This is a genomic window from Nocardia sp. NPDC056541 (assembly GCF_042794235.1).
Taxonomy (GTDB): Bacteria; Actinomycetota; Actinomycetes; order Mycobacteriales; family Mycobacteriaceae; genus Nocardia.
This window is the reverse complement of the sequence record NZ_JBHTUD010000009.1, coordinates 284,084-340,469: the sequence shown is the minus strand read 5'-3', so window position 1 is coordinate 340,469 and position 56,386 is coordinate 284,084. Positions and strand designations below refer to the sequence as shown.

General features: G+C 68.4%; 53 protein-coding genes (2 of these 53 cut by a window edge). 35 read left to right on the top strand and 18 right to left on the bottom strand.

Annotated elements, in window-relative coordinates:
* The 6 genes from ACFQ9R_RS18530 to ACFQ9R_RS18505 form a co-directional block, all read left to right on the top strand.
* Nucleotides 1–985, top strand: partial view of a cryptochrome/photolyase family protein gene (locus tag ACFQ9R_RS18530; RefSeq protein WP_378991995.1) — the 3' portion only. Its footprint begins 326 nt before the window's first position; only the last 985 of its 1,311 coding nucleotides appear in the window; its start codon lies beyond the left edge, outside the window; the stop codon is at nt 983–985.
* Between the two features lie 61 nt (nt 986–1,046).
* Nucleotides 1,047–1,964: an alpha/beta fold hydrolase gene (locus tag ACFQ9R_RS18525; RefSeq protein WP_378991993.1), complete on the top strand. Its 918-nt coding sequence runs from the start codon at nt 1,047–1,049 to the stop codon at nt 1,962–1,964.
* Nucleotides 1,965–2,084: 120 nt separating this feature from the next.
* On the top strand, nt 2,085–2,732 hold the full coding sequence (locus tag ACFQ9R_RS18520) for a fasciclin domain-containing protein (RefSeq protein WP_378991992.1): 648 nt from the start codon (nt 2,085–2,087) through the stop codon (nt 2,730–2,732).
* 113 nt (nt 2,733–2,845) lie between these two features.
* Nucleotides 2,846–3,493, top strand: coding sequence for an ECF RNA polymerase sigma factor SigK (gene sigK / locus ACFQ9R_RS18515; RefSeq protein WP_378991991.1), 648 nt, complete (start codon nt 2,846–2,848; stop codon nt 3,491–3,493).
* Nucleotides 3,490–4,221, top strand: coding sequence for an anti-sigma factor domain-containing protein (locus tag ACFQ9R_RS18510; RefSeq protein ID WP_378991990.1), 732 nt, complete (start codon nt 3,490–3,492; stop codon nt 4,219–4,221). The genes sigK and ACFQ9R_RS18510 overlap by 4 nt, the downstream gene beginning before the upstream one ends.
* A 48-nt stretch (nt 4,222–4,269) precedes the next feature.
* Nucleotides 4,270–5,811, top strand: coding sequence for a molybdopterin-dependent oxidoreductase (locus tag ACFQ9R_RS18505; RefSeq protein ID WP_378991989.1), 1,542 nt, complete (start codon nt 4,270–4,272; stop codon nt 5,809–5,811).
* A 9-nt stretch (nt 5,812–5,820) separates the two neighbouring features.
* Here ACFQ9R_RS18505 and ACFQ9R_RS18500 read toward each other — a convergent pair whose 3' ends face one another.
* Both ACFQ9R_RS18500 and ACFQ9R_RS18495 read right to left on the bottom strand, forming a co-directional pair.
* Complete coding sequence (locus ACFQ9R_RS18500) at nt 5,821–6,294, bottom strand: SRPBCC domain-containing protein (RefSeq protein WP_378991987.1); 474 nt, start codon at nt 6,292–6,294, stop codon at nt 5,821–5,823.
* Nucleotides 6,291–6,656: an ArsR/SmtB family transcription factor gene (locus ACFQ9R_RS18495; RefSeq protein ID WP_378991986.1), complete on the bottom strand. Its 366-nt coding sequence runs from the start codon at nt 6,654–6,656 to the stop codon at nt 6,291–6,293. The genes ACFQ9R_RS18500 and ACFQ9R_RS18495 overlap by 4 nt, the downstream gene beginning before the upstream one ends.
* Before the next feature lie 109 nt (nt 6,657–6,765).
* On the opposite strand from ACFQ9R_RS18495, the gene ACFQ9R_RS18490 reads away from it, so the two are divergent.
* Complete coding sequence (locus ACFQ9R_RS18490; RefSeq protein ID WP_378991984.1) at nt 6,766–7,893, top strand: magnesium and cobalt transport protein CorA; 1,128 nt, start codon at nt 6,766–6,768, stop codon at nt 7,891–7,893.
* A gap of 13 nt (nt 7,894–7,906) precedes the next feature.
* Here ACFQ9R_RS18490 and ACFQ9R_RS18485 read toward each other — a convergent pair whose 3' ends face one another.
* The 4 genes from ACFQ9R_RS18485 to ACFQ9R_RS18470 form a co-directional block, all read right to left on the bottom strand.
* Complete coding sequence (locus tag ACFQ9R_RS18485) at nt 7,907–8,230, bottom strand: hypothetical protein (protein WP_378991983.1); 324 nt, start codon at nt 8,228–8,230, stop codon at nt 7,907–7,909.
* A gap of 199 nt (nt 8,231–8,429) precedes the next feature.
* A complete protein-coding gene (meaB, locus tag ACFQ9R_RS18480; RefSeq protein WP_378991982.1) occupies nt 8,430–9,527 on the bottom strand; it encodes a methylmalonyl Co-A mutase-associated GTPase MeaB in 1,098 nt (365 codons plus the stop codon).
* Nucleotides 9,524–11,788, bottom strand: a complete 2,265-nt coding sequence (gene scpA, locus ACFQ9R_RS18475; RefSeq protein WP_378991981.1) for a methylmalonyl-CoA mutase — start codon at nt 11,786–11,788, stop codon at nt 9,524–9,526. The genes meaB and scpA overlap by 4 nt, the downstream gene beginning before the upstream one ends.
* Nucleotides 11,788–13,659 carry a methylmalonyl-CoA mutase family protein gene (locus ACFQ9R_RS18470; RefSeq protein ID WP_378991980.1) on the bottom strand — a complete coding sequence of 624 codons (1,872 nt, stop codon included), beginning with the start codon at nt 13,657–13,659 and terminating at the stop codon, nt 11,788–11,790. The genes scpA and ACFQ9R_RS18470 overlap by 1 nt, the downstream gene beginning before the upstream one ends.
* 173 nt (nt 13,660–13,832) lie before the next feature.
* On the opposite strand from ACFQ9R_RS18470, the gene ACFQ9R_RS18465 reads away from it, so the two are divergent.
* From ACFQ9R_RS18465 to ACFQ9R_RS18435, 7 genes are all read left to right on the top strand, one after another.
* Nucleotides 13,833–14,507, top strand: coding sequence for a TVP38/TMEM64 family protein (locus ACFQ9R_RS18465; RefSeq protein ID WP_378991979.1), 675 nt, complete (start codon nt 13,833–13,835; stop codon nt 14,505–14,507).
* 53 nt (nt 14,508–14,560) lie between these two features.
* Nucleotides 14,561–15,499, top strand: a complete 939-nt coding sequence (locus ACFQ9R_RS18460; RefSeq protein ID WP_378991978.1) for a hypothetical protein — start codon at nt 14,561–14,563, stop codon at nt 15,497–15,499.
* A gap of 255 nt (nt 15,500–15,754) precedes the next feature.
* Nucleotides 15,755–17,173 carry a condensation domain-containing protein gene (locus tag ACFQ9R_RS18455; protein WP_378991977.1) on the top strand — a complete coding sequence of 473 codons (1,419 nt, stop codon included), beginning with the start codon at nt 15,755–15,757 and terminating at the stop codon, nt 17,171–17,173.
* 2 nt (nt 17,174–17,175) lie between these two features.
* The gene (locus ACFQ9R_RS18450; protein ID WP_378991976.1) at nt 17,176–18,432 is read left to right on the top strand and encodes a glycosyltransferase; all 1,257 of its coding nucleotides are present in this window, start codon (nt 17,176–17,178) and stop codon (nt 18,430–18,432) included.
* Nucleotides 18,429–19,382, top strand: a complete 954-nt coding sequence (locus ACFQ9R_RS18445) for an ATP-binding cassette domain-containing protein (RefSeq protein WP_378991975.1) — start codon at nt 18,429–18,431, stop codon at nt 19,380–19,382. The genes ACFQ9R_RS18450 and ACFQ9R_RS18445 overlap by 4 nt, the downstream gene beginning before the upstream one ends.
* Before the next feature lie 29 nt (nt 19,383–19,411).
* Complete coding sequence (locus ACFQ9R_RS18440) at nt 19,412–20,227, top strand: ABC transporter permease (RefSeq protein WP_378991974.1); 816 nt, start codon at nt 19,412–19,414, stop codon at nt 20,225–20,227.
* A gap of 11 nt (nt 20,228–20,238) precedes the next feature.
* Nucleotides 20,239–21,615, top strand: coding sequence for a hypothetical protein (locus ACFQ9R_RS18435; RefSeq protein ID WP_378991973.1), 1,377 nt, complete (start codon nt 20,239–20,241; stop codon nt 21,613–21,615).
* Between the two features lie 4 nt (nt 21,616–21,619).
* Here the strand turns inward: ACFQ9R_RS18435 and ACFQ9R_RS18430 are convergent, their stop codons facing one another.
* Nucleotides 21,620–22,018 (bottom strand): DUF779 domain-containing protein, encoded by a 399-nt coding sequence (locus ACFQ9R_RS18430; protein WP_378991972.1) that lies wholly within the window; start codon nt 22,016–22,018, stop codon nt 21,620–21,622.
* Nucleotides 22,019–22,176: 158 nt separating this feature from the next.
* Between ACFQ9R_RS18430 and ACFQ9R_RS18425 the strand changes: the two genes are divergently transcribed.
* The 7 genes from ACFQ9R_RS18425 (at nt 22,177) to ACFQ9R_RS18395 (ending at nt 29,701) form a co-directional block, all read left to right on the top strand.
* On the top strand, nt 22,177–23,172 hold the full coding sequence (locus ACFQ9R_RS18425; RefSeq protein ID WP_378991970.1) for an MsnO8 family LLM class oxidoreductase: 996 nt from the start codon (nt 22,177–22,179) through the stop codon (nt 23,170–23,172).
* A 382-nt stretch (nt 23,173–23,554) separates the two neighbouring features.
* Nucleotides 23,555–24,604: a 3-oxoacyl-ACP synthase III family protein gene (locus tag ACFQ9R_RS18420; protein WP_378631287.1), complete on the top strand. Its 1,050-nt coding sequence runs from the start codon at nt 23,555–23,557 to the stop codon at nt 24,602–24,604.
* An 8-nt stretch (nt 24,605–24,612) separates the two neighbouring features.
* Nucleotides 24,613–25,512, top strand: a complete 900-nt coding sequence (locus ACFQ9R_RS18415) for a hypothetical protein (RefSeq protein ID WP_378991969.1) — start codon at nt 24,613–24,615, stop codon at nt 25,510–25,512.
* Nucleotides 25,509–27,167, top strand: a complete 1,659-nt coding sequence (locus tag ACFQ9R_RS18410; RefSeq protein ID WP_378991968.1) for a fatty acid CoA ligase family protein — start codon at nt 25,509–25,511, stop codon at nt 27,165–27,167. The genes ACFQ9R_RS18415 and ACFQ9R_RS18410 overlap by 4 nt, the downstream gene beginning before the upstream one ends.
* Nucleotides 27,164–28,207, top strand: a complete 1,044-nt coding sequence (locus ACFQ9R_RS18405; RefSeq protein ID WP_378991967.1) for an NAD-dependent epimerase/dehydratase family protein — start codon at nt 27,164–27,166, stop codon at nt 28,205–28,207. Before ACFQ9R_RS18410 ends, ACFQ9R_RS18405 begins: the two co-directional genes overlap by 4 nt.
* Before the next feature lie 77 nt (nt 28,208–28,284).
* A complete protein-coding gene (locus ACFQ9R_RS18400; RefSeq protein ID WP_378991966.1) occupies nt 28,285–29,487 on the top strand; it encodes a peptide synthetase in 1,203 nt (400 codons plus the stop codon).
* Nucleotides 29,488–29,539: 52 nt separating this feature from the next.
* Complete coding sequence (locus ACFQ9R_RS18395; protein WP_378631280.1) at nt 29,540–29,701, top strand: hypothetical protein; 162 nt, start codon at nt 29,540–29,542, stop codon at nt 29,699–29,701.
* Nucleotides 29,702–30,138: 437 nt separating this feature from the next.
* Here the strand turns inward: ACFQ9R_RS18395 and ACFQ9R_RS18390 are convergent, their stop codons facing one another.
* A complete protein-coding gene (locus tag ACFQ9R_RS18390) occupies nt 30,139–31,593 on the bottom strand; it encodes a PLP-dependent cysteine synthase family protein (RefSeq protein WP_378991965.1) in 1,455 nt (484 codons plus the stop codon).
* A 277-nt stretch (nt 31,594–31,870) separates the two neighbouring features.
* Here ACFQ9R_RS18390 and ACFQ9R_RS18385 point away from each other — a divergent pair, with 277 nt between their 5' ends.
* The 8 genes from ACFQ9R_RS18385 to ACFQ9R_RS18350 all read left to right on the top strand — a co-directional run bounded on the left by ACFQ9R_RS18385 (nt 31,871) and on the right by ACFQ9R_RS18350 (nt 40,184).
* Nucleotides 31,871–32,611, top strand: a complete 741-nt coding sequence (locus tag ACFQ9R_RS18385; protein WP_378991964.1) for an IclR family transcriptional regulator — start codon at nt 31,871–31,873, stop codon at nt 32,609–32,611.
* Nucleotides 32,612–32,934: 323 nt separating this feature from the next.
* Complete coding sequence (locus tag ACFQ9R_RS18380; RefSeq protein ID WP_378991962.1) at nt 32,935–34,017, top strand: ABC transporter substrate-binding protein; 1,083 nt, start codon at nt 32,935–32,937, stop codon at nt 34,015–34,017.
* Nucleotides 34,014–34,877, top strand: a complete 864-nt coding sequence (locus tag ACFQ9R_RS18375) for an ABC transporter ATP-binding protein (RefSeq protein ID WP_378991960.1) — start codon at nt 34,014–34,016, stop codon at nt 34,875–34,877. The genes ACFQ9R_RS18380 and ACFQ9R_RS18375 overlap by 4 nt, the downstream gene beginning before the upstream one ends.
* Entirely contained in the window at nt 34,870–35,766 is an 897-nt protein-coding gene (locus tag ACFQ9R_RS18370) for an ABC transporter permease (RefSeq protein ID WP_378991959.1), read from the top strand. The genes ACFQ9R_RS18375 and ACFQ9R_RS18370 overlap by 8 nt, the downstream gene beginning before the upstream one ends.
* Before the next feature lie 13 nt (nt 35,767–35,779).
* Entirely contained in the window at nt 35,780–37,120 is a 1,341-nt protein-coding gene (locus ACFQ9R_RS18365; protein ID WP_378991958.1) for an LLM class flavin-dependent oxidoreductase, read from the top strand.
* Between the two features lie 108 nt (nt 37,121–37,228).
* Nucleotides 37,229–38,164, top strand: coding sequence for a TauD/TfdA dioxygenase family protein (locus ACFQ9R_RS18360; RefSeq protein WP_378991957.1), 936 nt, complete (start codon nt 37,229–37,231; stop codon nt 38,162–38,164).
* A 92-nt stretch (nt 38,165–38,256) separates the two neighbouring features.
* Complete coding sequence (locus ACFQ9R_RS18355; RefSeq protein ID WP_378991956.1) at nt 38,257–39,849, top strand: FAD-binding protein; 1,593 nt, start codon at nt 38,257–38,259, stop codon at nt 39,847–39,849.
* Nucleotides 39,846–40,184 carry a 4Fe-4S dicluster domain-containing protein gene (locus ACFQ9R_RS18350; protein WP_378991955.1) on the top strand — a complete coding sequence of 113 codons (339 nt, stop codon included), beginning with the start codon at nt 39,846–39,848 and terminating at the stop codon, nt 40,182–40,184. The genes ACFQ9R_RS18355 and ACFQ9R_RS18350 overlap by 4 nt, the downstream gene beginning before the upstream one ends.
* Here the strand turns inward: ACFQ9R_RS18350 and ACFQ9R_RS18345 are convergent.
* Nucleotides 40,174–40,893 carry a 2'-5' RNA ligase family protein gene (locus ACFQ9R_RS18345; protein ID WP_378991953.1) on the bottom strand — a complete coding sequence of 240 codons (720 nt, stop codon included), beginning with the start codon at nt 40,891–40,893 and terminating at the stop codon, nt 40,174–40,176. The genes ACFQ9R_RS18350 and ACFQ9R_RS18345 overlap by 11 nt on opposite strands.
* Nucleotides 40,894–41,077: 184 nt before the next feature.
* Between ACFQ9R_RS18345 and ACFQ9R_RS18340 the strand changes: the two genes are divergently transcribed.
* The gene (locus tag ACFQ9R_RS18340) at nt 41,078–41,419 is read left to right on the top strand and encodes a hypothetical protein (protein ID WP_378991952.1); all 342 of its coding nucleotides are present in this window, start codon (nt 41,078–41,080) and stop codon (nt 41,417–41,419) included.
* Here ACFQ9R_RS18340 and ACFQ9R_RS18335 read toward each other — a convergent pair whose 3' ends face one another.
* Together ACFQ9R_RS18335 and ACFQ9R_RS18330 are read right to left on the bottom strand one after the other, a co-directional pair.
* Complete coding sequence (locus ACFQ9R_RS18335; protein ID WP_378991950.1) at nt 41,420–41,821, bottom strand: YybH family protein; 402 nt, start codon at nt 41,819–41,821, stop codon at nt 41,420–41,422. It abuts the gene before it with no gap.
* Between the two features lie 78 nt (nt 41,822–41,899).
* Complete coding sequence (locus ACFQ9R_RS18330; protein WP_378991949.1) at nt 41,900–42,466, bottom strand: hypothetical protein; 567 nt, start codon at nt 42,464–42,466, stop codon at nt 41,900–41,902.
* A gap of 784 nt (nt 42,467–43,250) precedes the next feature.
* Between ACFQ9R_RS18330 and ACFQ9R_RS18325 the strand changes: the two genes are divergently transcribed.
* From ACFQ9R_RS18325 to ACFQ9R_RS18305, 5 genes are read left to right on the top strand one after another with little or no spacing between them, the layout of a single operon-like run.
* The gene (locus ACFQ9R_RS18325; RefSeq protein ID WP_378991947.1) at nt 43,251–44,783 is read left to right on the top strand and encodes a condensation domain-containing protein; all 1,533 of its coding nucleotides are present in this window, start codon (nt 43,251–43,253) and stop codon (nt 44,781–44,783) included.
* Between the two features lie 4 nt (nt 44,784–44,787).
* Nucleotides 44,788–46,101: a glycosyltransferase gene (locus ACFQ9R_RS18320; RefSeq protein WP_378991945.1), complete on the top strand. Its 1,314-nt coding sequence runs from the start codon at nt 44,788–44,790 to the stop codon at nt 46,099–46,101.
* Nucleotides 46,098–47,045, top strand: coding sequence for an ATP-binding cassette domain-containing protein (locus ACFQ9R_RS18315; RefSeq protein WP_378991943.1), 948 nt, complete (start codon nt 46,098–46,100; stop codon nt 47,043–47,045). The genes ACFQ9R_RS18320 and ACFQ9R_RS18315 overlap by 4 nt, the downstream gene beginning before the upstream one ends.
* Nucleotides 47,046–47,065: 20 nt before the next feature.
* Nucleotides 47,066–47,902: an ABC transporter permease gene (locus ACFQ9R_RS18310; RefSeq protein WP_378991941.1), complete on the top strand. Its 837-nt coding sequence runs from the start codon at nt 47,066–47,068 to the stop codon at nt 47,900–47,902.
* Between the two features lie 9 nt (nt 47,903–47,911).
* Nucleotides 47,912–49,285: a hypothetical protein gene (locus ACFQ9R_RS18305; RefSeq protein ID WP_378991939.1), complete on the top strand. Its 1,374-nt coding sequence runs from the start codon at nt 47,912–47,914 to the stop codon at nt 49,283–49,285.
* Between the two features lie 10 nt (nt 49,286–49,295).
* On the opposite strand, the gene ACFQ9R_RS18300 is transcribed toward ACFQ9R_RS18305, so the two are convergent.
* The 7 genes from ACFQ9R_RS18300 to ACFQ9R_RS18270 all read right to left on the bottom strand — a co-directional run.
* Nucleotides 49,296–50,669, bottom strand: a complete 1,374-nt coding sequence (locus ACFQ9R_RS18300) for an FAD-dependent oxidoreductase (RefSeq protein WP_378991938.1) — start codon at nt 50,667–50,669, stop codon at nt 49,296–49,298.
* Nucleotides 50,670–50,781: 112 nt separating this feature from the next.
* Nucleotides 50,782–51,141 (bottom strand): hypothetical protein, encoded by a 360-nt coding sequence (locus ACFQ9R_RS18295; protein WP_378991937.1) that lies wholly within the window; start codon nt 51,139–51,141, stop codon nt 50,782–50,784.
* A complete protein-coding gene (locus ACFQ9R_RS18290) occupies nt 51,131–51,433 on the bottom strand; it encodes a hypothetical protein (protein ID WP_378991936.1) in 303 nt (100 codons plus the stop codon). The genes ACFQ9R_RS18295 and ACFQ9R_RS18290 overlap by 11 nt, the downstream gene beginning before the upstream one ends.
* A gap of 48 nt (nt 51,434–51,481) precedes the next feature.
* Nucleotides 51,482–52,285 carry a HEAT repeat domain-containing protein gene (locus ACFQ9R_RS18285; protein ID WP_378991935.1) on the bottom strand — a complete coding sequence of 268 codons (804 nt, stop codon included), beginning with the start codon at nt 52,283–52,285 and terminating at the stop codon, nt 51,482–51,484.
* Nucleotides 52,286–52,625: 340 nt separating this feature from the next.
* Nucleotides 52,626–54,419: a multicopper oxidase family protein gene (locus tag ACFQ9R_RS18280; RefSeq protein ID WP_378991934.1), complete on the bottom strand. Its 1,794-nt coding sequence runs from the start codon at nt 54,417–54,419 to the stop codon at nt 52,626–52,628.
* Nucleotides 54,420–54,636: 217 nt separating this feature from the next.
* Entirely contained in the window at nt 54,637–55,899 is a 1,263-nt protein-coding gene (locus ACFQ9R_RS18275; protein ID WP_378991933.1) for an acyl-CoA dehydrogenase family protein, read from the bottom strand.
* Between the two features lie 8 nt (nt 55,900–55,907).
* Nucleotides 55,908–56,386: the 3' portion of a phosphotransferase family protein gene (locus tag ACFQ9R_RS18270; protein WP_378991932.1), read on the bottom strand. Its footprint extends 526 nt past the window's final position; the window shows 479 of its 1,005 coding nt (coding positions 527–1,005); its start codon lies beyond the right edge, outside the window; it ends in the stop codon at nt 55,908–55,910.

The following is a 56,386-nucleotide window of genomic DNA, read 5'->3' as shown; positions in this document are numbered from 1 at the left end:
GGCGCTGCGCCGCAACCCCGACATCGTCGTGCACTGCCATTCCGGTTCCGTCACAGCCACCTCCGCCGAACTCGTCCCGTCGACCGGACGCGATCACTTCGCCGTCTTCACCCCCTATTTCCGGCGCTGGAGCGCGGCCCACCGCCGCACCCCGCTGCCCGCGCCCCGCTCGCTGTCGGTGCCGCCGATCCACAGCGAGCCGCTGCCGGAGCCGACGGATCTCGGTTCCGGGCAACCGTCGCCGCAATTGCGGGTCGGCGGGGAATCCACCGGACGTGCGCTGCTGCACGACTGGCTCGACGGCCCGATCACCGGCTATGCCCGCGACAACGACGATCTCGCCGCCGACGCCACCTCCCGGCTCTCGCCGTACCTCCACTTCGGGTGCGTGTCCCCCACCGAGGTGGTGCGCCGGGTCGATACGGCGGCCGACGGCGGACTCGCCTTCGTCCGGCAGCTGGCCTGGCGCGATTTCCACCATCAGGTGCTCGCCGCCCGTCCCGATGCCGCCTGGTCGGACTACCGCACGCGGGTGGCCGCGGGCCCCGACGACGAACAGGCCGTCGCGGCCTGGCGAGACGGGCGCACCGGCTACCCGATCGTCGACGCGGGTATGCGGCAGCTCCGTGCCGAAGGCTGGATGCCGGGGCGAGCACGGCTGATCGCGGCGAGCTTTCTCGCCAAATCACTGCGCCAGGACTGGCGGGTCGGCGCGGCCCACTTCCTGCGCTGGCTCGTCGACGCCGACCTCGCCAACAATCAGCTCAACTGGCAGTGGGTCGCGGGCACGGGCACCGACACCCGGCCCAACCGGGTCCTCAATCCGCTGCGCCAGGCCGAGCGCTACGACCCCGACGGCGTCTATGTGCGGCGGTGGCTGCCCGAGTTGGCGCACCTGCCCGGTGCGAGCATTCACCGACCGTGGCGCGCGGCCATCGACCCGGCGGACTATCCCGCGCCGATCATCGACTGCGTGGGCAGCTAGACCGATGAATTCCGGCTGCGGAGATCGTCTTTTCCACAGACGCAACCGCAGAGGAGTCGCCATGCCGCTTCATGGTCAGGGATCGCCCGAGCACAGGGTCACCGTCGGTGACGTCGACCTGTGTGTGAGCACCTTCGGGGACCGGCGCCATCCCCCGGTGCTGCTGCCGAACACGTCGAGACTGTTCTGGGAGGACCGGTTCTGCGACCGGCTCGCCGACGCGGGCCGGTTCGTGCTGCGCTACGACATTCGCGATACCGGCCGGTCGACCGCCTCCGCGCCGGGCGCTCCCGGCTACAGCCTCCGGGATCTGGTGGCGGATCTCGTCGGGCTGATGGATGTCTTCGAACTTCCGCGAGCCCACCTGGTGGGTTTCTCGGTGGCCGGATGGATCTGTCAGCTCGCTGCCCTCGACCACCCCGATCGGGTATCCGCCCTGACGCTGATCAACACCCGTCCGACCGCCCCCGGCCCGGCGGACCCGGATCTGCCCGAGCACTCGGACCGGATCATGGCGTTCTTCACCGAGAGACCCCACCCGGACTGGTCCGACCGGGCGGCGGTGATCGATTACGGCGTGGAACAGGCCCGGGTACGCGCGGGCACACACGGATTCGACGAACTGCGGGCCCGCCGGCACGCGACCCACATGGTCGACCGCACCACCGACATGGCCTCCAGTGTGCTCAACCTGGCATATGTCGAGGCCGGCGACCGGTGGCGGGAACGTCTGGGCGAGATCGCCGTGCCGACCCTGGTCGCGCACGGCACCGATGACCCGTTCTTTCCGTACGGCAACGGAGAGGCCATGGCTCGCGAGATCCCCGGCGCCGATCTGCTCCCGCTGACCGGCATCGGCCACGAACTTCCCGACGTCACGTGGGATCGACTGCTCGCCGCCATACTGGTGCTCCACCCGGAATCGGTGGCCGAGGACGCCGTCGGACGAGGGTCGTCCGGTTCGACGCCCGGGCGCTAGCACCGTGTCGGGAATATCGACGGCCAAGGTCGGCAATCCGAACCGCCGAGCCAGCCGAACTCCGTTGCATCCAACATCTACGCGGCACCTCGCCGCCTCGACGGAAGTGACGGAACCACCATGCGATCCTTGCCAAAAGCCCTCGTTGCGGCGATGCTCCTCGGCTCGGCACTCGGCCTCTCTGCCTGTTCCGACGACGACTCGAGCACCACGTCCGCGAGCTCCTCCGCGCCGATGACGTCGGCACCGATGACCACCGGCGCGTCCGCGGCCGCCGACCTCGTCGGGCCCGGTTGCGCGGCATATGCCGCCCAGGTTCCCAGTGGTCCCGGCTCGGTCAGCGGGATGGCCCAAGAGCCGGTCGCCGTCGCCGCGTCCAACAACCCGATGCTCACCACGTTGACCTCGGCGGTCTCGGGCAAACTCAATCCCGACGTCAATCTCGTCGACACCCTCAACGGTGGCCAGTTCACCGTCTTCGCGCCCGTCGACTCGGCGTTCGCGAAGATCGATCCGGCTACGATCGACTCGTTGAAGACCGACTCGGCTACGCTCACCTCGATCCTCACCTATCACGTGGTGCCGGGCCAGATCGCGCCGCAGAGCATCGCGGGCACGCACAAAACTGTCCAGGGCGCCGACGTGACGGTCAGCGGCTCGGGTGACACATTGAAGGTCGGCGACGCGAATGTGATCTGCGGTGGCGTGCGCACCGCGAACGCCACCGTGTACATGATCGACAGCGTGCTCATGCCGCCCGCGGCGTGATGACGGCGACGGCGCTTTTCCCGGCGTCGCCGCGGAAATTTCCCGGCGGCGCCCATCCGAACCCGAAGGCAGGCCGAAATCCCTCTCATGCTGATGCAAGCAGGGACCCTCCGATGACGGCCCGGCGCGGCTCCGCACCGATCAACCTGCGATCGGTCACCGAGCCCGCTCCGGCCTGCCCGACGGGCGACCGCCGCGACCATGCCGTCCAAGAGCAACTGGTCGACCTGCTCGACGACGTCGCGGCAGGCGATCGGGCGGCGTTCGCCGAGTTCTACCGCGCCACGAGCCCGCGGGTGTTCGGGCTCGCGCTCCGCGTGGTGCGCAACCACGGCGCCGCCGAGGACATCGCTCAGGAGGTGTTCCTCCAGGTCTGGTCGCTGGCCGGACAGTACGACGCGACCAAGGCCAGCCCGATCGGCTGGCTGATGATGCTGACCCACCGGCGCGCGGTCGACCGGGTACGGGCCGAGCAGTCGGCCACCCGCCGCGACATCGTGTTCGGCCACGCCCACCTCGGCCGCGACCACGACGTCGTGGCCGAGGAGGTCACCCAGCGTCTCGACGAGCAGTCGGTGCTGGACTGTCTGCAGACCATGACCGAACTCCAACGCCAAGCGGTGGCGCTGGCGTACTACGGCGGGCGCACCTACCTCGAGGTTTCCGAGACCTTGGCGGTGCCGTTGCCGACGGTGAAGAGCCGCATCAAAGACGGCCTGAAAAGGCTGGAGAACTGTTTGACCGGAGGGAATACCCGATGAGCGAGACCGATCGGCGGACCCCTTGGTCGTGGCTGGACGAGGCTTACCCCTATGCCATCGACGCGCTGGATCCACCACAGCGACAGGCGCTCGAGGAGTGGCTCGACGCCGCAGGCCCCGACCGGGTGGCCGAGTTCCAGGCCGCCGTTCGCCGCATCCAGGAGACGATGGCGGACCTGACCGTGTTCGACTCGGTCCCGCCACCGGCACGCCTCGAAACCGCGCTGATGCGAGCACTGGACCGGTACGACACACAGCCGTCTCCGCTCGCGCGGCGCGGCGCGACCGGCAGACGCTGGCACCTTCGATGGTTGACCGTCGCCGCGGCGGCGATCGTGGCGGTCGGTGCCGGTGCCGGTATCGGGGTGGTGATCGAACGCGCGAACGACGGGACGGGTGCGGTCACCGCGCAGCAGGTGCTCGACCAGCCCGACAGCCGGGAGTCCTCGGTGGCGGTCACCGGTGGCGGCGCGATGACGGTGTACGAGTCGAAGTCGCTGGGCGCGGCCGCGGTGTCGTTCCAGGACATGCCCGCGCTGCCTGCCGACCGCGCGTATCAGCTGTGGCTGATCCGCGCGGGGACACCGACATCGGTGGCGGTGATGGACGGTCCGGCCTCGGTCGTGACCACGGTCGACGTCGCCGACACGCTCGCGGTGACGGTCGAACCCGCCGGTGGTTCACCCGGGCCGACCACCTCCCCGATCGTCAGCATGACAGTCGGCTGACCCGCTGCGGCGGGCCGTGCCGACACTCGAAACCCCAGGAGTGACAGCATGGTCCGCCGTTTTAGCTTCACCCGTCGCCATCCGGGCCGGTTCGCGGCGGCAGTCGCGGCCGCGGCCGCCGCCGCGCTGGTCCTCGGCGTCGGACACCTCGTCGCCGTGTTCATCGACCCGGTGTCCTCCCCCTTCTTCGTCCTCGGTGCCACCGTGGTCGATCACACGCCGAAGTGGTTGAAGGACAGCGCGATCCGCTGGTTCGGCACCAACGACAAACTGGCACTCGCCGTCACTATGGCCGCGGTCATGGCCGTGGCGGCCGCGATGATCGGCTTGGTGGCCCGCCGCAGCCCGGCGTGGGCGGCCGGTCTGCTCGGCGCTCTCGGTATCGTCGTGAGCGGCTTGGCGCTGCTCCGCCCCACCGCCACACCGCTGTTCGCCGTTCCGGCGGTGGTCGGTGCACTGACGGGGATGGCGGCGCTGTGCGCGCTGTTCCTCGTGCCCGCCGAGGCCGGCCGGGGGGCCGGGCCGACGCGGCGCGGGTTCCTGCTCGCTCTGACGGCAGTGACGGCCGGCGCAGTGGCGGCCGGGGCGGCGGGCCGAGTCATCGGTAGCCGTCTGCGCGATATCGCCGCCGACCGGGCGGCTTTCGTACTCCCCCGGGTCGCGGCGCCGGTGCCACCGGTCACCCCCGAGATGGACCGAGTCGTGCCCGGGCTCACCCGATTCATCACTCCCGCACCGGATTTCTATCGCGTCGACACCGCGCTGCAGCTTCCGTCGCTGACTCGCGCGCAGTGGCGATTGCGCATCCACGGGATGGTGGAGCGCGAGATCCGGCTCGACTTCGACGAATTGAGCGCCCGGCGCGCGGTCGAGTCACTCATCACGCTCACCTGTGTCTCGAACGAAGTCGGCGGAGACCTCGCCGGAACCGCGCTGTGGACCGGTTACCGACTGGCCGATCTCCTGGCCGAGGCGGGACCCTCCCCCGATGCCGACATGATCCTGTCGCGCAGCGTCGACGGATTCACCGCGAGCACGCCATCGGCCGCTGTGCTGGGCAACCCCGACGCCCTGCTCGCCGTCGCGATGAACGGCGAGCCACTGCCTGTCGCTCACGGCTACCCGGCCCGGATGATCGTGCCCGGTCTCTACGGCTACGTTTCGGCCACCAAGTGGGTTGTCGATCTGGAACTCACGAGATTCGACCGCGCACAGGCGTACTGGACGCAACGCGGCTGGGCGACTCGGGCACCGATCAAAACCGCATCCCGGATCGACGTCCCGGCGGCATTCGCGCACCTGGACGCCGGACCGGTGATCGTGGCAGGCGTGGCGTGGGCCCAGGGGCGTGGAATCGACGCCGTGGAAGTCCAGGTCGACGACGGACCGTGGCAACCGACCACACTCGCCGCCGCCTACTCCCTCGATACCTGGCGCCAGTGGACCTGGACGTGGGATGCCTCGCCCGGCACCCATTCGCTTCGGGTGCGCGCGGTCGACGCCACCGGATCGGTGCAGACCGACGCCAGGGCGACCCCGTTCCCCGACGGCGCGACGGGCAGGCACTCGCGCGTGGTCATGGTGCGGTGAGCGATTCGCTCAGGCTTGGCCGGCCAGATAGGTCACCAGGGCGTCGACGAGGCCGAGGGTGCCTTCCTCGCGTTGGTCACCGGTGTCGAAACCGTCCAGGTGGGCGCCGAATTCGACGAGAGTGAGCTTGGTGCCGGTGGTGGTGGGTTCGAATTCCCAGGTGGCCACCGAGGTGGAGATGTGGGAGCCGTTGAGCCACATGTCGTAGGTGTAGACGAGGCGTTCGTTGGCGATGATGTCGGTGTAGGTGGCAACGAAGCGGGAGGTCATCTTCTGCTGGAAAGTGCCTTCGTTGATCTCGCGGCCGCCGACCTGGAAGTCGATCGAGGACTCGCCCTGCTCCCAGCCTTCCTCGCCGCCGAACCACTTCGCCTTGATGGCGGGGTCGGCGAAGGCCTGGAAGACGACGGCGGGCGCGACGGGCACCTCGCGTTCGATGGTGAACTGGGCGTGGTTGATGGAGCGGGTCGCCGTGTCGGTCATTGTTGTTCTCCCTCTGAGTTTCTGGTTGATTCCACGAGTAGTGCCGTGAGCCGGTCCACCTGCCGTTGCGCCGGTGGACGTTGGCCGTGCAGCCAGTCGATCGCGGTTGCGAAGGCGTCCGGCACCAGTTGGTAGGTGCGCACACGGCCGATCTTCGCCGAGCTGACGAGCCGACCGGCTTCGAGCGCTTTCAAGTGCTGCACGATCGTCGGGAGCGCGACCTCGAACGGTGCGGCGAGATCCGATACCGATGCGGGCCCGCGCGCCAGCCGTTCGACGATCGCGCGACGAGTCGGATCGGCCAACGCCCGAAAGACACTGTCGAGTCCTCCGTCCGGATCGCCGCTCGAATACTTAGGCACATACCTAAGTATTCACAATTGGATCGATCTGCGCAACCCCCCGCTTCGGTTGCGTCCGCGTCGGCCGCCGTGGGATGCTGCGGCACGATCGAAGAGAGCGAGGTGAACGATGGTCGACGGCCCTCGCATCACACCCGCTCCCACCGCGACCCGGCGCGGTATCGGAGCCCGGGTGGCGGATTCCCCGTTCCTGTCGCGCAGCCGACGGCGAGTGGAAGTCGTCCACAAACCCTCGGTACCGACCGCGCGCGCCATCATCGACTGCGCCGCCTATGTCGACGGCAAACGTCTGCCCGGCCGCTTCACCCCCGAGACCGCGCTGACCGAAATCCGCAGGCGTGGCACAGGTTTCGTGTGGATCGGCCTGTTCGAACCGGACCTGCACCAGATGGGCGAGATCGCTACGACGTTCGGGCTGCACGAACTCGCCGTCGAGGACGCCGTCACCGGCAGACAGCGCCCGAAGTTCGAACGCTACGACGACACCATGGTCACCGTGATGCGGACCGTCGCCTACGTCGAGCACGATATGCACACCGTCAGCGAGATCGTGCAGACCGGCGAGATCATGGTCTTCCTCGGCGCCGATTTCGTGGTCGCGGTCCGCCACGGCGAACACAACGAACTCACCGCCGTGCGGCACCGGCTCGAAGACGAACCCGATCGCCTCGCGCTCGGCCCCGGCGTCGTGCTGCACGCGATCGCCGACCACGTCGTCGACACCTACATCGACGTCACCCAGGCGACGGAGTTCGACGTCGAGTCGATGGAGGAAGAGCTCTTCAGCCCGCGGAGCAAGATCCCGATCGAGGCCATCTACCAGCTCAAACGCGAGATCGTCGAGCTACGCCGCGCCGTTCGCCCGCTCGCGGGCCCGCTGCAAACCCTCACCGCGCCGCGTACTCCCCTGCCCAAGGAGGTGCGCCGCTACCTGCGCGACGTCGCCGACCATCACAGCGGCGTCGCCGAACGCATCAACGACCTGGACGAAACCCTCACCACTCTCGTGGGCGCCGCGGTGGCCAAGATCGCCGTCCAGCAGAACACGGACATGCGTAAGATCTCCGCCTACATCGCGATCCTGGCGGTTCCCACCATGATCGCCGGCATCTACGGCATGAACTTCGATCACATGCCCGAACTCCGGCAGACCTGGGGTTACCCCGCCACTCTGATCGTCATGGCCACCATCTGCGCCACCCTGATCGTCGCCTTCCGACGTATCCGCTGGTTGTGATAATCCGGCCCGGTCAGACAAGTCGACCCCATCGGGTCGCCACGAACCCGCAGAGCGCGATGGCGGTGCTCATCCGCTTCCAGAGTCGCACCATCGCGAGCTCGAGAATGATGCCGATGCGGTCGGCACAGGTGGTGGCCTCCGCCAGCGCCATCCGGTCATAGACCAGGGCCGGATCACTGAGGATCTCGTCCAGCCTCAGTCCTGATATCGCCTGATCGGACGTCAGGCCGAGTTCTGGCAGCCAGGTGAGCCGCCAGCGACCGTCGCCCCCGAGAATCGCCCGCTCGGGCGTCCTGTCGCTGCTCATGGTCCGATTCGTGCGGAAGATCGTCATCACTACCTCCTCGGCCGTCAGCTCTCGACGTCCACTTCCGAGGATCCTCGGAAATCGGCACAGGCAACAGCTGGCAAAGGAGACGGAATCGGAATATCATCCACAAACCCCGACGTGAAAGCCGAAAATCCCCGGCGATCACCCTGGATACGACTCGCTGACGATGCCATCAGCTACCGACGGGCACCGTGCAGGTGTCTCAACTCCGGTCGAAGGCCGTGAGGATCTGTTCGGCGGCGAGGGCGGGAGTGAGCGTTCCGGCGCGGACAGCCGATTCCACCTGCGCGCGAACATCTTTCACGTTCGGATTGTCGGCCAGGCGGCGCAGGATCTGGTCGTGCACCATGGTCCAGGTCCAGTCGACCTGCTGGCGGCGGCGCTTCTCGGCGAATTCGCCTGCCTCGGTGAGGACCCGGCGGTGGTCGAGGACGGTACCCCAGAACTTGTCGAGGCCGACACCTTCCAGACCGCTCATGGTGAGTACCGGCGGTTTCCACAGGGCGTCGTGCGGGTGGATCAGGCGCAGGGCGCCCGCCAGTTCGCGCGCGGCGCCCTTGGCTTCGATCTCGTGTTTGCCGTCGGCTTTGTTGACCGCCACCAGCTCGGCGAGTTCCAGCACGCCTTTCTTGATGCCCTGCAACTGGTCTCCGGTGCGGGCCAGCGTGAGGAAGCAGAACACATCGACCATGTTGGCGACGGTCACCTCGGACTGGCCGACGCCGACGGTCTCCACGAGAATCACGTCATACCCGGCGGCTTCCAGGAGCACGATCGTCTCCCGGGTCGCCTTGGCCACGCCGCCGAGGGTGCCCGCCGTCGGGGACGGCCGGATGAACGCGTCCGCCTCGAGCGACAACCGCGCCATCCGTGTCTTGTCACCGAGGATCGAGCCACCGGTGCGGGTCGAGGACGGGTCGACCGCGAGGACCGCGACCCGATGTCCCTTGGCCAGCAAGTACATCCCGAGCGCGTCGATGAACGTGGACTTGCCAACGCCCGGAACACCGGTGATGCCGACCCGGTTCGAGACGACGCTGCCCGGTTCCGCCGCCACCCGCAGCAGCAGCTGCTGCGCGAGTTCCCGGTGATCGGAGCGGGTGGATTCGACCAACGTGATCGCACGGGCCAGCGCCGAACGCTGCCCTGCCTTGACCTCCTCGGCGAGCGCGTCGACATCGATCGTCCGGCGAACGCCCACGGCGGTGCGCCCCTCGTTGCGTGGCGAGCCGACGCCCGCGGTGGTCCCGAGCCGAGGGTGCGCGTCGGCACCCCCGGCCACCTGTGCGCCGTCGCTCATTCGGCTGTGCCGCCACCGATCTCGTGCCCGAGTGCCGCGCCCAGTTTCTTCAGCAGGTCGATGGCCGCGTCGGCGATGACGGTGCCGGGCGGGAAGATCGCGGCCGCACCGGCCTCGTAGAGCTCGTCGAAGTCGCCGGGCGGGATCACACCGCCCACGATGACCATGATGTCGGGGCGACCCACGTCGGCCAGTGCCTGCCGCAGCGCGGGCACCAGCGTGAGGTGACCGGCGGCCAGCGAGGACACACCGACAATGTGCACGTCGTTGTCGGCAGCCTGGCGAGCCACCTCTTCGGGCGTCTGGAACAGCGGGCCCACGTCGACGTCCATGCCGAGGTCGGCGAACGCGGTCGCGATCACCTTCTGGCCGCGATCGTGTCCGTCCTGGCCCATCTTGGCGACCAGAATGCGCGGACGGCGTCCCTCGGCCTCGCCGAATTCCTCGACCAGCGCGATGGCGGCGCCGATGTTGGATGCCTTGCCTGCTTCGTCACGGTACACACCGGACAGGGTACGGATTTCGGCCTGATGACGGCCGTACACCTTCTCCAGCGCGTCGGAGATCTCACCGACCGTGGCCTTGGCACGCGCGGCGTCGATGGCGAGCGCGAGGAGATTGTTCTCCATACCGCCTTCGGAAGACGCTGCCGCACGGGTCAATTCGGACAGCGCCTGCTCCACCGCGACCGAATCACGGTCGGCGCGCAGCCGTTCCAGCTTCTCGATCTGCTCGGCCCGCACCCGCGAGTTCTCGACCTTGAGAACTTCGACGGCGTGGTCCTCTTCGACCTGGTACTTGTTGACGCCGATCACCGGCTGCTGGCCGGTGTCGATGCGCGCCTGGGTCCGCGCGGCGGCCTCTTCGATGCGCAGCTTCGGAATACCCTCCGAAATCGCCTGCGCCATACCGCCGTGCGCCTCGACCTCGGCGATGTGGGCGCGCGCCCGCTCGGCGAGCTGGTGGGTGAGCCACTCGACGTAGTACGAGCCGCCCCACGGGTCGATCGGGCGGGTGGTGTTGGACTCCTGCTGGATGAGCAGCTGGGTGTTGCGGGCGATGCGGGCGGAGAAGTCCGTCGGCAGGGCCAGGGCTTCGTCGAGCGCGTTGGTGTGCAGCGACTGGGTGTGCCCCTGGGTCGCGGCCATCGCCTCGATGCAGGTGCGCGCCACATTGTTGTAGGCGTCCTGCGCGGTCAGCGACCAGCCCGAGGTCTGCGAATGTGTCCGCAGCGACAGCGATTTCGCGCTCTTGGGTTCGAACTTCGACACCAGCTCGCTCCACAGCAGCCGCCCCGCGCGCAGCTTGGCGACCTCCATGAAGAAATTCATGCCGATGGCCCAGAAGAACGACAGACGCGGCGCGAACTTGTCGACATCCATGCCCGCGGCGATGCCGGCGCGGATGTACTCCACACCGTCGGCGAGGGTGTAGGCCAGCTCCAGATCGGCTGTCGCACCGGCCTCTTGGATGTGGTATCCGGAGATGGAGATCGAGTTGAACTTCGGCATCTTCGCGCTGGTGAAAGCGAAGATGTCGGAGATGATCCGCATCGAGGGCTTGGGCGGGTAGATGTAGGTGTTGCGGACCATGAACTCTTTCAGAATGTCGTTCTGAATGGTTCCGGCCAGCTGCTCGGGCGTCACGCCCTGCTCTTCGGCGGCGACGACGTAGAGCGCCAGGATCGGCAGCACCGCGCCGTTCATGGTCATCGACACCGACACCTGGTCCAGGGGGATCTGGTCGAAGAGCTGGCGCATGTCCAGGATCGAGTCGATCGCGACACCGGCCATACCGACGTCACCCTGGACGCGGGGGTGGTCGGAGTCGTAGCCACGGTGGGTGGCGAGGTCGAAGGCGACCGAGAGCCCCTTCTGGCCCGCCTGCAGGTTGCGGCGGTAGAAGGCGTTGGAATCGGCGGCGGTGGAGAAGCCCGCGTACTGGCGGATGGTCCACGGCTGATTCACGTACATGGTCGGGTACGGGCCACGCAGGAACGGCGCGACGCCGGGCACGGTGTCGAGCGGATAGCCCTGCGCGACCACAGCATCCCGATCGGCCTTGGTGAACACCGGCGGAACGTCGATGCCCTCCGGGGTCGACCAGACCAGCTGTTCGGGCGTGGTGTGGTTCGCCGTCGCCGCGTCGGCCACGAACGCGCGGACCTGCTCGGCGTCGACGTCGGCCGACGCGGACGCGTGATCGGTCAGCGGCACCTCGGCGAAACTGCCGATGACGTGCTCGATATCGGACGTGGTCATCAGGCTCCCACCTTCTCCAGCAGCTGCGACAGAACCGCGACCGCGTCGATACGCAGGGCCAGGTACCCGTCGGGACGCTGCGTCCCGCTGAATTGCTCGACCGCCTTCTCCGGTCCGGCCAGCAGCACGGTCTCGATTCCGGCGGCGCGCAGGGCGTCGGTGGCGGCTCCCGCCTGCTCGCCGTAGCGCTTGTCCGCACCGCACAGAACCGCGATGCGCGCACCGGATTCGGTGGCGGCGGCAGTGATCGCGTCGACCGTGAGCGGACCGGGGTTGACCGACTCGATGCCGCCCGAGGCGAGCACGTTCGCGGTGAAGATGGTGCGCGCGTTGTGCTCGGCGACCAGGCCGAGCGGCACGATCAGCGCCTTCGGACGGGCACCGTTGGCAGCCAGGTAGGCATCGGAGCGGTTGCGCAGCGCTTCGAAGGCAGCGCCGTAGCGCGCATTCGGGCCAGGCTCGCGCGCCTGCTCCGAGAGCGGGGTCTCGGCGAGGTTGGGGAACTCGTTGACGCCGGTGACCGCGGTGCGGCGATGGGCGACGTCGGCAGCGCGCGCGGCGGCGGTCTCGGCGATCCGGGCCGCGAGCACACCGGTGTCGAGCGCGGCGAGGTAGCCGCCCGCCGACTCGAGCTCCTGCATGAACTCCCATGCCTTGGCGGCGAGTTCGTCGGTCAGCTTGTCGACATACCAGGAACCGGCGGCCGGGTCCTGCACGTGCCCGAGACGGGATTCCTCGAGCAGCAGCAGCTGGGTGTTGCGCGCCAGGCGCTGGGAGAACGTCGTGGATACGCCGAGTTCGCCTGCGGGCAGGGCCGCGTCGAAGGGCAGAACGGTCACCGAATCGGCACCGCCGACGCCGGCGCCGAACGCGGCGAGCGTGGTGCGCAACAGGTTCACCCAGGGATCGCGCTGAGTCATCATGGCGGCCGAGGTGATCGCGTGCTGCGGGGCGGCGCCGAAGGCGGGCGCACCGGAGACCTGGGCCACTCGGGCCCACAGGCGCCGGGCCGCCCGGAATTTCACGATGGTGGCGAATTGGTCGTCGGTCGCCGCGAAGCGGAACTCGAGCTGACCGAACGCGTCGGCGATGTCGACCCCGGCACCGGTGAGCAGGCGCAGGTAGGCCAGACCGGCCGCGACGGCGGCGCCCACTTCCTGTGCGTCGGCGGCACCGGCGTTGTGGAAGGCGATGCCGTCCACCGTGATCGCGCGGACCGTCTCGGGCCGGGCGATCGCGCGCACGGCCAGCGCCACGGTCTCGGCGTGGTCGAGGTCTTCGGCACCGGTGAAGGCGCTGGTCAGCGGGGCCGCGCCGAGGCCGACCCGGATCTGCGTGCGATCGACGATCGAGTACCCGTCGAGGACGTCGAACACCCGCTCGGCGGCCGTGCCGGTCGCCGCCCCGGCCACCAGCGTCAGCGGTGCCAGCTCGAACAGCAGCCCACGCAGGGCAAGGGGGATGTCGTCGACGGCGACGCCGTAGGTGCCCACTCCGAGCGCGATCGCGCTCACGCCGTTCTCCAGACCGGTCAGAATCGCCCGGTTGGTGGCCTCGGCATCGTCCTCACCGGCGAACGCGCCGACGAACCAGCCGCGCTGCGGGTCGCGCGCGGCGTCGCCACCGCGCACATAGGGGAAGGCGCCGGGCAGCGGCTGCTCGGGCAGCTCGTCGCGGCGGGTGTAGAGCGGGGCGATCGTGAGCCCGTCATAGGTGGTCTCGTCGAGCAGATGTTCCGGTTCGGCGGGGAGCTCGGAAGCCTCGACCCGTCGCGCTTTCGCCAGCACACCCGCCACGCCCTTGCGCCACGCGGCGTACTCGGGCACCGGATCCGGTGCGAGCCCCGCCCCGGACTCTGAACCAATCGGCATAGCTGCTGTTCTCTCTTCCATTCGACGACCGCACCCCGGTGTGCTGCCGGTCCGTGAAATCCCACAAACGGGCCCACAGCGAACCAGGATGTATCCGGTTCCCTGATGATGCTATCTGTGACAGGGTGTCCGACCACCCGGGCCATCCCCTACCGGCCGGTACGCTTACCCGGGTGTCTCGACTGATCCGCTCCCCGCGCCTGCTCATCGCCCTGGCCGGGCTCGCCGCGCTGTTCGTGGTGGCGATGATGGTTCCGTTGCCGGGCCCGCAGCAGATCCGGGACTGGGCCGGCGACGCCGGGCCGCTGTTGCCGCTGCTGTTCTTCCTCTTCTACGCGGTGGCTGCCGTCGCCCCCGTTCCGCGCACCGTGCTCACCGTGACCAGCGGTGTGCTGTTCGGTCCGATCCTCGGTTCGGTCATCGCCCTGGCCGCCACGGCGGTGAGCGCGACCGCGGCGCTGCTCGGGGTACGCAGGCTGGGCCGCGACCGGGTCGCCGAACACCTCACGCACCCGGCGGTGCGGGCAGTCGACGACCGGCTGGCCCGCCGTGGCTGGCTCGCGGTGGCCGCGCTGCGGCTGATCCCCGTCGTCCCCTTCTCGATCCTCAACTACTGCTGCGGCCTGTCGTCGGTCCGCCTTGCCCCGTATCTCGCTGCGACAGTGGCCGGTTCGGCCCCCGGCACGATCTCGACGGTGGTGCTGGCCGGTTCCCTGGCAGGCGACAGCCACCCGATCGCGATCACCGTGTCGGCCATCTGCCTGTCGGTCGGGCTGATCGGGCTGATCGTCGACCTGCGGCTACCGGTCGACCCGGCAGCGCCGGAGCCGGAACCCGCCACCTCCTGACCGACGGCGCGCCTACCCCGAGCCGTCGCGATCCGTGCGGATAATCCCAGGTCATGGCGATCACGGTGGGACGCAGATCCGCACTCGCACTTCTGGCGGGACTCCCACTCCTGGCAGCGGGCACGGCCCGCGCGCAATCCTCGCTCGGCCCCGGGGTGGGCATCGACGCCCACCGCACCCCGGTCCGGTACACGATGACGGCCTTCCGGGCCGACAGTGATACCACCCTCGCGGTCTACGAGTCCGCGGACGGCACCGATTTCACCCCGGTCAGCGAGCACGCGTACGTGCCGCCGACCGGCCTGGTCCGCGATCCGAGCGTGCTGCTGCACACCGACGGGAACTACTACCTCACGTACACAATCGCCGGTGACGCCACCGCGATCGGCTTGGCCCGCAGCCGCGACCGGATCACCTGGACGTTTCTCGCCAACGTGCCGATGCTGGTGGCGGGCAGGCTCGAAGGCGCGTGGGCGCCGGAGTGGTACGCCGACGCGGCGGGGCGAGTCGGCATCATCGTGTCGCTGACCTGGGGGCACGGCTTCACCCCGCACCTGCTCATCCCGCTCGATGCCGGGCTCACCGTCTGGGCGCCGCCGGTGCCGATGCTCGGGCTCGGCCCTGCCGGGCCCGGCTCACTCGGCCATATCGACACCACCTTGGTCCGCCTGTACGGACGTCTGTTCGCGTTCGTGAAGAACGAGGACTCCAAGCTGATCGAACTCGCCGTCGCCGACCGCCCGCTCGGGCCGTACAGCTTCGTCGCCACTGGCGACTGGGCGGGGTGGGGCGGGCCACGGGAGGGACAGTCGATCGTCCGGCTTCCCGACGGTGGGCACCGCATCTACCTGGACGCCTACACCGAGGGCCGGTACCTCTTCAGCGACAGTGTCGACGGCTTCCGCACGTGGTCGCCACCGGTCGAACTGCCGGGTCTGTCGGGTCTCATCCGGCACGGCACGGTGCTGACCGAGTTCAGTCCGGTGATCTGAACTAAAACCCCATTACTCCAGGGGCACCTGATCTAGGTTGTGATTCGGAACAAATATGAAAGTGAGCTTCTTCACACTGCCCAGTTGTGAAGAAGTAATATTTCAGAAAACTCTCAGAGTTATAGACTCCGAATAGCCCAGGGTTCGCCAGCTACGTCCGGTGCGGGATCCAGAGCAACATCCGGTGACGCGCCCGCGATCACCGAATCCCCGTCGCGCCGTTCTCGGCTTGCACTCCCCATGAGGTGACCCGCCATGGAATACACCCATCTCTCCGAATTCCGGATCCGCTCCGGCGACCTGGTGATCTGGACCCCCGAGCTCACCTCCCCCGACGCGTGGCGCGACGACGAACGCCCCCTCGCCAGCGTCCACGAGCAGTACCTCGGGTTCCTCGACCCCGAAGACGCCCGCCCCGGCCGCGGCCGCTGGATCGGCACGATCTTCGAGATGGACGCCCCACTCGACGCCGACGCCTGGGCCACGACCCTGCGGCTGTGGCACGACCGCCACGAGGGCTTCCGCACCACCGTCGCCCCCACCGGCGACGGCGGCTACCACCGTGTGACCACCGCCCCCGGCACCGTTCGAGTCACCGGCGCCCCGGTCGCCGATCTCTCCGACGGCGACGAGATCAACGAATACCTGTGCGACGCGTTGGAATTGCGCCTGTCGGCACTGGTGTGGCCGCATCTGCTGGTGGCCACGGTGGCCCACGACACCGACGACTTCACCGTCCTGGTCGGCGCCGACCACTCGGTGCTCGACGCCTACTCCCAGGCCGTGCTCATCCTCGAGCTGCGCACCCTCTACACCGCGGTCACCACCGGCGGCGAGATCCGCGACTCGGCCACCTTCGGCAGCCCGGCCGACTACGCCGTCATCGAGCGCGCCGCCGCTGAGGAACTCGATCCCGACTCCCCCGCCGTCGCGGTGTGGCGCGAGTTCCTCGGTACGCCGGGCTCGCCCATGCCCCGCTTCGCCGCGGATCAGGTCGCCGTCCTCGACGGTGAACACGCCCAGCCCAGCGTCTCGCGCACCCTGCTCAGCATCGAACAGCTCGAGGAGGTCGAGGCGGCTCTCGATCGGCTCAAGCACCGGCTGTCGGTGACCGTGTTCGCCGCCCTGGCGATGGCCTCTCGGGAAACCTTCGGCGACGACCGGTTCCGCACCGTGATGCCGATCGCGACCAGGCCCGACCTCACCTGGCTCGAGTCGATGGGCTGGTTCGTCAATGTCGTCCCGGTCGACGTGACGCTGCCGCCGGGCGCGGACATGACCGTCGCGCTGGAGGCCACCCGCGCCTCGCTCAAGCGCGCCCACCTCTGCAACGACGCGTCCTGGGGCCGTTCCCTGGCGATGGTCGGCGCCGTGGAAGGTCCGACCTACGGCGCGTCCTTCCTCGACATCCGCATGCTTCCGGATTACGAATTGGTCGCCGACCTGCGCGGACGCACCCTGCGGGCGGTGTCGTACTCCACCGACGAGGTGTACTTCTGGGTCGTGCGCGGCCCCGACGGGCTCTATGTCTCCACCCGCCACCCCGCGGGCCTGCCCGGCGAGGTCATGGAACGCTTCCTCGCCGAGTTCGCCAGGGCCATGTACGCGGTGACCATGGTGGCGCCCGCTCCCGCACCGGTCACCGATGCCGCGGCAGCGCTGAGCGCGGGCTGAGAATGCGTGCACTGCTGGCCTTCACCGGGAGCCGGGGCGACGCCCAGCCCGGCATTCTTCTCGCTCGCGAGCTGCTGGCTCGCGGGCACTCGGTGACGCTCGCACTCTCGCCCAATCTCGTCGACTTCGCCACCGCGCACGGCGTCGCCGCCGTCGGTTTCGGCCGCGACAGCGCCGAACTGCTGCGCACCCAGCACGACGATCACCGCTTTCGCAGCCCGAATCCGCGACAGCGGGTGCGCGCGGTGCTGGATCTGCAACGGCGCGGAGTCGTCGAGGCGGTGCGCGATCTGCTCGTGCTCGCCCCCGGTCACGACGTGCTCGTGACCGGGATGGCGGGCGAGGAGGCGGCCGAGAAGGCCGCGCGACGCGTCGGGTTGCCGCTGGCCGCGGTGCACTTCTTTCCGATCCATCCGAATCGATCGGTCCCCGTGGTCCCCACCGCGTGGGGCGCCCGTATTCCGAAGGCGCTCAACCGGCGGATCTGGTCGGCGCTGCGCTGGGCACGCGACGCCGCGCTGGAACAGCCGCTGTCGGAGTTCGGGATCGTCGAACATCAACTGCCCGATCGGGTGTCGATCCAGGCCTATGACGTCGACCTGTTTCCCGGGCTGGCCGCCGAGCTGCCGGATCGACACCCGGTGACCGGCTTCGCCGTCGATGCCGACGGATTCCTCAGCGCTGCGGCCGATCCCGCGCTGACCGCGTGGCTCGATGCCGGTTCGGCGCCGATCTATGTCGGCTTCGGCTCGATGGCGGTCGACGACCCGGCCGCGCTGGTGGCGATGTTGCGCGCGGTCTGCGCCCGTCGTGGTCGCAGGCTGCTGCTGGCCGCGGGGTGGGCGGGCATCGCACCTGTCCTGTCGCCCGAGATGGCCGTCGTCGAGCAGGTCGATCACGCGTCGGTGTTCGCGCGCTGTATCGCCGCGGTACACCACGGCGGCGCGGGCACCACCGCCGCCGCACTGAGAGCCGGTGTCCCGCAGGTGATCTGCGCGATCCAGGCCGATCAGCCCTATTGGGGCCGGGCACTGGAACGGCTCGAGATGGCGGGTACCGTGCGTGCCGCCGAGCTCACCGAGGACGGGCTCACCGCCCTGCTCGATCGCGTCGCGGACCCGGACGTGGTCTCGCGAGCGGCCGCGTACGCCGGCCGGTTCGCCGGCACCGGGGTGGCACGCGCTGCCGACGAGGTGGAATCCCTTGTCTCCCTGCCGTTCCCGAGTAGTTTGTCCATCCACGCCGGGAGGCCGCAGTGAGCACCGATATCGCCGTCCGCACCCGCGGTCTCGGTAAGTCCTACGGCGACTTCACCGCCGTCGGCAGTGTCGACCTCAGCATCGCGGCCGGATCGGTCTTCGCGATGCTCGGTCCCAACGGCGCGGGCAAGACCACCACCGTCCGCATGCTCGCCACGTTGCTGCGACCCGACCGGGGCAGCGCCGAGGTATTCGGCTACGACGTGGTGCGCGAGGCGACCGCGGTGCGCTCGATGATCGGGCTCACCGGCCAGTACGCCTCCGTCGACGAAACCCTCACCGCCGGTGAGAATTTGCGATTGTTCGGACGGCTGCTCGGCCTGTCGCGGCGCGCTGCCGCCGACCGGGCCGAGCAACTTCTCGAGGAATTCGAGCTCTCGGCCGTCGCGCGCCGCAGCGTCAGCGCGTTCTCCGGCGGCATGCGACGTCGACTCGATCTGGCCGCGACGCTGATCACGGTGCCACCGCTGATCTTCCTCGACGAGCCGACCACCGGCCTCGACCCGCACACCCGCGACCGCATGTGGGGCATCGTGCGCGGACTGGTCGCCCGCGGAGCCACCGTGTTGCTCACCACCCAGTATCTGGAGGAGGCCGACGCACTCGCCGACCGGATCGCGGTCATCGACCGTGGCACGCTCGTCGCCGACGGCACTCCCGCCGAACTCAAGTCCTCGATCGGTGAGCAGGTGCTGCGCCTGGACATCCCCGACACCGCCGACCTGCGCCGGGCCGAGGCGCTGATCCAGGAGATCACCGGCGACGTCCCGGAAGGGTCGTCGACGGGGACGTTGACCGTGGCACTGCACGACGTCACGCGCGGCGCCGATATCGTCGCCGCCTGCCGCGCCGAGGGCATCACCCTGCGAGGTTTCGCGGTGGACCGGCCCGATCTCAACGAGGTGTTCCTGTCGCTGACCGGGCACGCGCGCACCGTGGACGCGGCATGAGCACCCTTCGCGAAAGTTCGAGGACCACCATGACCCACACGGTCGACAAGCCGCTCCAGGTGGTGCGCGCGCCGCGCGTGACCCGTGTCGGTCCGCTTGCCGCCCTGCGGCATTCGCTGATGATGGCCTGGCGCGGACTGCTCACCTTCCGGCACAGCCCGCAGCTGCTCTACGACGCCATTCTGCTGCCGATCGTCGGTCCGGTGCTGTTCGGCAGCATCTTCGGCACCGCCATCGCCGGCAGCATGGCGGCGTATCTGCCGATCATGATCCCCGGCGTGCTGGTCCAGATCGTGCTCACCTCCTCGGTCGCCACCGGTGTGCAATTGTCCGAGGACATCCACTCCGGTGTCTTCGACCGTTTCGTCGCCATGCCGATCGCCCGGTCCGCCCCGGTTGCCGGGGCATTGCTGGCCGGGACCGTGCGCTACCTGATCGCCGCGACCACTGTGGTGATCGTCGGCTTCTGTATGGGCTACCACCCCGCGCACACCGCCGGATTCCTGGCGGGCGCGGTGCTGGTCGTGTTCGCCACCACCGCCATCAGCTGGTTGTTCGCGTTCATCGGTGCCACCATCGCCCGCCCAGCCGCCGTGCAGGGCATGTCCATGCTGGTGCTCACCTTTCTCGGCTTCGCCTCCAATGCGCTGGTCCCCGAAGAATCGATGCCGAGCTGGATGCGGCACGTCTCGGACCTGAATCCGGTGTCCTACCTGGTCTCCGCCGTACGCACCCTCGCCGCGGAGGGCACCGTCGGCGCCGATGCCTGGTGGTCGCTGGTCGCCTCGGTGCTCGTGGTCGCTGTTTTCGCGCCGCTGACCGTGCGCACTCTCCGTTCCCGCTAAGGAGCCATTCGATGACTGTCATCGCCCCCGCTGTCACGGTGTCCACCGACCTCAACCGGATCACCGCCGACGACGATCTGTTCTTCAAACTGCACAGCCTCTACCCGAACGCCCTGGTCAACCAGCTGGCGTACCGCTTCGACAGCGCGTTGAGCCGGGATCTGCTCGCCGACTGGCACGCGCACCTGGCGACCGGGTTCATCGCGCGCCGGGTCCGCACCACGCGCTTCCCGATCGCGCGTGCGCACTGGGAGCCCGCCACCGAATCACTGCCGCTGCGCTGGTCGGACACCCCGATTCCCGAGGAGCGGGTCCTCGACTGGTTCCTCGAGCAGGCCGCCGTCGAGTTCGACCCCGAGCGCGGGCTCGTGTGGCAGCTCGCGGGCGCGCCGCTCGCATCCGGTGGCACCGTGGTCACCTTGGTCGCCTCGCACGTGGCGTGCGACGGCGGCGCCATGATGCACGCGATCGTCGATTCCCTGGACCGGCTCAACCGCGGCGAGACACCCGACCGCCACACCAGCGCGGGCAGGCTCGTCGGCCCGGTCGCGGGCGCGGGCCGCTTCGCCGCCGATCTCGCGGATGCGCGTAGCCAACTCGGTGCCGTCGCCCGTGGCGTCCGGGCGGCACGCCGCGCCCGCGGTGTCAGCGAACCCGCCCGCAATCCGCGCCCGGCCGCGCCACGGCTGCCCCATGCCGACACCTGGCAGGCGGCCGAGGCCATCGTTCAGCTCGATCTCGCCGAATGGGACGCCGTGGCCACCGCGCACGGCGGCACCACCAACGGCCTGCTGATCGGTGTCGCGGTCGGGCTGCTCGGTCGCAGTGGCCGCGTCGCCGACGGCGCCGAGGTGCGCGTCGACATTCCGCATTCGATGCGCGAGGCCGACGACCCACGCGCCAACGCCACCACCGGGCTGCCGATCAGCGTCGGCTACCGGGCGGGCGAACGCGCCGATCTGCCCGCGATCCGCGCCGCGCTCAAGGCGGCGGGCCTGGCCTATCGCGATCCGGCGACCATCCCACCCATCCAGCACCTGCAACCGGTGCAGATGCTGTTGCCCAAGGTAGTGCTGCACAAGTTCGCGCGCACCGCCAAGGCGCCGGAATGCCTGTGCACCAACATGGGTCGCACCGCGCAGAACATCGCGGTCCTCGGATCACACCGCGCACGCGATGTGATCATGCGCCCGGTGGTCAATCCCGGTCCGGTCGAGTTGTTCCGCCAGGTAGAGGTCGGTGTCAATCTCGCGTTCTCCTGCGATGACGACACGGTGACACTCGTGGTGACCGGCGGCGACCCCGATCGTTTCCCCACCCGCGCGGCACTGCGCGAGCTACTGGCCGCCGAATTCGCGGACTGGGGACTGACGCCGCGGTTCTGGTGACGGGCTAGGAGGCTTCCTCGACGAAGTCGACGGCCGCCTCTGCCTTGTCGATCCGCAGCGCGAACCGGAATCCGCATGCCGTCTCGAGTGAGGCGGAGCCCGGCTGCGGACGGTTGCGTACCTCGATGCTGACATCGAGGTCGTCGAACCCGACGTGGAACCGGTCGGCCATCCACAGTTGGGTGTGCCACGCCGTCTGCCCGGCGAGGACATCGCCGGGCGCGGGCCGGAAGTCCCGCAGCCGCACACAGACCGGCGTGTACCCGTCGGTGTCGGGCGCGAGGTACAGCACCACCGGGCCGTGCATCTCGAGCAGCAGCCGCAGCACACGCAGCGCATCATCGCTGGCCTCGACCGCACGGTGGCGATGATCTACCTTGCGGCCGTTGGGATGTCGAACCATAGTGCGCTCCTCGCAGTTTTCTCGCCGGTGATCGTGCTCGGGGCACACTATCGTTGCGAAAGGTTGGTCCAGGGTTGGTACCGGTCCAAACCTGCGAAGATCACCCGCGCGTGTCACCGCCACGGAATCGCCTCGCGTCTGCGACGTTGACTACTGATATGGCACTCGAATCGGTTCGCTTCTCGATCCTGGACCGCTCACGCGTGCGGCGCGGGCAGGACCACGCCGACGCCCTGCGGGAGACGGTCGCGTTCGCGGTCCTCGCCGAGCAGTGGGGCTACCACCGGTTCTGGGTCGCCGAGCATCACAGCGTTCCCGGTGTCGCCGGAACCGCGCCGACCGTGCTGGCGGCGGCGGTCGCGGCGGCCACCACGCGCATCCGCGTCGGCACCGGTGGGGTGATGCTGCCCAATCATCAGCCACTCGTGGTCGCCGAGCAGTTCGGCGTGCTCGGGTCGCTGTTCCCCGGACGAATCGACATGGGCCTCGGGCGTTCGGTCGGATTCACCGACGGCGTCCGCCGCGCGCTCGGCCACGGCCTCGACGACGCCGACGATATCGACGCACGCCTCACCGAGGTTCTCGGCTACTTCGCGGTGGGCAGGCAGGGTGTGCACGTCCGCTCCGCGGAGGGCGCGGACGTCCCGGCGTTCCTGCTCGCCACCGGCTCCGGGGCCGAGCGCGCCGCACGATTCGGGCTGCCCCTGGTGATCGCCCCGATCGCGGGCACGCAGGCGATGGTGGACGCGATCGAGCGGTACCGCACCCTGTTCCAGCCCTCGGCTCGAGTCCCCCGACCGTATGTCGTCGTCTCCGCGACGGCGATGATCGCCGACTCGACCGAGCAGGCGCACCGACTGCTGCTCCCGGAGGCCTGGTCGAGCGCCTACTCGCGCACGCACGGCGAGTTTCCCGCACTGATCCCACCCGAGGAGATCGACCCGGCGACGATGACCGACCGCCAGCGCCACCTGTTCGAGCAGGCGCTGGGCCACCAGATCCACGGCACCGAGGATCAGGTGGCCGAAGCATTGGAAAAGCTGGTGAGCCGTACCGAGGCCGATGAAATCCTGTTCCACACCAGTACTTTCGATCGAGCGGCGCGTCTGGAATCACATCGGCGGCTGGCCCGCGTCGTGGGCCTGGCCGGCTAGTTCTCGCCGACAAAATTCGCGAGACCACTTGTACTCCGAAAACAAACCCGTCCGGCTCGCAATTTATTCGACGGTGTAAACAATCGTGAAGTGACTCACTGCGCGAGCACCGTTCTGCAGGACCACATCACCGCGGCGAGGCAGATCCGCCCGATAGCCGTACCATTGCCCACAGCCACCCAAACGCCCTGGTCCAGGTGATCTGTGAGATACGAGTGGATTGCCGAAGTTTCCGCAACACCGTGTCGCACAAACGATCTCGCACCGGCCAGTGCGCTGGATCACTGCACCCGACGCCGGCCGATGACCGGTATGGTTCGAGTCCACCGGCGCTCGAGATTCGTCCGGTAAACCATTCTTTCGACCGCATCCGGGAGCTCACGTGTCACAATCGCGTTTCGAATCCATCGGGGCATATCTTCCGTCGAACATCTTGTCCACCACCGAATTGATCTCCCGGTTGAAAACGCCACCGTCGTTCGATCTGGAGCGCATCACCGGCGTGAAAGAACGCCGTGTGCGCGACACCCGCCCGGAGTCGGTCGAGGACTCGTTCACCCTCGCCGTGAACGCCGCGCGCGACTGCCTGTCGCGGTCGAGCTACGCGCCGGGCGAGCTGGACGTGATCATCTCGTGTTCGATCACCCGCAGCAACGACGGCACCCGCATGTACATGGAGCCCTCGTTCGCGTCGACGATCGCCAAGACCCTCGGCGCCGAACGCGCCATCACCTTCGACGTCTCCAACGCCTGTGCCGGAATGCTCACCGGCACCTACATTCTGGACCGGATGATCCGCTCGGGCGTGGTGCGCAACGGCATGGTGGTCAGCGGCGAGGCGATCACCCCCATCGCCGAGACCGCGGTGAACGAGATCACCGAGAAATACGATCTGCAGTTCGCCTCGCTGTCGGTGGGCGACTCCGGGTGCGCGGTCGTGCTGGACCGCGCGGTCGACGACGCCGACAAGATCCACTACATCGAATTGCTCACCGCCGCAGAACATTCACACCTGTGCCTCGGTATGCCCAGCGACAAGTCGTCGGGCGTCGCGCTCTACACCGACAACCGCAAGATGCACAACGAAGCGCGGTTCCTGCTCTGGCCCGACGCCCAGGGCAGTTTCCTCGAACAGCAGGGCCGCGACTTCGCCGGCGAGCAGTTCGACTACATCATCCATCACCAGTTCGGTGCTGCCGCAGTGCCCTACATCAACGCGGTCGCCGCGCGTGAGTTCGGCGCCGAGATGCCGCCGGACCTCAATGTGATCGAGAAGTACGGAAATACTTCGACCACATCACATTTCATCGTTCTGCACGATCAGCTCGCCGACGACAACATCGCGGCGGGATCGAAACTGCTCATGGTGCCCGCCGCGTCCGGTGTCGTCGCGGGATTCCTGTCCGCCACCATCTCCTCCCTGAAGGTCTGAGGTCAACAATGGGCATTCGCATCCGAGCCACGGGCACGAGCAGGTCGACCGACACCCACAGCGTCGTCACCCACAGCGGGCGGGCCGCCGCACAATGTCTGGAGCAGGCCGGCGTCCGCCCCGACCAGGTCGGCGTGCTGATCAATACCGGCGTGTTCCGCGACTCGAACACCGTGGAACCGGCGGTGGCCGCGCTGATCCAGAAAGCGGCGGGTATCGGGCTCGACTACACCAGGACCGATCCGCGGACCTTCTCCTTCGACCTGATGAACGGCGCGGTCGGTGTCGTCAACGCCGTACAGGTGGCGGGCTCGGTCTTGGCGACGGGCAGCACCGAGCACGTTCTGATCGTCGCGGGCGACACGCACCCGTCGATGACCCGGTCGAGCGCCGACGCCGACTTCCCTTACGCCACCTCGGGTGCCGCGCTGCTGCTCGAGCAGGTCGACGACCCCGAGGGCTTCGGCCCGGTGTACACCGCGACCGCACCTGGCACTGCCGCGGCACAGGCCTACGTCGACACGGCCGCCATGGGCACCGTCGGGCGAACGCTGATGACGATCGAACGCGAACCCGACTTCGAGGACCGCATCCTCGCGGTGGCCACCGAAGTCGCGCACTCCGCGCTCGCCGACTTCGAGGGCGCCTTCGTCGCGTTGATCGCCTCCACTCCGAGCCCGCGCTTTCCCGGGCGCCTGGCCGAGGAGCTCGGCATCGACCAGGACGCGGTACGGGTGCCCGACCTGTCCGACGGCGACCCGCACACCGCCGCACTGCCGTTGGCCTACGCCCGCGCGAGCGCCGAGGGTACGCTCGCCGGCTACACCCACGTGCTGTTCGTCGCCGCGGGCGCGGGCCCGTCCGCCGCCGCGACGCTGTACCGGCTCCCCGCGGAGACCACCGCGTGACGACGGCGACCTACTGGGCCACGATCGACCGCTTCCGCACGCTCGCCCGCGAGGAGCCCGACCGCGAGGCGGTCATCTATCCCGGCGGCACGACCGCCGACGGGCTACCCGACTACCGCGACATCACCTATCGCGACCTCGATCGCTGGTCCGACGCCATCGCCGAACATCTCACCGATTCCGGGGTGGGCAGCGGCACCCGCACGATCGTGCTCGTGCTGCCGAGCCCGGAGCTGTACGCGATCCTGTTCGCGCTGTTGAAGATCGGCGCCGTTCCGGTCGTCATCGATCCGGGCATGGGTGTGCGCCGCATGGTGCACTGTCTGCGCGCGGTCGAAGCGCAGGCGTTCATCGGGATCCCGCAGGCGCATGCCCTGCGGGTGCTGTTCCCGCGCAGTTTCCGGGGTGTGCGCACCACGCTCACCGTGGGGCGCCGCTGGTTCTGGGGTGGGCCGACGCTGGATTCGTGGACTCGCACCCCGTCCGGTGCGCCGCCCGAGCGGGTGCCCGCCGATCCGGACGAGTTGCTGATCATCGGATTCACCACGGGCAGTACCGGTCCCGCCAAAGCCGTCGAGCTGACGCACGGCAATCTCGCGGCGATGGTGGAGCAGGTGCACGCCGCCCGTGGGCACACGCCACCCGGCACGTCCCTGGTGACACTGCCGCTGGTGGGCGTCCTCGATCTGCTGCTCGGGTCGCGGTGTGTGTTGCCACCGCTGATTCCGAGCAAGGTCGGCTCGACCGATCCGGCGCACGTGGTCGACGCGATCGGGCGTTTCGGCGTGCGCACGATGTTCGCCTCGCCCGCGGTCCTCATCCCGCTGCTGGAACGGCTGCGCGCGCATCCGGTCGACCTACCGTCGCTGGCCAGTATCTTCTCCGGTGGCGCCCCTGTTCCGCACTGGTGCGTCGCCGGGTTGCGCGAGGTCTTGCGCCCCGATGTCGAGATCTACGCCGGATACGGCTCGACCGAGGCGCTGCCCATGTCGACGATCGAATCGCGGGAATTGCTCGCCGGTCTGGTCGAGCGCGCCAAGAGCGGCGAGGGCACCTGCATCGGCCGGCCCACCGATCGAGTGCGTGTCCGGCTGCTCGCCATCACCGATGATCCCGTCGCGACCTGGGACGACACCGAAGAACTCGGCGCACGCGAGGTCGGCGAGATCGTGGTCGCGGGCCCGAATGTGAGTACGCGCTACTACTGGCCCGCGCAGGCCAACACCGCGGGCAAGATCAGCGATGGCGAGCAGATCTGGCACCGCACCGGTGATCTGGGATGGCTCGACGAGCAGGGCCGGATCTGGTTCTGCGGGCGCAAGAGTCAACGGATCACGACCGCGCGTGGTCCGATGTTCACCGTGCAGGTCGAACAGGTCTTCAACGCGGTCGCCGGAGTTACGCGCACGGCGCTGGTCGGTGTCGGCGCCCCCGGCGCCCAGCGTCCGGTCCTGTGCGTGGAGCTCGAACCCGGCGCGGACGCGGTGGCCGCACTCACGCGATTGCGGACGCGCGCCACCGAATTCGACACTCTCGCTCCGATCGCCGAATTCCTCGTACATCCGCGCTTCCCGGTCGATATCCGGCACAACGCCAAGATCGGCCGCGAACAACTCGCCCGCTGGGCCACGAAGAAACTGGACTCGCGACGATGAAGATCCTGGTCACCGGCGCGTCCGGATTCCTCGGCGGCGCCATCGTGCGGGCGCTGGTCGCGCAGGGCTCCCACGATGTCTCGATCCTGGTGCGGCGCAGCAGTATTCTCGACGATCTCGGTCCAGCCGTGGAGCACGTCACACTCGTCTACGGGGACCTGGCCGACGCGGCGTCGCTGAGCCGGGCCACCAGCGGCATGGACGCGGTGATCCACAGCGCCGCGCGGGTCGACGAACGCGGCACCAGGGACCGCTTCTGGACCGAGAACGTGCGGGCCACCGAGCTGCTCCTGGATGCGGCGCGGCGCGGCGGCGCGGGCCGGTTCGTTTTCATCTCGAGTCCGAGTGCCCTGATGGAGCGAGACGGCGGCGATCAAGTCGACGTCGACGAGTCGCTGCCGTATCCGAGCCGCTACCTCAATCATTACTCCGAAACCAAGGCCGCGGCCGAACGCGCCGTACTCGCCGCGAACACAGCGGAATTCACGACCGTGGCGCTGCGACCGCGAGCGATCTGGGGCGCCGGAGACCGATCGGGGCCGATCGTTCGATTGCTCGATCGCACCGCCGCGGGCTCGCTGCCGGACCTGTCCTACGGTCGCACCGTCGAGGCCTCGCTGTGCCACGTGGACAACATCGTGCACGCCTGCCTCCTGGCGGTGCGCTCGGACACGGTGGGCGGCAAGGCGTATTTCATCGCCGATGCCGAGAAGACCGATGTCTGGGGGTTCCTCGGTGAGGTCGCCACGCGACTGGGCTTCCAGGCCCCGGCGCGCCGACCGAACCCGCGGGTGCTCGCCGCCGTCGTCGCGACCATCGAAACGATCTGGCGGATACCGGCGGTGGCCGATCGCTGGTCGCCTCCGCTGTCGCGCTACGCCGTCGCGCTGATGACACGCACCGCCACCTACGACACCGGTGCGGCTCGCCGCGATCTCGGCTACGTGCCTGTGGTGGATCGCGAGACCGGTCTGGCCGGATTCCTGGCGTGGCTCGACGAGCAGGGCGGCATCGAGGTGCTCGCCGAGAACCTTCGATAGTTCGCGGCCACCGTCACACCCGCCACGACACCTTCGGCACGGCCCGCGCGGCACCGACGACGCCCCAGGAGGCAATCATGAACGGCAGCAAGGTTTTCCGTCGTCCGGTGACGACCACCGAGCGGATGTATTTCCCCATGCGCGAGCTGGCCCCGCCCTTCCTCATGCAACTGGTGGTTCCCGGTGAGGGCAACATCGACCCGGATGCATTGCGCACAGCGGTAACCACCGCCGCGGCGGCCACCCCCGGTGCGCGACTGCGGCGGCGCGGCAACGAGTGGGTCGACAGTGCCATCGCCCCGGCCGTGCGCGTTCTCGACCACCGGCTGAGCTACCCCGCCCTCGAGACCGATCCGGTCCTCACGGGCGCGATCGGACCGACCCCTGATGCCACCGTCGAGGTGCTGCTGCTCGCCGGCGCGCCGACCACGCTGATCTTCCGTGTCTTCCACGGCGTGATGGACGGCATCGGCATGGTGGCGTGGGTGACGAATGTGCTGCGCGCACTACGCGGTGAAGACCCGGTTCCCCAGCCCGATCCGATCGCCGACCAGGAACTCGTCGCGAGAATCGGCGCTCCCGGCAGGCCGACTCCGATGGTTCCGCGCTACCGCACCGCCGTCGGCCGAGGCCGGCAGCGCCGCGATCTCGCGCCGCATCTGCTGCGTCATCGCCGGATCGCGGCCGCTGGTTCCGGCGCGTTGGCCCGCGTCTGTGCCCTGCTGGCCGCCGAGACTCCCGGCACCTCGCGCATCATGATGCCCGTGGACCTGCGCCGCCACGACCCGGCGCTGCGCTCCACCGCCAACCTCGCGCTACCGCTGTTCCTCGATATCGAGCCCGGACGCGACTGGATCTCGATCAAAGACCAGATCAAGGCCGGTTTGCACGAACGGCGCGAGCTGAATCAGCTGGCCAACACCCGCATCACCCTGGTCCCGGACCCGATCAACCGCGGCGTGCTGCGCACCACGAACTGGCTCGGCGCCCGCCTCGGCCGAAACCTCGCCTCGGCCACCGTCTCCCATATGGGCCGCTTCACCGCCGACGAACTCGCCGTCCCCGGCTTCCGCCCGACCGGACTGTTCGTCCTGCCCCAGCACAGCATCGCCATGCCCCTGCTGTTCGGGCTGACCGAGTTCGACGGCCACACCGACCTGACCGTGTCGGCACGCAACGGCGCGGGCATCGAGTCCCGCCTCGAAGCCCTGCTCGATCGCATCGTCGCCATGCTCGAAGCCGACCTTCCCGCACCGAGCCCGGCAGACCGGCAGCGGTAGCCACCCGCCCGACTCCAGCGACCAGGTCGCTACCGCGACTATCCTGGACACCGTGGGCATCATCGGTGAACTCTTTCCAGGCAAGAAGCTGCAGAACGAGGGCAGCGGCGACTCCAACGGTCAACCCCACCTCGACTTGGACCTCGAAGCAGGCGTCATCCGGGTCTCCGGCGCCACCACCGCGCCCCCGACCGACGACGAACCCGACGCCTGACCTGCCACCGTCGGTCCGCGTGACCGGCTCGGCAGTGCGCTGTCGTTCGCGGGCCGCTCGATCGACGCAACCGTTCTGACATGCCGTCTCTGGGCCGAGCCGGCGCTCGCATGCGCCGCGGTCGCCTCGCGAGTCGCTAACCACCGAGGAAGGCCGTCCAAGCGAGCATCGAAGCGGCGAGCGCGTTCTCCCATTCCGGTTCCCGCTCCCGTGGTTCGTCGCGCGATCCCGAAGGCGGAATCGCCGGCCGATTCGGTGTCGAGGCGGCGACCGGATCCCTCCATCGGCGCCCACCCCAGCGGGGGTGTTCGCCGCCCATCGCTACCGTCGCCATCACTGCGCCGAGGAAGCGGCGGCGGCCGGATGCGCGCGTCGGCCATGGACGGATGCCACTGTGGACACACCGAGCGCCCCCAGCGCGGCCCATGTCATGCGTCTCATGACGCCTCCGCGCGCACGAGTGCGGCGACGAACGCAGCAGCGTCGACCCCACCGACCACGCGGCCCTCGTGCACGATCAGCACCTCACCGTGATAGTCGGCGAGCCGTGTCACCGCGGCTCCCACCGGCTCGGTGGTGCCGGCGAAGGCCGGCGGCGGGTCCAGGTGCGCGCCGATCGGATCCTCGTCCACAGCGCCAATGAGGCGCGCCTGCGTTGCGGTACCCAGCACCTCGGCGACCACCACCGGCCCCGCGGTCTGCCGGGCGAGGACGACCGGAAGAGATCGTCGCGAAGCCAGTTCTCGGCGGACCGACGCCACGGTCGTTGTCGACGGGAGCAACCGCGCCTCGGCGAGCACCGACGAACCCGGCCCGACCGACCGGGCTCCCTCGACCACACCGAGCGCCGAACCGACCGTCAGCTCACCATGGGCCGCGAGCAACGGAAATCCGTACTGCCCGAGCCAACCGTCGTCGAAGTACTTCGACAGGTATCCGCGTCCCGAGTCGGGCGCGATCACCACCAGCACATCCTCGGGCCCGAGCGCGCGGGCCACCCGCAGCGCCGCGGCGATCGACGTGCCGGAGGAACCACCGAGCAGCAGACCTTCCTCCTTGGCCAGCCGGTGCAGCACTCGGAGCGATTCCCCATCGGAGATCCGCTCGACACGGTCGATCACCTCGGTGTGGTAGGACTGCGGCCATTCGTCTAGCTCGGTGTCGGGATGCCGGTAGTGGCCCACCGACTCGACATACCAGGCACGACCGTCACCGCCGCCGTACACCGATGTCTCGGGATCGGCGCCGACGACCTGGACCCGGCCGACCGAGGCCTGCTTCAGGAATTCCCCTGTGCCGCTGACGGTTCCGCCGGTGCCGATGCCCGCGACAAAGTGGGTGACGCCGCCGCCGGTCTGCGCCCAGATCTCGGGACCGGTGGTTTCACGATGAGCGGTGGGGTTGGCCGGGTTGTCGTACTGGCCCGCGAACCAGGCACCCGGGATTTCCTCCGCGAGCCGCAGCGCGACACTGCGCAGGTGCTCGGGGTGCCCGACCGGACGGCCGCCGGGTGTCACATGCACCTCGGCGCCATAGGCCCGCAGCAGCGCGATCTTGTCGCGGCTCGACTTGTCCGGCACGACCACCACCGTGCGGTAGCCGCGCGCCGCCGCGATGGCGGCCAAGCCGATGCCGGTGTTGCCGGAAGTCGCCTCCACCACGACTCCACCGGGCCGCAACTCCCCCGCGGCCTCGGCCGCGTCGAGCATGAACAGCGCCGCCCGATCCTTCACGCTCCCCGCGGGATTGAGATATTCGAGCTTCACATACACCGTGGCGGCGATGTCGTCGGTGATCCGGTTCAACCGGACCAGCGGGGTGTGCCCGATGGCCTGGTCGATGGAATCGAACACCGTGGCGGTGCGCACAGTGTGATCGATGTCGATGGTCATGCGTCCGAACTTCCTGTTTCGCCGAGCGACCGCGGCACTGCACACCGCCGTCGCAGATAGTCGGGGTCGAAACCGCTTTCTCCGAGCACAATTCAGCGCGGACCCTCGGCCGCGCGTGCACATTCCAGATTCCTCGCCACCGCGCCGCGTCGACAGGTTTGTTCTCACCCGGATTCGATCGGCGCCTCGTGAATTACTCGCACCGGTGCGCCGAATCATTGCGCCTGGACAGCGTGGTGGCGATAGTTCTCGGCACGTCGTCGACCAGGAGGCCGCCATGACCGCGACCGAACCACCCCGCTCCGGCGCACAAGCCGTCGACCGTGCCGTGTACGTGTTGAACTGCTTTCAGGGCGGGGACCCCGAATTGTCGCTGAGCGAATTGGCGCAGCGGGCCGGGCTCCCGGTGAGCACCACCTTCCGGCTGGCGCAGGCGCTGGTGCGCGGCAGGCTGCTGGAGCAGGACCCGGCAACCGACCGCTACCGGATCGGGCACGGACTGGCGTGCCTGGCCCGTCCCGCGCTGTCACGGCTCGGGCTCGACGACGCGGCGCCGCACCTGTACGCGCTGGCCGCCGGCATCAAGATCACCGTCAGTCTCAGTGTCGCCGATGCCGACGAAGCCCTCACGGTGTTCCAGGCCAGGCCACCGATCCACTTCTGCCACAACCAGATTCCGCAGGAGCGGCGACCGTTGAGCACCAGCGCGGTCGGTCACGCGCTGCTCGCGCATGCCTCGGTGGGACTCGACCGCGGCAACGGCGAACTCTTCGACACCATTCGTCGTCGTGGGTTCGCCATCGAGGAGATCGACAGCGACGAACCGATCCGCGCGATCGCCGTCCCGGTCCTCGGTCCGGATCGGCAGGTGTGGGGTGCGATCGGTGTGCAGGCGCGCGCGGTACGTCTGGATCGCGATCTCGTTCGTGCCGTACTGCCCGCCATGCACCAGATCGCGGTACGTATCGGTCCGTATTTCCATACCGCGGCCGCAGGTGAGGGATTCGACGCACCATGATTTTCACGATGTGGAAACAGTATTGCCGAGCCGTTATCTGTTGACGCACTATTGAATACAGGCGGCGTCCCCTACGCCGATCCCGCTCACGAAAGTCTCATCATGATCGAATCCCCCGCGCTCGTCCGCCGTCGTACGGTGGACTTGATGCGCCTGTCCCCCGGATTCTGTCGCAGCTGAAACAGCGGCGGCATTCCTCCGTCGCCGATCTCCACTTTCTCTCATACCCCGTTGATCCGCCCTTCGTGTGCGGATCGTCGCGGCGTGCGCCCCTGGTGGCCCGCCGCGTGGTCCTCCCACGCCGTAGAAAGAACTCGCGAACCATGTTGTCCAATACCTTCCGACGACGTCCGCTGCGTGCGCTCGCCGCCGCGCTCGTCGCACCCGCCGTCCTCGCGGTCGTCACCGCATGCGGCGGCACCGATGCGGTGACGACCGCCGACGGCAAGACCGTGCTGCGCTACCAGGGACAGACCGGACAGGTCACACCGTACGAGCTCGCCGACAACCTGGGCTACTTCACCAAGATCAGCTTTCAGTGGGAGGGCGACACCACCAGTGGCCCGGCCAACATCCAGGCGGCCGCCACCAAGCAGGTCGAATTCGGCAGCGCGTTCAACGGCGCGGTGGTCAAGCTCGCCGCGGGCGGCGCGCCGGTGCAGGCCGTGCTCAGCTCCTACGGCTCCGATGCCAAGTCGTTCACCGGTTACTTCGTGCGCGACAACGCCGGCATCACCAACGCCCGTGACCTGATCGGCAAGAAGGTCGGCGTCAACACCCTCGGCGCGCACCACGAGTTCGTCACCCGCGAATGGCTGCACCAGCAGGGCCTGAGCGAGGCCGAGATCAAGCAGGTCCAGCTGATCGTGGTGCCGCCGGTCAACACCGAGGAGGCGCTGCGCAGCGGTCAGATCGACGTCGGCGCGCTCGGCAGCGTATTCCGGGAGACCGCCGTCGAGCGCGGCGGCCTGCACCCACTGTTCACCGACAAGGACATTTTCGGCGAATTCGATTACGGCACCTACGTTTTCCGCAAGGACTACATCGCGCAGAATCCCGAGGCCGTCAAGGACTTCGTGCAGGGCACCGCGCGTGCCACCCGCTGGCTGCAACTCACCCCGCGTGATCAGGTCGTCGCCAAGTTCACCGAGATCATCAACAAGCGCGGCCGCAACGAAAACCTCAAGTTGCTCGACTACTGGCGCAGCCAAGGGATTCCGGTGCCCGGAGCGGTGATCGCGGACAAGGAGATCCAGATCTGGATCGACTGGCTCGAGCGCAACGGCGAACTGCCCAAGGGGAAGATCACCGCCAAGGACCTGTTCACCAACAAGGACAACCCTTACGCCAACGGCACCTACCAGCCGACGAGCGGCCCGACCGGAGAGGTGGTGGCCGCGAAATGACCGGCACCCCAGCCAAACTCGCGTTGCGATCGGTGGGCAAACAGTTCGCCGTGCGCGGCACCGACGAGAAGTTCACCGCGATCGACGACATCTCCATCGAGGTCGAAGCAGGCGAATTCCTCGTCCTGGTCGGGCCCAGCGGCTCCGGCAAATCCACGCTGCTCGATCTGCTCGGCGGGCTGAGCAAGCCCAGCTCCGGCCAGATCCTCCTGGACGGAGCCCCGATCACCGGTCCCGGCCTCGACCGCGGTGTGGTGTTCCAGCAGTACGCGCTGCTGCCGTGGCGCACCGCCCGCGCCAACATCCAGTTCGGCCTCGAAGCCAAGGGCATCGCTCGCAAGGAACGCAAGGCGATCGCCGAGCACTACCTGGAACTGGTCGGCCTGGCCGGCTTCGGTGACCGGTATCCGCACGAATTGTCCGGCGGCATGAAGCAACGAGTGGCGATCGCGCGCAGCCTGGCCTTCGATCCGGAAGTGCTGCTGATGGATGAACCATTCGCCGCGCTCGACGCGCAGACCAGAGAGTCGCTGCAGGACGAACTGCTGCGGATCTGGCGCACGACCGGCAAGACGATCCTGTTCATCACCCACGGCATCGACGAGGCGGTGTACCTGGGCCAGCGCGTCGCGGTACTCACCTCGCGTCCCGGCCGGGTGAAGGCCGTGATCGATATCGACATCGACCGCAGTGGCGATATCGATGTCCGCTCCAGCGAACAGTTCCGCGACTACCGCCATCGGATCTGGACGGAACTGCAAAGCGAGGTGAGCCGGGCCCAGCGCCTCGAACTCGCCGCCGACGACAGCACGGCCGCCGCGGCGGTCGCGTCCACCGACAGGAGTCCCGCCCATGTCTAGCGCCGTCCCCCTGCTCGTCCGCCCCGTCGAAGTCGCCGCCGCCGAACCGGCCGCATCGCCGGTTACCCCCATCGCGGCACCCGCTGCCCGCTCCACGCTCACCCGGGCGGCGGGCTCGGCGGGCAGCGCGGTGCTCCGCATCGCCAAACCACTGCTCGCCTTCGCGTTGCTGCTCGGGGCGTGGGAGTTGGCGCCCCGGTTCGGCCTGGTCGACGAGGTATTCCTCCCGCCGTTCTCCACGGTGGTGCAGGCCTTCTTCGAGTTGGCGGGCAACGGCCAGCTGGCCGAACACACCTCGGCGAGCCTCACCCGCTCGGTCACCGGCTTCTCCTTCGCCCTGGTGATCGCCGTCCCGGTCGGCATCGCCATCGCCTGGTACAAGCCGGTATCGGATTTCCTCAATCCGGTGCTCGAACTGTTCCGCAACACCGCCGCGCTCGCGCTGCTGCCGGTGTTCGTGCTGATCCTCGGCATCGGCGAGACCTCGAAGATCGCGCTGATCGGCTACGCCACGTTCTTCCCGATCCTGCTCAACACCATCACCGGCGTGCGCACCGTCGACCCGCTGCTCGTGAAATCGGCGGTCTCACTGGGCTTCTCGCCACTGCGGTTGTTCCAGAAGGTGATTCTGCCCGCGGCGATCCCGTCCATCTTCACCGGCATCCGGATGGCCGCGGCGGGCTCGATCCTGGTCCTCATCGCTGCCGAGATGATCGGCGCGCGAGCCGGTTTGGGCTATCTCATCACCGCCGCGCAGCAGAACTTCCAGATTCCGCAGATGTACGCGGGGATCGTCGCGATCTCGCTGATCGGTCTCGGTTTCAACTTCGCCCTCGTCGCGCTGGAACGCCGGCTCTCGCGCTGGCGCACCTCACCGACCAACGCCTGATCAGGAGATCACCATGGCTCGCAAGACTTTCCACCTGAACGCCTTCCTGATGGGCGTCGGCCACCACGAGGCCGCGTGGCGCCATCCCCGCACCGACGAACAGCGCGTACTCGATGTGCGCCACTTCCAGGAGCTGGCCCGCATCGCCGAGCGCGGCAAGCTCGACTCGGTGTTCTTCGCCGACACCCTCGCCGTGGGACCGCGGATCGAACGCAACACCCTCACCGTGTTCGAACCGATCACCCTGCTGTCGGCGATCGCCGCGGTCACCGAGCGGATCGGCCTGATCGCCACCGCGTCCACCAGCTACAACGAACCGTTCAATCTCGCACGCAAGTTCGCCTCGCTCGATCACATCAGCGCGGGCCGGGCCGGATGGAACATCGTCACCTCCGGCAATGTCGACGAGGCCTACAACTTCGGGCTCGACGCGATACCCGAGCATGCCCGCCGCTACGAACGCGCCGAGGAATTCGTCGACGTGGCGCTGGCACTGTGGGACAGCTGGGAAGCCGAGGCGATCGTGCTCGACACCGAGACCGGTGTCTTCGCCGACCCGAGCCGGGTGCACACCCTCGACTACGCGGGCGAACGGTTCCGTGTGCGCGGGCCACTGAACTCCCCCCGTGGACCGCAGGGTCGTCCGCTGCTGGTGCAGGCCGGGTCCTCGGAATCGGGCAAGGAGTTCGCCGCTCATCGTGCCGAAGCCGTGTTCACCGCCCAGCGCACCCTCGACGAGGGCGTGCAGTTCTACCGCGATCTCAAGTCGCGCCTGGCGAAATACGGTCGCGCCCACGACGACTTGAAGGTGCTGCCGGGCCTGGTGCCGTTCATCGCCGACACTGTCGAGGAGGCCAGGGCGCTCGAGCAGGAGTTCACCGACCTGATCTCGCCCGATTACGCACTGCGCCAACTGTCCTCGATGCTCGGCGTCGACCTCACCGCGCACGCGCTCGACGCTCCGTTGCCGCCGCTGCCCGCCGAGAGCGAGATCGAGGGCGGCAAGAGCCGGTTCACGCTGGTCAAGCAACTCGCCGAGACCGAGGACCTCACGGTGCGTCAGCTCATCGGCAAGCTGGGCGGCGGCCGCGGTCACCGCACCTTCGCCGGCACCCCCGAACAGGTCGCCGATGAGCTGCAGAGCTGGTTCGACGCGGGCGCGGCCGACGGGTTCAACATCATGGCGCCCTACCTGCCCGGCGGCCTGGCGGACTTCGTGGACCGCGTGGTGCCGATCCTGCAGGAACGCGGACTGTTCCGCACCGATTACGAATCCACCACCCTGCGCGGCCATTACGGGCTCGCTCCGGTGGAAAGCCAGTTCGCCGAGCAGGACGCACGGGTGAGCGCCTGATGCGCGCCCGCCGACTCGATATCGAGTTCATGCGGGTGGTGAGCAGTTCCTGTCGGGAATGAGGACTACCGCACCCCCGCAACAGACTTCCCACGAAGGACCACCGACATGACCACCATCGAAAACCCCAGCGTCGTCACCGCTCTCGAGATCACCCCGGTCGCGGGCCACATCGGCGCCGAGGTGACCGGCGTCGACCTGCGCGAGCAACTCGCCGACTCCCAGGTCGACGAGCTCACCGCGGCGCTGCACCGGCACAAGGTGCTGTTCTTCCGCGACCAGCAGATCGGGCACACCGAACAGATCGCGTTCTCGCGCCGCTTCGGCGCGGTCACCCCGTCACACCCCTACGACGACGACGCGCCCACCGAGCACCCCGAGATCCTGGCTGTCGACAGTCGCCTCTACGAGAAGAAGTTCGGCCGCAAGAAGTTCAGCTACACCAACCAGTGGCACACCGACGTCTCGCCGCTGATCAACCCGCCCGCGGCCTCGATCCTGCGCGCCGAGATCGCGCCGGAGACCGGCGGCGACACCCAGTGGACCAACCTCGCCGCGGCCTACGCCGGGCTGCCGGAATCGCTGCGCACCTTCCTGGACGGGCTGCGCGCCGAACACCGCTTCGGCGGCCGGATCCCGCCGTGGGAGGCGGGCAGCGAGTACGCCCGCAAGATCGCCGCCGCGCCGCTGGTGACCGAACACCCCGTCGTCCGCGTCCACCCGGTGACCGGTGAGCGCGTGCTGTTCGTCAACCCCGGCTTCACCACCAGGATCCTGGGGCTGACTCCGCCACAGAGCGATGCCCTGTTGCAGCTGCTGTTCGACGAGATCTCCCATCCCTCCTACACCGTCCGCTTCCGCTGGAGCAAGGGCTCCATCGCGTTCTGGGACAACCGCGCCACCGCGCATCTGGCACCCAGCGACCTCGACCACCTCGACGTCACCCGGGTCCTCTACCGCACCACCCTCGAGGGCGACATCCCGGTCGGCGTCGACGGCCGCTCGTCCACCCCGATCGCCGGCGCGAAGTTCACCGGCGCCTGAGAACCGTTGCGGTGCCCGCGTCCTCGATGCGGGCACCGCATTCTCGGCCCTCGGTGGCCACCACCTCCCCGCGCGACACACAGGAGCACACTATGACCGAACCATGGCACACCAGGACCGACGTGCTCGTCATCGGCGGCGGTCCCGCGGCATCCTGGGCCGCGATCCACGCCCGCGAGGCAGGCGCCGAGGTGATCTTGGTCGACAAGGGCTACTGCGGAACCAGCGGCGCTACAGCACCTTCGGGCACCGGTGTCTGGTACGTCGCGCCCGAGGCCGAGGCCCGCGCCAACGCGAAAGCGAGCAGGGAAGCCCTCGGCGGCTACCTCGCCGACCACTACTGGATGGATCGCGTCCTCGATCAGACCTACGTCAACATGAACCGGCTCGCCGTCGAGGGCCGCTACCCGTTCCCGGTCGACCCGGCCACCGGTGCGCAGTTGCGGACGGGCGTCCAGGGGCCGGAGTACATGCGCCGAATGCGCGCGTGGCTCACCCGGCTCGGCGTCCAGGTCCACGATCACTCCCCCGCGCTGGAACTGCTGGTCGACGAAGCGGGCGCGGTGCGCGGAGCGGCGGGCTACCAGCGTCAACTCGACCGGGACTACCGGATCACCGCGGGAGCGGTAGTACTCGCGACCGGTGGTTGTGCGTTCCTCTCGCGTGCCCTCGGCACCAACGTCGACACCGGTGACGGCGCGCTGATGGCGGCCGAGGCCGGCGCGCGATTCTCCGGTATGGAGTTCTCCAACGCCTATGCCATCGTGCCCAAGGGTTCCACCATCACCAAGACCGCCTACTACGGCTACGCCACCTTCTTCGGCGAGGACGGCAGGGTGCTCGAGGAGGCGGGGTCGACGAAGGGCCGCTCGGTGATCGCCCGAACCCTCCTGCAGGAGAAGGTGTTCGCCCAGCTGGATCGCGCGGACGAGAGCGTGCAGGCGCAGATGCGGGTCGGTCAGCCGAACTTCTTCCTGCAGTTCGACCGGCGCGGCATCGATCCGTTCACCGACCGATTCGAGATCGACCTGCTCGCCGAGGGCACGGTACGCGGCACCGGCGGCATCGACGTGGTCGACGACGACTGCGCGACAACGGTTCCCGGCCTCTACGTCGCGGGGGACGCGGCCACCCGCGAACGCATCTGCGGTGGTTTCACCGGAGGCGGGAGCCACAACGCCGCGTGGGCGATGTCGTCGGGAAGCTGGGCAGGCACGGGCGCCGCCGAACATGCTGTGACAGCGGCCCGATCCACCGGTGCGGTGCACGGCATCGGCGGGGTCGGCCTGCGCCCCGGCGACGCACCGTCGGTGACCGCGGCGGAAGTCGTCGCCGCCGCGCAGGACGAGCTGATCCCCTTCGAGAAGAACTACCTGCGCCACGGTGACCGGATGCGCCCCGCACTGGCTCGCCTCGACGAACTGTGGGACGTCGCGGCAGCCGGTCTCGGCGGCGGGACCGGCGACGAGCGGGTCAGGGCCCGGCAAGCGGCGGCGATCACCGCGGTCGGACGTCTCGTGTACCGATCCGCGTTGGCGCGCACCGAGACTCGCGGCATGAGCAAGCGCGCCGATCATCCCGACCTCGACGCGGCACAGCATCACCACCTGCACTCGGGCGGTCTCGACCAGCCGTGGGTCGATCCGTCGGACGCGCACAACTCGGGTCTGGCGGTGGCGTCGTGATCGAACTACTGCGCGCGCAGGACTGCATCGGCTGCGACAAGTGCGTGAGCGCCTGCCCCACCAACGTCTTCGACCGCGTCGACGGCGGGATCCCGGTTATCGCACGGCAATCCGATTGCCAGACCTGCTTCATGTGCGAGGCGTACTGCCCCACCGACGCGCTCTACGTCGCGCCCGAGGTGACCCCGATGCCGCCGGACGCGCCGGTCCCCACCGAGCACATCGGTCGATATCGGGAGAAGCTCGGGTGGGGACACGGGCGCATCGCCGGCGCCCAGCTCGCGGTGGGGCCGCGGCTTCCGCACGGCGCGCCGCCGCCGCGGCTCAACTCTTGAACGCGGCCACCGTCGGCTGCCGCAGCGGACCGAACAGCGGGTCGTCGAACACGCTCCGCTCGACGACCGGGTCCGGCTCCCGCAACAGCTCGGCGGTGCTGATGTCGGACCAGTCGTAACGTCCGTCCTCGCACTGCATCTCGACCATCGAGACCGCCGAGACGGTGTCGTCGAGGGCGAAGTCGGTGAACCCGTCCTCGGCGAGCGCGGTGCGGATCTCGTGCACCGGTGACGGGTGGGTCACGTGGGCCAGCGCCAGGTAGGGACGCAGCGGCTCCCCGAAATCGGGGATCCGCTCGCGGATCCACACATCGGTCAGCGCATCGGTCAGATCCGCGCGCACCCGCAGCAGTTCCTCCGACACAGTGACCGGCAGCCGGATCGTCTCGGCGGTGACCTCGGGCGGCCCGAAGGCGAGCTGGAACGGCGCGAGTTCGGCGAGCAGGTCGCGGGCGCCCGCCACCAGCGCCGCCAGGTGCACCCCTTTGACCCCGTCGGCGAACCCGATGCCCTGCACGCCGATCCGCAGCCGGGCGGCGTCGACCTGTTCGAGTCCGGGCAGGCGTGACAACGTGGGCGCGAAGATCTCGACCAGCTTGTCGCCGACCGGCTGGGTCGGCATGATCTGCCAGTTGTAGAACGAACGACCCGGCGTCCACCCCGGACGCCACCACCAGCGACTGGCAACAGTCATTTCGCTCGCGATCATCGTGCGCCACCTCCCGATCTCGGCCGACCCGCGGGTGAACACCCGGCTGGCCGGTCGTCCGCCCGACACGATCGGCACCGATGCTGCGATGCCAGTTACCTCACAGCGACGGTATTCCCGGTGTGATCGGCGGGCAACCTGGTGAGACCGTTCCGTTGTGTCTTCGACGCACTACACTGACGCCATGCCTGTTCGACGGCTGATCACGCTCTCCGCGTTCGCCCTCCTGCTTCCCCTCACTGTTTCCGCGTGCACGATGACCGGACCCGGTACCACCTCCGAATGCAGTGTGAGCGGGTGCACCGTCACCTTCGATCGTGGAGTGAGCGCCAAAGCCTCGGTGCTCGGTATCGACGTGGAGCTCGTCGCGGTGAACGGTGACATGGTCACCTTGAGCGTCGGCGGTCAGCAGATCACGGTTCCGGTCGGCCAGTCGCAGGCCAGCAACGGGACCGATGTGCGGGTCAGCGAGGTGACCGACGACAAGGTCGTCGTCGTCTTCGCGACCGGCCTGAACCCGAACTGATCATCCGGGCACGTTCGACCGTTCTCCCGCTTCGCTGACCACCCAGGGCGCGTTCGGTTGATCGAGAATCCAGCGCCAGCTCCCGTCGGGTTGCCTGCGCGCCACCTCGACGGTCGCGCCGGTGCCTCCCGGCAACCGCGACGACGTCAGCGCCAGATCGCCCGCGAGCAAGGCGGGCGCCTGGTGCCCGGGTTGGAACACCGGTCGATCGGCGACCAGCCGCGCGTACGCCGCCCGTATCTCGTCCACGCCCGTCGCGACGACACCGTCGGGCAGTGCGAGCACCGCGTCGGACTCGTACAGCTCGACGAGTCCGTCCACATCACCGGCGTTCAATCGCTCGACCACCAGCCGACTCAGATCCTCCGGGCGCTGCGCACGTTCGCGCATCTTCTCGGCCATCGCCACCCTCCCTCGACTCGGGTTGTGCGACAACGGTAACGCCGGGGTCCGACATGAATCGGACACTCGGCACGGAGGTCAGGGGTGGTCGTGCATCGTCACCGCGAATCGGTGCCAATTCCCGTCATAGGGGGTGTAGACGGGCTGATATCCCGCACCGCCGTGATCCGGCGGCGGAGTTCCGGGCGGGAAGTAGGCCAGACCGCCCACAATCGCCATGTCATCGATAGTGAACTGGCACCCGCCGTCACTGGACCTGACCCTGTCGGTCCGAATGACCCCGAACCACTCTTCCTCGGATTCCCGGCAGCTCTGCGCGGCATCGGTCATCGCGTCGGCCGATAGCCACCACCCGACTTTCTCCGGCACCCCGAACCACACCAGACCCAGCCCGGCGATCACCACTACCGGCGCGACGGCGACGGCTCGGTACTCCCGATACCGAGCACACCCGATCGGCGCCAGAATCATCCACGACAGCCCGCAGGCCAGCAGTATCACTACCGCGAGAACCCAGCCGAGAACGTCGATGTGCGTGGCATCGACCACTAGCATCAGCGCGATCGCCCCCATCGCGGCCCCGGCGGTGACCCGCATCGCCACCGACCATAGCCGTGGCGCCCGAACCGTCCCCACCGTCGTCATCAGCCCACTCTACGAGCGCCCCGCCCCCGCAGTGACGGCGAAACCCCCGAAGGCCAACGGCCTCCAGGGGTTTCGCGGACACCACGTGATGTCAGCCGATCACAGCGGCGGGAATCCCGACGATCCGGTCGCCATCCAGTTCCAGAACTCGGTGACGCGGTTGAGGACCAACGCCATGATGTCGAGGGCAGTGCTTCCCATTGTCTTCCTTCACATCCGAACGAACACTTCGCGCGTTCACCATAGCAACCGGCATCGAGTGAGCAACGTTGTGATAACGGACAGATGACAGCGACCATGGTGGTCTCCGGTGACGAGCCTGACCGCCGTGACCGGATAAATCCGGCGGCCGATCATCGGATGCACCGGTCGCCATATAGCGAAATGCCCATATGAAACGCGTCAGGTGAACGTCAGGGAAACGCACCTGTACAGACGGCTGCCGACAGTGTGACGGTGCCTACAAAAACCATCCCATCCGGAATGAACAAAATATAGACAGACAATCACGTACCCGAATACGGCCTTTTCCAACCCCGATGCAGGACAGGTGAATCCGTGCCGCAATCGCGAAAAGCGGCAGGCAACAGAGTTTTGTTCAGCTAAACCGTGATGCCCATCACGGTGCCGCTCTCAGCAGAATCACATATACGATCAATCTCGCCGAGGCTTCACGGAAATGTTTTCACCGCCGAAGTTCAACGCAGCAGGTGACACAGTGCGGTGTTCTCCTCCCCCATCCTTCCGCCGCTTCGGCATGCATTCGTCACGAGGTGAACCGGTCATGGAATACACCCACCTGTCCGAATTCGAAATCCGTTCAGGCGCCTTGTCGATGTGGACGCCCGAGCTCGCCGCCGACGCGTGGCAGCCCGACGATCGCCCGCTCACCAGCGTGCACGCCGATTACTGCGCGAGCGTCGATCCCACCGATCCGCTGCCCGGTCGCGGGCGCTGGATCGGCACCGTCTTCGAGATGGACGCCCCGCTCGACGGTCCCACCTGGCGTGAGACGCTGCGGCGCTGGCATGCCAGGCACGAGGGTCTGCGCACCACGGTGACCACCGCATCGGCGGGCGAGCCGCGCAGACTCGTCGCCGCGCCCACCGCCGTCGATATCATCGAACAGCCCGTTGCCGACTGCACCGACGGTACCCGGATCAACGAATTCCTCAGCGGCACACTCGAAGAGCGCCTGTCGCCACTGGTGTGGCCGCACTGCCTGGCCGCCACGGTCGAGCACGCAGGCACCGGTGACTTCACCGTCCTCGTCGCGGCCGATCATTCCGTGATGGACGCCTACGCACAGGCCATCCTGATCCTCGAACTGCGCACGCTCTACCGGGAGGTCATGGCGGGCGAGGCGTCGCGCGAGTCGGTCACCTTCGGTAGCGCGGCCGACTTCGCCGTCCTGGAGCGAGCGAGCGCGGCCGAACTCGGTCCGGATTCGCCCGCGGTCGCGACGTGGCGCGAATTCCTCGCCGACGGTGCCATGCCGCGCTTCGCCCCGCAGGCCCAGCGGCCCGCGCGCGCGGATCTGCCCCAGCCCAGTGTGTCGCGACGGCTGCTCGATCTCCCCGAACTCGAGCAGGTCGAAGCGGTTCTCGACCAGGTGCGCCACCGGATGTCGGTGGCGGTGTTCGCCGCGCTGGCGGTGGCCAATCAGCGGCGGTTCGGCGCGGACCGGATGCGTACCGCGATGCCGATCGCGACCCGCCCCGATCTGCGCTGGCTGGAGTCGATGGGCTGGTTCGTCAATGTGGTCCCGGTCGATATCGCGCTCACCCCCGGTGTCGGCATCGCCGGAGCCATGGATCTGGCGCGGGCCGCACTGCGTCGTTCACGCACCGCCAACGACGCCTCCTGGTCGCGCGTCCTCGACCTGCTCGATGTCGCCGAGACGCCGCGTTTCGGCATCTCCTTCCTCGACATCCGCGTACTGCCCGGCTACGAATTGGTCGCCGACCTGCGCGGACGGACCCTGCGGGCCGAGTCGTACTCGGCCGACGAGGTGTTCCTGTGGGTTGTGCGCGCCGCCGACGGCCTGTACGTGTCGACACGGTATCCCGCCGGCTTCCCCGCCGAGGTCATGGACGAGTTCCTGACCGCGTTCGGTCAGGCACTGTCGTCGATCACGGCCGCGGTGCACGCGGATCCGGCGGTCGACCAGGCCGGCGCCGGCCAACCGTCCGCAGCGGTTCATGCGGGGTCGGCGGCCAACGGACTGCCGCCGTCGGTGGTGGCGGAAACACCGATGCCGACCGATGCCCGAGCACTGCGAGCCGACACGCTGCGTGTCGCCGTGCAGGCGGGGTGAGCGGATGCGCCCCCTGTTGGCCTTCACCGGCAGCCGAGGAGACGCCCAGCCCGGCATCCTGCTGGCTCGTGCGCTGCGTGCGCGCGGTCACGACGTGACCTTGGCGCTCGCCCCGAACCTCGTCGCCTTCGCCCGTGACCACGGGGTTGCGGCGGTGCCGTTCGGCTGCGATACGGCCGACCTCTTGGTGGCGCAGCGCACCGATCGACGGTTCGCCGGCCGCGATCCGCGCGCCCGGCTACGGGCGCTGTTCGATCTGCAACGGCGTGGCGTGCCCGAGCAGCTTCACGACCTGCGCACACTGGCACCCGGACATGACCTGGTGGTCGCGGGGATGGCAGGCGAGGAAGTGGCCGAGGCGGTGGCGCGGGCGCTCGGACTGCCGTTCGCGGCGGTGCACTTCTTCCCGATCCAGCCGAACAGTACGGTCCCGGTCGCGCCGGTGCGCTGGGCCGACCGGCTTCCCGGGTTCGTGCACCGATGGGGCTGGTCGCTCCTGGCATGGGCACGTGCGGCCGCGTTGGCCCCCGTTCTGCCGAGCGGGCGGCCGCCCGCTCGCGCGGCGACAGCGTCATCGGTAGCGTCCGCCGAAGCTGGGGCGACTGCGCGAATCCAGGCCTATGACCCGCGGCTGTTCCCTGGTCTGCGTCAGCAGTTGCCGGGCCCGTTCACGGGATTCCTGACCGATGTGGACGGATTCCTCACCGGTGTACCAGGTTTCGCGAGCCACGCACCTGCCGCCACCGCGGCCGAGGATCTCGATGCGTGGCTCGATGCGGGAACCGCGCCGATCTATGTCGGGTTCGGTTCCATGGATGTCGGCGATCCGGCTGCCTTCGTCGCGATGTTGCGCGAGGTGTGCGCCCGGCGGGGCCGTCGGCTGCTGCTGGCGTCGGGCTGGGCGAGGATCGATCCGGAATTCGAGGATGCCGTCGCGATCGTCGGTCACATCGACCACGCTCGGATACTGCCTCGTTGCGCCGTGGCCGTGCACCACGGCGGCGCCGGGACGACCGCGGCCGCACTGAGAGCGGGTGTGCCGCAAGTGATCTGCGCGGTCCAGGCCGACCAGCCTTACTGGGGCCAGGCGTTACGGCGACTCGGTCTCGCGGCCACGATTCCCGCGACGAAGCTCACCGCCGAACGCCTCGACGCACTACTCGACCAGGTCTCGCGTCCCGACGTGGTCGAGCGAGCGGCCTCCTGGGCCGCCGGTTTCACCACCGACGGTGTCGAGCGAGCCGCCGATGCCGTCGAGGCGCTGCTGGGTTCGCCTGACGCCCCTGAACTGCTCCATTCCGCCGGGAGGCAACTGTGAGTACCGACATCGCCATCCGCACCACCGGTCTCGGCAAGTCCTACGGCGATTTCACCGCCGTCGGCAGCGTCGACCTCACCATCGCGGCGGGGACCGTGTTCGCCCTGCTCGGCCCCAACGGCGCGGGTAAGACCACCACCGTGCGCATGCTCGCGACCCTGGTCCGTCCCGATCGCGGCTCCGCCGAGATCTTCGGCTACGACATCACACGCGACGCGACCGCCGTGCGCTCGATGATCGGGTTGACCGGCCAGTACGCCTCCGTCGACGAAACCCTCACCGCCGGTGAGAATTTGCGGCTCTTCGGGCGCTTGCTCGGGCTGTCCCGCCGTGATGCCGCACGCCGCAGTGCCGAGCTGCTCGAGGAGTTCGAGCTGTCGAAGGTCACCGACCGGCCGGTGAACCAGTTCTCCGGTGGTATGCGCCGGCGGCTCGATCTGGCGGCGACGCTGATCACCGATCCGCCGCTGATCTTCCTCGACGAGCCGACCACCGGACTCGACCCGCACACCCGCGACAAGATGTGGGGCGTGATCCGGCGTCTGGTCGCCCGCGGCGCGACCGTTCTGCTCACCACGCAGTACCTCGAAGAGGCCGACGCGCTGGCCGACCGGATCGCCGTCATCGACCGCGGGACGATCGTCGCCGAGGGCACCGCGGCCGAGTTGAAGTCGTCCATCGGCGATCAGGTGTTGCGCCTGGAACTCGCCGACCCCGCCCGATCCGCGCACGCCGAGGCCATCATCGTCTCGCTCACCGGCGAGGTGCCGGAAGGGTCGTCGGCGGGCATGCTCACCGTCGCACTCACCGATGCGGGCACCGCCGCCGATATCGTCGCCGCCTGCCGTGGCGCGGGCATCGCACTGCGCGGGTTCGCTGTCGACCGTCCCGATCTCAACGAGGTCTTCCTCGCGCTGACCGGCACCGACCGCGTCGCCGCCTGATCCGAAAGACCGAGGCCACCATGACTGCCACCATCGCCGAGAGCACCGTCGAGCTCACCGCGGCACCGACGATCGACCGCCGTCCCCGGATCACCCATGTCAGCCTGCGCGCCTCGCTGTTCCAGTCGCTGATGATGGCGTGGCGCGGTCTGCTCACCTTCCGGCACAGCCCGCAGTTGCTCTACGACGCGCTGCTGCTGCCCATTGTGGGGCCGTTGCTGTTCGGCAGCATCTTCGGCACCGCCATCGCGGGCAGCATGCAGGCCTACCTACCGATTCTGATTCCCGGCGTGCTGGTGCAGATCGTGCTGACGTCGTCGGTCGCGACCGGCGTGCAGTTGTCCGAAGACATTCGGTCCGGGGTCTTCGATCGGTTCGTCGCCATGCCGATCGCCCGATCCGCACCGGTCGCCGGAGCCCTGCTGGCCGGGGCGACCCGATATGTCATCGCCGCGACCACGGTGGTGATCGTGGGATTCGCGATGGGGTATCGGCCCGATCATCCGGTCGGGTTCGCCGCCGGTGCGGTGCTCGTCGTCCTGGCCACCACCGCGATCAGCTGGTTGTTCGCGTTCATCGGCGTCACCGTATCGAGACCCGCTGCGGTCCAAGGCATGTCGATGCTGGTGCTCACCTTCCTGAGCTTCGCCTCCAATGCCCTGGTGCCCGAGTCGGCGATGCCGACCTGGCTGCGCTATGTCTCCGATTACAACCCGGTGTCCTATCTGGTGTCCGCGGTGCGCGGGCTCGCCGAGAACGGCGTCATCGGCACCGACGCCCTGTGGTCGGTGGTGGCCTCGCTCGTGATCGCCGCCGTCTTCGCACCCCTGACCGTCCGCACCCTGCGTGCTCGCTGAGGAGTTCTGATGACACTCACCATGTCGACCCCGCCCGTCATCTCCCGGGTCGGCGTCAACCGGCTCACCGCCGACGACGACCTGTTCCTCAAGCTGCACAGCCTCTACGGCAACGCCCTGGTCAATCAGCTCGCGTGGCGGTTCGACGAGCCCCTCGACCCCGCACTGCTCGCCCGATTCCACACCCGATTGACCCAGGGTTTCCTGGCCCGGCGCGTGCAACCGGCCCGGGTACCGTTCGCCCGCCCCTACTGGCTGCCCGCGACGGAATCGCTTCCACTGGTCTGGGATTCGGTGCCCGTCACCGACGAGGAGATCCTCGACTGGTACTTCGCGCAGAGCCGGGTCGACTTCGATCCCGAGACCGGTCGGGTGTGGCGACTGTCCGCGGCGCCGACCACGGCGGGTGGGACGCTGGTGTCACTGGTCACCTCGCATGTGGCATCCGACGGCGGCGCGGTGCTGTTCGCCGTGGGCGACGCACTGGCGCGGCTCGATGAGAGCCCGGACGTGACAACCGGTTCGGGCCTGCTGGTCGGGACACAGCCACGCAACACGCTGGGTGCGAATCTTGTCGACGCGGGCCGCCAGCTACGTGCGGTCGCACACGGGATTCGCGCGGCGATCGCCACCCGTGGCGTCATCGAGCCGGACCGCAACCCTCGCCCCGCGCTGCCCGAGCTGCCCCTGCCGGCCCAGTGGTCACCGGCGGATCTGGTGGTCCAGGTCGATCTCGCGGAGTGGAACGCCGCCGCCACATGGCATTCCGGCACCACGAACGGGCTCCTGATCGCCCTGGGCGCCGGTCTCCTCGGGCGCAGCGGGCGCGTCGGTGACACCGCCGGCATCCGCGTCGACATCCCCCATTCGATGCGCATCCCCGACGACCCCCGGGCCAATGCCACCACCGGCCTGCCGATCTCGGTCACCTACCGCACCGGCGAACGCATCGACCTCGCCGCCGTTCGCTCGGCTGTGAAGCGCGCCGCTACCGCCTATCGCGACCCGGCGACCACACCCGCTCTGCAACACCTCCAGCCGTTGCAGATGATCCTGCCCCGTTTCGTCCTCCGTCGTTTCGCGCGCACCGCCAAGGCCCCAGAATGCCTGTGCACAAACCTCGGCGAAACTGCCAGCGGCGTAGCCGATTTCGCAGGTCATCACGCCTCCGCCGTCCTCATGCGGCCTGTCGTCTGCACCAACGACACCGCCATGTTCCGCCGAGTGGAGGTAGGTGTGAATCTCTCCTTCTCCACCGACGGCCACACGGTCACCTTGGCTGTCACCGGCGCCGACCCCGACCGCTTTCCCAGCCGCACCGCCCTGCGTGAGCTGCTGACGGCAGAATGCGCGTCGTGGGGTCTCGCCCCCGACTTCTGGTGACTCCTCCGCGTCAGTGACCCGTCGCCACCGCACGCACAGCCGCCCGAGCCGCGACGAGGACGGGGTCCCATACCGGGGAGAACGGTGGGGCGTAGCCGAGGTCGAGCGCGGTCACCTGTTCCACCGTCATCCTGGCGGTGAGCGCCACTGCCGCGATGTCGATTCGCTTGGCGGCGCCGGTGTAGCCGACGATCTGCACGCCGAGCAGCCGCCCGGTGCGACGTTCGGCGAGCATCTTCACCGTCATGGGTTCCGCGCCGGGGAAATACCCTGCGCGACCGGTGGATTCGATGGTGACGGAGTGGAACTGCAACCCCGCCCGCCCAGCGTCGTCCTCTCCCAGGCCGGTCCGCGCCACCTCGAGGTCGCAAACCTTGCTCATGGCGGTACCGACCACGCCGGGGAAGGTGGCGTATCCGCCGCCGACCCCTGATCCGATCACCTGCCCGTGCTTGTTCGCGTGGGTGCCGAGCGGAATGTGGCGCAGCGAGCCCGACACCAGGTCCAGCACCTCCACGCAGTCACCGCCGGCCCAGATGTCGTCGTATCCGCGCACGCGCTGAGCGAGATCGGTGAGCAGACCACCGCTCTCCCCCAGCGGAAGCCCGGCCCGACGCGCCAGCTCGGTCGCCGGTTGCACGCCGATCCCGAGCACGACCACATCGGCCGGGTACTCGGTGTCGGCGGTCGTCACGGCGCGGACCCTGCCCTCCTCCGAGGTCCGCATTCCGGTTACCTCGGTACCGCGAACGACCCGTATTCCCATCCCCTCCATGGCTTCTCGCACACGCGCACCCATATCCGGATCCAACGTGGACATGGGTTCAGCGCCCCGAGTGACCATGGTGACCTCGAACCCCCGACGCACCAACGCCTCAGCCATCTCGACACCGATGTAGCCCGCACCCACCACAACGGCTCTACGCCCGCCGGCAGACTCCAGGCCTTCGATCAGCGCCTGCCCGTCGTCGAGGGTCTGCACCCCGTAGACCCCCTCGGCGTCGATCCCGGGCAGTGGCGGACGGATCGGTGTCGCCCCCGTGGCCAACACGAGCTGGTCGTAACCCGTCCACGCTTGTACGCCGGTGTCGAGATCGCGAGACAGGACCCGTCGCCCCACCGGATCGATCTCGAGAGCCTCGGTCCGCATCCGCAGGTCGATGTCACGAGCGCGATGTTCGGCCACCGAGCGCGCGATCAGATGATCGGCATGGGCAACGTCACCGGCCACCCAGTACGGAATCCCGCACGCCGAATACGAGGAATGGTGCCCCTTCTCGAACACCACGATCTCGAGCTCACCGGCATCGCGCAATCTCCGCGCCTGCGACGCCGCCGCCATCCCCGTCGCATCCGCCCCGACAACCACCATCCGTGCGCCCATGCCACCACCGTACGAGAGCCTGTCGTGGTTTCGGCCACCAGCACCGCGAGTCGCCGGTTCACGAGTTTCACGGACCGAGGCCGTCGAAGATCCTATGAGTTGTCGGATCCACCTACGCCCAGGCGGTTCCCTTGCGTTCCAACCACTCCCAGATCAGCTCGGCGGCCGATTCACCATCGCGCAGCGTTGTCGATGCCAGTTCGTCGAGGGAATCGGGTGAGCGGATCTCGAGGTAGTAGTCGGTGTCGCTGTGACGGTAGGTCTGGATGAATTCAGGGTGGTCAGGACGGGATACCGTCATGAACGGGCCGCCGCGACTGTATTGCAGTTTGCTGATCCAATAGCTCAGCTGGGTGCGGGTGAGTGTGGTCAGGGTGCGCCCGCCGACCGTCACGTCCAGATTTCTGTGTATCGCCGGCGCTGTTTCCGGCAGTACGTCGGGCCATTCGTGGCCGGTGTTGTCATTCTTCATCCGGATACCCCCAGTCGAAAGCCACGCGGGCCTGCGGGACGAGCGCCGTCACCCGACGGGTGAGGCGATCTTCGAAAGCCTCGCTCCAGCGGAAGAATCCGCTGAAGATCACCGGGTAGTCCGAGTCCGCGCGGACGAACAGACCGTCCTCGGTCTCCCCCATCCAGACGAACACCTCGTCTTCCAGCCGCTCGTCCTTGAACACTTCGACGAGCAAGTCGGTCATTCCCACCCACTCGCGTTCGTTCGCGAGCCCCCGAACAGTCAGGGCGACATCGATATTCACTGCCACCGGACGAGACTATCGCCCGCCACCGACAACGTTTCTCGAGCTGAACGCTCAGGATTCGCGCGCGGCGATCGCGGCTTGGATTCTGCGTAGCGTGCGCAGGCCCTTCTTCGCGGCGACGCTCACCATGCCGTCGAAGACGGTGGAGCCGCGATCGTTGGCCATCAATCGTTCCAGTGTCGGCACGGCGCGATCGTCGCCGGTCGAACCGAGGGCGACGGCCGCCCAGTACCGCTTGTCGGGATCGTCGCCCGAGGCCGCCTCGATCAGCCTCGGGATGATGTCGGGAGCGAACTCCGACAACGCACTGGCGATGTAGCCGATGCGGTAATAGCGGCGGTTCTCGAATTCGTCCCAGAGCGCTGCCAGTGCCGCGTCACCACCGATCATGCCGAGGGCTTCGGCGGTGCGTTCGCGCATTCCGCTGATCGAGTCCTGCAGCAGGGGCGCGAGGGCCGGGACCACCGCTTCGTCCCCGAGGACGCCGAGGGCGATCACCGCCTGGTCGCGGGCGATGTCCTGTGGGTGGTCCAGCATCGCGACCAAGCCGGGAACCGCATCGCGGATGCCGAGGGCCGCGCAGCCCATCGCGGCCCATGCCTGGCAGTTGTAACGGGTGTCGGCGAGGGACGCGAGCAGGGGTTCGCGCAGGGTGTCGTCGCCGAAGACCTCCGCCCGGTTCAGCGCCCTGCTGTAGAGCGACCGATGGTAGTCGGGATAGTCGCGAACGAGCGCGCGCAGGGTCTCCTCGGCGGATGCGTCGCCGTCCTCAGCCCGCACGAGCAGGAGCCGCAGATTGTCCTCGCGGGTCTCGAGATCGCCGTCTTTCAGGAGTCGCACATCAGCTGGGTTCACCGCGCAACGGTACCTGGCGATCAACCGGATACTTGGCAAGCCGCAGGTCACAGGGCCGGCCCCCCTTGGCGGGAACCGCGACCCTTCCTTTCGCCACAGCACCACACCCGCCGCCGGCAGCACCGCGGTCGCCGCGAGTGCGGAATCGGCAGCGCAGGGTTCGGTCTCGCCATCGCTTATGACTCAGTGGTTTTCGGAGTCACACAGCAATCCGGGCCCGCGATGGCCGCGTATGCCATCGCGACCTACGGTAACGCGCGGTGCGCCATCATGTACCGGTGGTTCGGAGCCACAGACCGCAGGTCACCGCGTCGCGACCCCACGCGCCGATCCCCACCCGCTACGGCACAATGCGGTATCGCAGCATCATGTCGTGGTCTTCGTGGTCGAGCAGGTGGCAGTGCCAGACATAGCCCTGCAGCGCACTGGTCGCATGGTCGGAGTGCCGGTGGTCGCCGTGATCGTGGCCCTCGGCGAGCTCGGTCGGAATCCGGCGCGGGAACGTCGCGTCCGGATCGAAGCCCAATTCGGCCGCGGTCGGGAACCTGACGATGATGCTGGTGACGGTGCCGCCATCGACGCGAACGATGTCTTTGCGGCCCGCTTCCCACGGCTGCGGCGGCTGCATCGGACCGGCCAGGAAGCCATCGGCCGACGGCGCCCACCTGGTCCCGATCGGTGGCTGCGGATGCGCGCTCTGATAGTCGAGAGTCCGCAGCGGCGTCCGGCCGAGAATGCGAAAAGTGACCAGGTGCAAGTGGATCGGGTGCGGATCGGGCGTGATGTTGATGATGTTCCACTGCTCGACGGTGCCCTGCCGTGGCATTTCGATCTCGGGACTGGTGAAGGTGAGGTTGTTGAGCGACATGATCGCCGGCGGCACCCGCAGTTCGTAGGGCTGACTCACGGTGACATCGCGAATGACCGTCGGCGTCTCGATCGGCGGAACCATCGGCGGCTGAAATGCCCCGCCGCGCAACCGTTGCGGCACGCCGCCGGACCAACCGGGCCGATCCTGCACCCGGAACTGGCAGAACCTCGGCATCGCGACCTCGCCGAGGATCGCGGCTTGGGATACCGGTGCTTCGTCGTTGCACAGCTCCACGGTCTCGCCCGGCGCCAACTCGGCGAAGTCGACGAGCACGTCCACCCGTTCGCCCGGTGACAACCGCAACTCGCGGACGGCGACCGCGGCGTCGAGCAGCCCGTGATCGCCGCCGATCACCCAGAACCGCATCCGGTTGCCGAAGAACAGATTCCACACACTGAACGACGCCGCGTTGAGCACCCGGAACCGGTACAGACCACGGGCGACCGGCAGGTACGGCCAGATCTTGCCGTTGACCAGACCGATGTCGCCGACCGCACCGCCTTCCCATCCGCCTGCCGGCACGATCGGAGTCGAACGGACCGACTGTTGCCCAGCGGCGGTGAACAGTTTCTCCTGCAGGACGAGGGGAATCTCGAACTCGCCTGCGGGCAGGCCGAGCGGATTGCCGGGTTCGCCGGTGTCGAATTCGTCGCGCAGCAGCAGCATTCCGGCCAGCCCGGCGTAGACGTTGAGTCGGGTGATACCCATGGCGTGGTCGTGATACCAGAGGTGTCCTGCGTCCTGGGCCAGCGGGAATTCGTGGTCGATGCCGCCGCCGGGATAGACGAGTTGCTCCGGGTGCCCGTCGCTGTCGGGCGGTGTCACACCGCCGTGCAGGTGCAGCGATGACGGTGCGGCGGTGCGGAAACTCGCTGCGACGCCGTGCAGGCTGGTGTCGACGTCGTCGGCGAGCGGGTGGGTGGTCAGCCGATTCTCGAACCGCAGCCGCAGTGCTGTGCCCACCGGATGCTCGATCGTGGGGCCCAGATAGCTCAGGCCGTTGTAGCCGAGTGCCGCCGATTCCGGCAGGTCACGGTGGAAGCGATGGGTGGTGGTCGAGGCGATGAGATCGAGTTGGGTGCCCCGCAGCACGGGCAGCCGGGGTAGCTCGTCGACGAACGGTTCGACCTGCGGGGAATGAAACAACAGTGGACTTCGTACGCCGGGCGGGACGGCCGAGACCGGTATTTCGAGCAGCGCCGCGCCGAGCAGACCCGCCCCCGCCGCGCGTAGCAACCGGCGGCGGTCGATCGGATGTTCCATGGTCGAACCCTTTCCGGGCGGCACCGTTGCCCACCCGAACGGGGCGACCATACCACTGGGTACGGCTATCCATACTGATTAGAATGGAACCGGACAGGTCGATCCCCGGTGTGTGAAACACCCACGCACCGGGGCGAACTCACGAATCGACCGACGGGTGAGGCCGTAGACCGTGGTGTAGTTCGCCTCGACCCAGGCGGCGACAGAGGAGGCGGACTCACACCCCCTTGACCGCGGTTCGGTCCATGAACCCGAACAGGTACCCGGCCACCCGCCGCATCTGAATCTCCTCCGCCCCCTCGGTGATGCGGTAGCGCCGATGGTGCCGATAGATGTGCTCGAAGGGCTTGTGCCGCGAGTAGCCGAGACCACCGTGCACTTGCATGGCCCGGTCGGCGGCTTCACAGCACAGCCGGTTGGCCCAGTAGTTGCACATCGAAACCTGTTCGGAGGCAGCGAAAGTGCCGTAGGTGTCCATGGACCAGGCGGTCTTGTGAACGAGCGTGCGCAGCATCTCGCACTGTGTGTGCAATTCCACCAGCGGGAATTGGACGGCCTGGTTGACTGCCAGCGGCTTGCCGAAAGGCTTGCGCTCCTTGGCGTAGGCGACGGACTGGTCGATGCAGTACTGCGCCGCACCGAGACTGGAGGCCGCTTGGCGGATCCGGTTCTCGTTGAAGAAATGCTGGACGACGCCGAGCCCGAGACCCTCCTGCCCGAAGATCGCCGAACTCGGGACCCGCACCTCGGTCAGCGAGATGCGCGCGTGGTCGGTGGGCATGTTGAAGGTCCAGAGGTACTCCTCGATCCGGAAGCCGGGCGCGTCGGTCGGCACCAGGAACGCGGTGATGCCGTGTCCGTCGCCGGGTCGCCCCGCGGTGCGGGCGAAGATCAGATCGGCGTCGGCGATGTGGACTCCGGTGTTCCAGGTCTTGGCCCCGTTGATGATCCAGTCCTCGCCCGCCCGGACAGCGGTGGTCGCCATATGGGTGGCGTCGGAACCATGATCGGGCTCGGTGATGCCGAAGGCGAAGAACTTGGTGCCCGCGGCCAGTCCGTCCACCCACTGGGCCTGCTGGGCCGGGGTGCCGTACTCGAGCATCAGCAACAGACCCACATTGTTGGCGACGATGGCGTGTTCGTTCTGCAGGTCGCAATGCAGACCGAGCCCCCGGCCGGCCAGGTGCTCGCGAATCACGGCCATCCCGAGATTGGTGCCGTCGCGCCCGCCGAACTCGCGCGGGAAGGCATAGCGGTAGTGGCCCGCGGCATCGGCACGACGACGCGCTTCGGCCAGTAGTCGCTCCCACTCCGCGGTCGGCAGGCCGCCACGGTCCCAGTCGGTGCGGGCGTCCTCACGGCGGTGGTCGAAGAAACGAATGTTGTCGGCCTGCTGCTCGAGCGGGACGATCTCGGCTTCGATGAAAGCATCCAGCTCGGTCAGATATCCGGCCAGATCTTCGGGCAGTTCGAAATCCACTGTCTCTCCTAACCTTTCGCCTCGGGACGAATCTGCATGAGCAGGTCCCACTCGATTTCCGAAACACGACGTCCGCTGGCGGCCATGACGATGTCGCGCACGCTGCCGTCGACATGCGCGGCGGCCTGGGCGGCCAGGCCGACGCCCCAGGCCAGCGTGCCCATCACCTTCCACCAGCGGAATCTGTCGAGGTCGAAGTCACCGCCCGCGGCCTGGTAGCCGCGCAGGAAGCTCGCGCGGTCGGCGAAACCGCCGAACTCTCGTTCGTCCGCACCGAAGCGCCACATCCGCAGCGCGGGCCAGGCGACGTCACGCATCGGGTCGCCGAACCGCTGAGCGCCCTCCCAATCCAGCACGGCCCGCAAACCGTCGGCGACGACGACGATATTGCCGTTGCGCAGGTCGGTATGCAGCAGTGCGGTGCGCGGCGGCGGGCCAGGGAGCCGCTGTTCCAGCCAGCGCAGCGCCAGCTCGAACACCGGCCGGT

What these genes read in the sequence shown, in the direction of transcription:
- ACFQ9R_RS18525 (WP_378991993.1), top strand. Translation starts at nt 1,047, where the DNA reads ATGCCGCTTCATGGTCAGGGATCGCCCGAGCACAGGGTCACCGTCGGT.
- ACFQ9R_RS18520 (WP_378991992.1), top strand. Translation starts at nt 2,085, where the DNA reads ATGCGATCCTTGCCAAAAGCCCTCGTTGCGGCGATGCTCCTCGGCTCG.
- sigK (WP_378991991.1), top strand. Translation starts at nt 2,846, where the DNA reads ATGACGGCCCGGCGCGGCTCCGCACCGATCAACCTGCGATCGGTCACC.
- ACFQ9R_RS18510 (WP_378991990.1), top strand. Translation starts at nt 3,490, where the DNA reads ATGAGCGAGACCGATCGGCGGACCCCTTGGTCGTGGCTGGACGAGGCT.
- ACFQ9R_RS18505 (WP_378991989.1), top strand. Translation starts at nt 4,270, where the DNA reads ATGGTCCGCCGTTTTAGCTTCACCCGTCGCCATCCGGGCCGGTTCGCG.
- ACFQ9R_RS18500 (WP_378991987.1), bottom strand. Translation starts at nt 6,294, where the DNA reads ATGACCGACACGGCGACCCGCTCCATCAACCACGCCCAGTTCACCATC.
- ACFQ9R_RS18490 (WP_378991984.1), top strand. Translation starts at nt 6,766, where the DNA reads ATGGTCGACGGCCCTCGCATCACACCCGCTCCCACCGCGACCCGGCGC.
- ACFQ9R_RS18485 (WP_378991983.1), bottom strand. Translation starts at nt 8,230, where the DNA reads ATGACGATCTTCCGCACGAATCGGACCATGAGCAGCGACAGGACGCCC.
- meaB (WP_378991982.1), bottom strand. Translation starts at nt 9,527, where the DNA reads ATGAGCGACGGCGCACAGGTGGCCGGGGGTGCCGACGCGCACCCTCGG.
- scpA (WP_378991981.1), bottom strand. Translation starts at nt 11,788, where the DNA reads ATGACCACGTCCGATATCGAGCACGTCATCGGCAGTTTCGCCGAGGTG.
- ACFQ9R_RS18470 (WP_378991980.1), bottom strand. Translation starts at nt 13,659, where the DNA reads ATGCCGATTGGTTCAGAGTCCGGGGCGGGGCTCGCACCGGATCCGGTG.
- ACFQ9R_RS18460 (WP_378991978.1), top strand. Translation starts at nt 14,561, where the DNA reads ATGGCGATCACGGTGGGACGCAGATCCGCACTCGCACTTCTGGCGGGA.
- ACFQ9R_RS18455 (WP_378991977.1), top strand. Translation starts at nt 15,755, where the DNA reads ATGGAATACACCCATCTCTCCGAATTCCGGATCCGCTCCGGCGACCTG.
- ACFQ9R_RS18450 (WP_378991976.1), top strand. Translation starts at nt 17,176, where the DNA reads ATGCGTGCACTGCTGGCCTTCACCGGGAGCCGGGGCGACGCCCAGCCC.
- ACFQ9R_RS18440 (WP_378991974.1), top strand. Translation starts at nt 19,412, where the DNA reads ATGACCCACACGGTCGACAAGCCGCTCCAGGTGGTGCGCGCGCCGCGC.
- ACFQ9R_RS18435 (WP_378991973.1), top strand. Translation starts at nt 20,239, where the DNA reads ATGACTGTCATCGCCCCCGCTGTCACGGTGTCCACCGACCTCAACCGG.
- ACFQ9R_RS18430 (WP_378991972.1), bottom strand. Translation starts at nt 22,018, where the DNA reads ATGGTTCGACATCCCAACGGCCGCAAGGTAGATCATCGCCACCGTGCG.
- ACFQ9R_RS18425 (WP_378991970.1), top strand. Translation starts at nt 22,177, where the DNA reads ATGGCACTCGAATCGGTTCGCTTCTCGATCCTGGACCGCTCACGCGTG.
- ACFQ9R_RS18415 (WP_378991969.1), top strand. Translation starts at nt 24,613, where the DNA reads ATGGGCATTCGCATCCGAGCCACGGGCACGAGCAGGTCGACCGACACC.
- ACFQ9R_RS18405 (WP_378991967.1), top strand. Translation starts at nt 27,164, where the DNA reads ATGAAGATCCTGGTCACCGGCGCGTCCGGATTCCTCGGCGGCGCCATC.
- ACFQ9R_RS18400 (WP_378991966.1), top strand. Translation starts at nt 28,285, where the DNA reads ATGAACGGCAGCAAGGTTTTCCGTCGTCCGGTGACGACCACCGAGCGG.
- ACFQ9R_RS18390 (WP_378991965.1), bottom strand. Translation starts at nt 31,593, where the DNA reads ATGACCATCGACATCGATCACACTGTGCGCACCGCCACGGTGTTCGAT.
- ACFQ9R_RS18385 (WP_378991964.1), top strand. Translation starts at nt 31,871, where the DNA reads ATGACCGCGACCGAACCACCCCGCTCCGGCGCACAAGCCGTCGACCGT.
- ACFQ9R_RS18380 (WP_378991962.1), top strand. Translation starts at nt 32,935, where the DNA reads ATGTTGTCCAATACCTTCCGACGACGTCCGCTGCGTGCGCTCGCCGCC.
- ACFQ9R_RS18375 (WP_378991960.1), top strand. Translation starts at nt 34,014, where the DNA reads ATGACCGGCACCCCAGCCAAACTCGCGTTGCGATCGGTGGGCAAACAG.
- ACFQ9R_RS18370 (WP_378991959.1), top strand. Translation starts at nt 34,870, where the DNA reads ATGTCTAGCGCCGTCCCCCTGCTCGTCCGCCCCGTCGAAGTCGCCGCC.
- ACFQ9R_RS18365 (WP_378991958.1), top strand. Translation starts at nt 35,780, where the DNA reads ATGGCTCGCAAGACTTTCCACCTGAACGCCTTCCTGATGGGCGTCGGC.
- ACFQ9R_RS18360 (WP_378991957.1), top strand. Translation starts at nt 37,229, where the DNA reads ATGACCACCATCGAAAACCCCAGCGTCGTCACCGCTCTCGAGATCACC.
- ACFQ9R_RS18355 (WP_378991956.1), top strand. Translation starts at nt 38,257, where the DNA reads ATGACCGAACCATGGCACACCAGGACCGACGTGCTCGTCATCGGCGGC.
- ACFQ9R_RS18345 (WP_378991953.1), bottom strand. Translation starts at nt 40,893, where the DNA reads ATGATCGCGAGCGAAATGACTGTTGCCAGTCGCTGGTGGTGGCGTCCG.
- ACFQ9R_RS18340 (WP_378991952.1), top strand. Translation starts at nt 41,078, where the DNA reads ATGCCTGTTCGACGGCTGATCACGCTCTCCGCGTTCGCCCTCCTGCTT.
- ACFQ9R_RS18335 (WP_378991950.1), bottom strand. Translation starts at nt 41,821, where the DNA reads ATGGCCGAGAAGATGCGCGAACGTGCGCAGCGCCCGGAGGATCTGAGT.
- ACFQ9R_RS18330 (WP_378991949.1), bottom strand. Translation starts at nt 42,466, where the DNA reads ATGACGACGGTGGGGACGGTTCGGGCGCCACGGCTATGGTCGGTGGCG.
- ACFQ9R_RS18325 (WP_378991947.1), top strand. Translation starts at nt 43,251, where the DNA reads ATGGAATACACCCACCTGTCCGAATTCGAAATCCGTTCAGGCGCCTTG.
- ACFQ9R_RS18320 (WP_378991945.1), top strand. Translation starts at nt 44,788, where the DNA reads ATGCGCCCCCTGTTGGCCTTCACCGGCAGCCGAGGAGACGCCCAGCCC.
- ACFQ9R_RS18310 (WP_378991941.1), top strand. Translation starts at nt 47,066, where the DNA reads ATGACTGCCACCATCGCCGAGAGCACCGTCGAGCTCACCGCGGCACCG.
- ACFQ9R_RS18305 (WP_378991939.1), top strand. Translation starts at nt 47,912, where the DNA reads ATGACACTCACCATGTCGACCCCGCCCGTCATCTCCCGGGTCGGCGTC.
- ACFQ9R_RS18300 (WP_378991938.1), bottom strand. Translation starts at nt 50,669, where the DNA reads ATGGGCGCACGGATGGTGGTTGTCGGGGCGGATGCGACGGGGATGGCG.
- ACFQ9R_RS18295 (WP_378991937.1), bottom strand. Translation starts at nt 51,141, where the DNA reads ATGAAGAATGACAACACCGGCCACGAATGGCCCGACGTACTGCCGGAA.
- ACFQ9R_RS18280 (WP_378991934.1), bottom strand. Translation starts at nt 54,419, where the DNA reads ATGGAACATCCGATCGACCGCCGCCGGTTGCTACGCGCGGCGGGGGCG.